This is a genomic window from Nonomuraea soli, assembly GCF_013761175.1.
GTDB lineage: Bacteria > Actinomycetota > Actinomycetes > Streptosporangiales > Streptosporangiaceae > Nonomuraea > Nonomuraea soli.
The window spans coordinates 407,997-464,733 of the sequence record NZ_JACDUR010000007.1 but is presented as its reverse complement, the minus strand read 5'-3'; the positions used below and the strand labels follow the sequence as shown (position 1 = coordinate 464,733).

Sequence of the window (56,737 nt, the reverse complement as noted above, 5' to 3'; positions counted from 1 at the left end):
GGGGCTGGGGCTGTATCTGCGCATCCAGCAGGATCGCAGGCGCGACACCCTGTCGTCGGTGCGGCGGGCGGAGCGGCTGGAGCTCGCCCGGGAGTTGCACGATCTGGTGGCGCATCACATCACGGGCATCGTGGTGCAGGCGCAGGCGGCCAAGACGGTGGCGGAGATGAAGCCCGAGGCGGTGGGTCCCGCGCTGGACGCCATCGCGAACGCGGGCACGGAGGCTCTGACGTCGATGCGGCGGCTGGTGGGGGTGCTGCGGGCGGATGACGAGGCGGCGCGCAGGCCGGGCACCACGCTGGCGGATCTGCGCCTGCTGACGGAGAGTTTCACGGCGAGCGGACCGCAGGTGGCCTTCGAGGTGGGTGCGGGGCTCGACGAGCGTGCGCTGGCGCCGGAGGTGCTGACGACGATGCACCGGGTGTTGCAGGAGGCGCTGACCAATGTGCGCAGGCACGCGCCTGGCACGGGGTGGGTGGAGGTGGATCTGCGGCCGGTGGGCGGGCCGTACTCGCCGGCGGCCCTGCTGGGCAGCGGTCTGGGGGTACGGCTGCGCGTGCGTAACTACAGTTCGGCGGCCGATCCGCGGATCAAGCGGCTGGGTGGGGGGTTCGGGCTGGTCGGGATGGCCGAGCGGGTGGAGGCCCTGGGCGGGCGGCTGTGGGCGGGGCCCACGGAGGAGGGGGCTTGGGAGGTCGTGGCGGAGGTCCCGACCTGACGACGGCGCGATGACCCAGCCTGACGACGGCGCGATGACCCAGCCTGACGGCGGGCACCGCACGCCGCCATGACGACGGGCGACCCGCTGACGCCCCCGGACCTGGCCGGGGCGCCGTCAGCGGGTCAGCGGCTGGCCAGGTAAGCGAGCAGGTCCCGGCCAGCCGAGGGCCGTCAGCGGCTGGCCAGGTAGACGAGCAGGTCCCGGCCAGCCGAGGGCCGTCAGCGGCTGGCCAGGTAGACGAGCAGGTCCCGGCCAGCCGAGGGCCGTCAGCGGCTGGCCAGGTAGGCGAGCAGGTCCTGGCGGGTCAGCATGCCCGTCGGCTTGCCGTCGTCGAGCACCACGGCCGCGTCCGCCTTCTCGAGCGCCTCCACCGCGCGCGCCACCGGCTCCCCCGCCCCGATCGTGGGCAGCGGCTGCGACATGTGGTCGGCGATCGGCGCGTCGGACGTCAGCCGCCCGCGGTACAGCGCGTCGAGCAGGTCACGCTCGACGACGGCGCCCACGACTTCGGCGGCCATGACGGGCGGCTCCTCCTTCATCACCGGCAGCTGCGAGACGGAGTACTCCCGCATGATGGAGATCGCGTAGCCGACGGTCTCGTGCGGGTGCACGTGGACGAACTCGGGCAGCCCCGACCCCTTGCGGGCGAGCACGTCGCCGACGAGCCCCTCCTCAGGGGAGGAGGTGGTCAGGAAGCCGTAGTCGGCCATCCACTCGTCGTTGAAGATCTTCGACAGGTAGCCGCGCCCGCCGTCGGGCAGCAGGACCACCACGACGTCGTCGGGCGAGGCCTTGGCGGCCACGCGCAGCGCGGCGACGACGGCCATGCCGCAGGAGCCGCCGACGAGCAGCGCCTCTTCGCGGGCCAGGCGGCGGGTCATGTTGAAGGAGTCCTTGTCGGACACCGCGATGATCTCGTCGCAGATGGTCGTGTCGTAGGTGGCGGGCCAGATGTCCTCGCCGACGCCTTCGACCAGGTACGGCCGGCCGCTGCCGCCGGAGTAGACGGAGCCCTCGGGGTCAGCCCCGATGATCTTCACCTTCCCGCCGGAGATCTCCTTCAGGTACCGCCCGGTGCCGCTGATCGTCCCGCCCGTGCCGACGCCCGCGACGAAGTGCGTGATGCGCCCTTCGGTCTGCTCCCACAGCTCCGGCCCGGTGGTGTGGTAGTGGGAGTCGGGGTTCTGCTGGTTGGAGTACTGATCGGGCTTCCAGGCGTTGGGGATCTCGCGGGCCAGCCGGTCGGAGACCGAGTAGTAGGACTCGGGATGGTCGGGCGAGACGGCGGTCGGGCAGACCACCACCTCGGCGCCGTAGGCGCGCAGGACCGAGATCTTGTCGGAGGCGACCTTGTCGGGCACCACGAAGACGCACCGGTAGCCGCGCTGCTGGGCCACGATGGCCAGCCCGACCCCGGTGTTGCCCGACGTGGGCTCGACGATCACGCCGCCGGGACGAAGGGCACCAGACTGCTCCGCCGCGTCGATCATCCGTACGGCGATGCGGTCCTTGACCGAGCCGCCGGGGTTGAAATATTCGACCTTGGCGAGCACCTGCGCCGGCAGCCCTGCCGAGACTTTGTGCAGCCTGACGAGGGGGGTGTTGCCCATCAGCTCGACCAGGGAATCGTAAACGCGCACCGAGGTGTTCACCTTCTTTTGCCGCTTGCATAACCCGAGCGCCGATTGGGTGGCGGGCACTCGGTTAGTTTCCAATCAAAAGCTACCGTCGCCAGGCGGCTGGGGGCGAAGACCTTCGAGGTCTGAGGGGGGACGGACGAAAAATGATCTGGACTCCGGGGGTGGCGCGGGCGGCGCGCAGGATCGCCGCCGCGGCGGCGGTCGGGGGCGGCGGGCTGACCGCGCTGGGAGTCACGGCCTATGGTCTCCTGCTCGCCGAGGGCCTGGTGGCCAGGAAGGTGATCGGCCGCCCGCACGGCATGGAGGGCCCGACGGCGGACGGTTCGTACGGTGATTTCCCCGGCGTGCCGATCAGCCTGGTCATGCTGGGCGATTCCACCTCGGTGGGCCTGGGGATGAGCGATCCCGCCCACACGCCGGGGGTGCTCATCGCGAACGGCCTGGCCGCCGTCGCCGAGCGTCCGGTACGGCTGCGCGTGTTCGGCAGGTCGGGCGCGGCGTCCGTGGAGTTGCGCCCCCAGGTCGACAAGGCGCTGAAGGAGCACCCGGACGTGGCGGTCATCTTCGTGGGCGCCAACGACGTCACCACCCAGACCCCGCCCGCGACAGCCGTACGGCATCTGGCCAAGGCGGTGCACAGGCTGCGCGAGGTGGGCGCCGAGGTGGTCGTGGGCACCTGCCCGGACCTGGGGACGGTGCGCCCGATCGGCCAGCCGTTGCGGTGGGTGACGCGCCGGTGGAGCCGCCAGCTGGCGGCCGCGCAGACCGTCGCGGTGGTCGAAGCGGGGGGACGTACGGTGGCATTCGCCGACATCCTGGGGCCGGAATTCGCCACAAACCCCAGCGAAATGTTCGGACCCGATCGTTTCCATCCAAGTGACCGAGGTTACGCGCAGGCTGCTTACGCGGTGCTACCTTCTGTGTGCGCTGCGTTGGAGTTGTGGCCCGAGCCCCGACCCGCACGTGACGCACAGATCCCAACTGGACTGCAACCGATTTACCTTGCGGCGGCGACCGCCGCGGAGAAACCAGGCACCGAGGTGACCGCGACCCGGGTCGAAGGGCGTGCGACAGGTCCCTACGGCAGGTGGGTGACGATGCTGCGCCGTCGTCCCTGAGTTCTTCGCGACGACTGGCCGTCACTCCTCATCCCCCTAGGAGTGGATAGACCGTGCTCCGTGCGAAACCGGCCATCGCGCTCGCCGGAATGCTGGCCCTGGCCGCGTGTTCCGGCAGCGACGCCGCGACTGCAGAGTTCCCCACCTGGCAGAACAACGAGGTCAACGCCATCAGCCGCATGGTCACCGGCGGCGGCATCGTGACCTTGACGTCGATGAAGGCCGACGGCTCGCTGGAGACGGTCGCTCTCGACCAGTCCTCCGGCAAGAGGTTGTGGGCCTTCCCCTCCACGATGGCCGGACGGCTGCCCGGCATGGGCGTCTCCCCGCCGGCGATCGTCGAGACCGGCAAGGACCAGGCGGTCGTCGCAGCGCTCGACCCGCTGAAGAAGGGGCGATGGAACGCCCTTCTGATCGCCCGCGACGGGCGCACGGGCAAGCAGAAGTGGACCCGTCCCGTTCACTCCACCTTCGGCCCCCAGCGCTGCGGGCCGTACATCTGCCTCTCGGAGCACACGGCGCTCAGGACGGCCCGGGTGGTCGTGCTCGACCCCGCCGACGGCAAGACCAGGTGGACGCTGCCGGGCATCGCCGAGGTGGAGTGGGCCGACGCCGCCCGCGTGCTGTTCCTGCGCCTGGCGGCCAACCCGATGATCGAGTCGTACGACATCAGGACCGGCAAGATCCAGTGGCAGCAGCCGATCGAGCAGGCGCTGGGCAAGGGCATCGACATGTCGGGCGGCTGGGCCTTCGGCGCCACGGGCGACAACCTGGTCGGCTACGTCGCGCCGTACACCAACCCGCGCACCCGCCGGGTCTCGACGTTCGGCCTGTTCTCGATGAAGCTCACCGACGGCTCGATCAACTGGATGCGCCCCTCGGTGGTGCGCGTCTACCCGAGCGGCAACCCGGGCTTCGCGCCGATCGTACGGCCGGTCGACCAGCAGGGCCAGTACGGCGGCTTCGCCCGCCTGGAGGCCGACAGCGGCCGCGTGGTCGGGCAGATCACCGCTGGTCAGGTGCCGGGCTCCGGCTGGTGGCTGGCCTTCCCCGACGCCATGGACCGGCTGGGATTCCTCAAGCACAACACCAAGGGCAGCAACTTCGACCTGGCGACCGGCAAGCAGTTGCCGATCGAGGAGGCCAAGGGCTGGTCGTTCTGCGTGACCGATCCCAAGCCGCTGCAGTTGCGTCAGCAGATACCCGGCTTCTACTCCACGGCCGCCCTGTGCCGTTACGACCTGGCCTCCGGCAAGAAGCTGGCCGAGGCCGGCTCCGCGCCGCCCGCCTGGTTCACGGGCAGCCAGGGCGGCTGGCGGTTGTGGCGTGACGAGAAGGGCGCCGTGCACGGGGTCAAGGACGGCTCGGCGGATGCGCCGGGCATGTACGGCTGAGCCGTATTCAGGGAAAGGGGCCGGTCCATCCGGCCCTTTTTCGCGTTCTACAGTAGAAAGTTCTGTTTTGCCCGCCCCGCCGCCTGGCACCCGCCGTACCAAGAAGTAACATCGCGATTGGAGCCACACAGAGGAGATAACCATGCCCGAGGCAGTCATCGTCGCGACCGCTCGCTCGCCCATCGGCCGCGCCTTCAAGGGGTCGCTGAAGGACATCCGTCCCGATGACCTGACAGTCCAGATGATCCAGGCGGCGCTGGCCAAGGTTCCGCAGCTCGACCCGAACCAGGTCGACGACCTCATGCTCGGTTGCGGCCTGCCCGGCGGTGAGCAGGGATTCAACATGGCCCGCGTGGTCTCGGTGATGCTCGGACTCGACACCGTGCCCGGCACGACGGTCACGAGGTACTGCTCCTCGTCGCTGCAGACGACCCGCATGGCCTTCCACGCGATCAAGGCCGGCGAGGGCGACGTCTTCATCTCCGCCGGCGTGGAGACCGTCTCCCGCTTCATCAAGGGCAACTCCGACTCGCTGCCCGACACCACCAACCCGATCTTCGGCGAGGCCGTCGAGCGCACCCAGACCTTCGCCGGCGGCGGCCAGACCTGGCACGACCCGCGCGAGGACGGCAAGGTCCCCGACATCTACATCGCGATGGGCCAGACGGCCGAGAACCTGGCCCAGATCAAGGGCATCTCCCGCCGCGAGCAGGACGAGTTCGGCGTACGCTCGCAGAACCTGGCGGAGAAGGCGCTGGCCGACGGGTTCTGGCAGAAGGACATCACCCCGGTCACGCTGCCCGACGGCACCGTGGTCAGCAAGGACGACGGGCCGCGCGCCGGCATCACCTACGAGGGCACCTCGCAGCTCAAGCCTGTCTTCCGCCCCGACGGCACGGTCACGGCCGGCAACTGCTGCCCGCTCAACGACGGCGCCGCCGCGGTGGTCATCATGAGCGACACCAAGGCCGCCGAGCTCGGCATCACGCCGCTGGCCCGCATCGTCTCGACCGGCGTCACGGGCCTCTCGCCCGAGATCATGGGCCTCGGCCCGGTGGAGGCCACCAAGCAGGCGCTCGCCCGCGCCGGCATGGCGATCGGCGACGTCGACCTGGTGGAGATCAACGAGGCCTTCGCGGCCCAGGTCATCCCGTCCTACCAGGACCTCGGCATCGAGCTCGACCGGCTGAACGTCAACGGCGGCGCCATCGCCGTCGGCCACCCGTTCGGCATGACGGGCGCGCGGATCACCTCGACGCTCATCAACAGCCTGCAGCACCACGACAAGAGCATCGGCCTGGAGACGATGTGCGTCGGTGGCGGCCAGGGCATGGCCATGATCCTGGAGCGCCTCGGCTAGGGCATGTCGAAGGGGTACGGCTCAGCCGTACCCCTTGGCCTGTAGAGGGCTCCTAGATGAAGCCCATCCGGGTGCGGCGGTGCCGCTCGTGCTCGAGGACGATCGCCGCGGCGTAGCCGTGGGTCAGTCCGTGCTCGTCGGCCAGCCAGTTAGCCCGTTCATCACAGCGGAGGAAGGACGGGCCGTTGTCGATGGCTTGGAACCACTCGGGGAGTTCGCGTCCCGTGATGGCCGGGACTCTTGCGATCAGCTTCGTCTGCGTCTCCATTGAGTGGTTCAAGGACATGGGCACCTCCACGGATTGGGACAGGTCCTTTGCTCGACACTGCAATAGAAGATGCCAAATCGCAACCCCCTGGACGGCAGCAATTCGTTGCCGCGTGGTTGCGGAACGCGAAAGACCCCGCCGGGAGCACCCGGCGGGGTCTGCTGTCGATCAGCGCTAGTCGCTGCTGGAGAAGTAGCTGATGAAGCGCAGGACCTCCAGGTAGATCCAGACCAGGCTCAGGGTCAGGCCGAAGGCGCACTGCCAGGCGAACTTCGCCGGAGCACCGGCGCGCACGCCCTCCTCCACCGCCGCGAAGTCGAGCAGGAGGAAGAAGACGCCGAGCAGGATCATCGCGATGCTGAAGACGTAGCCCAGCGGGCCCGCCTCACGCAGGCCGAAGCCGCCCGGGACGAAGATGCCCACGAGCAGGTTGACGAGCATCAGGCCGAGCACGGCGATCGACGCCGCGGTCACGTACTTGACCATCTTGTTGCTGACGCGGACGATGCGCAGGGAGTAGACGGCCAGTGTGCCGGCGAAGGCCAGCGCCGTACCGATCACCGCCTGCAGGACGATGCCGTTGAAGAAGTTCTCGTAGGCGAGGCTGAGGGCGCCGACGAAAACTCCGTAACACGCGGCGTAGCCGAGGATCAGCGCCGGGTTGGTGCTCTGCTTGAACGAGGCGATCAGGCCGAGGACCAGTCCGACGAGACCGAAGACGATGGCCACGCCCATGGGCACGTTGAGCACCCAGGCGGCCGCGCCGGTGAGGACCAGCGTGCCCAGGGTCATGAAGCCCTTGACCACCACGTCGTCGATGGTCATCGTCCGGTAGGCCGGAGGCGCCGGGGGCTGGTACGCCGGCGCGTCGTACATGTTCTGCAGGTGACCAGGGGTCGGAGTCTGGTACTGCCCCGGGTGGGTGTACTGGGACCTGCTGAAAATCGGGTTCTTGCTTTCCATCGCTGCCTCCACGCTGCGACCAGTGCGATCACCTTATCGACCGACGCTCGCACCGGCCACTCGCGCTGTGGTTCGTGGTCAACCGAGGGTGTCGGGCGAAGGATCAACGAGCGACCGCCGCCTGGAGTTCCCGGGGCCACATAAGTTCTCTGTTAATAAGAAATGCCTGGTCAATGGCATAATGATTCCGAGGGCATGCCAGTGCCCCCGGCGGGAGTCGAACCCGCACATCAACCCTTTTAAGGGGTTTGCCTCTGCCATTGGGCTACGGGGGCGCGGCAATCATACGATTCAGACCATGCTCCCGAGGAGCACAACTTGGCATCATGCGTCACAGATGTGAGGGTGGTCCTGGTTCGTGGTGAATGCTGCGGGCTTGAAATGGCATCTCATAGATGGTCACAGGCTCGGGACACTCTGGCAACCGACTTTGAACGCAAAACGCCCCGATGTGCCAAAGATGGCACACCGGGGCGCAAGCCGTACTGAAAACTAGCTGTTCACCGCTGCACGGAACCCGTCACGCGGGTGTTCGATCTCGCCCAGCGAGATCGTTTCGCGCTTGAAGAGCAGCGCGAGGGTCCAGTCGACGACCACGCGGACCTTGCGGTTGAGCGTGGGCACGCGCGACAGGTGGTAGGTGCGGTGCATGAACCACGCCGGGAAGCCGCGCAGCTTCACGCCGTAGACGTTGGCCACACCCTTGTGCAGGCCCAGGCCCGCCACCGAGCCGACGTACTTGTGGCGGTACTCCTTCAGCTCGTCGCCCTCGAGGTGGCGCACGATGTTGTCGGCCAGCACCTTGGCCTGCCGTACGGCGTGCTGGGCGTTGGGGGCGCAGTACTCCCCGGGCATCGTCACGTCGGGCACGCCCGCGACGTCGCCCGCGGCGAAGGCGTCGGGGGTGTCCTCGACGTTCAGCCTCGGGGTGGCCTTGATCCGGCCGCGGTCGTCGATCGGCAGGTCGGTGGCGTTGACCACCTGGCTGGGCTTGACGCCCGCCGTCCAGACCAGCGTCTCGGCGTCGAAGGCGGTGCCGTCCGACAGCTCGATGTGGCCGCCGACGGCCGAGTTGAGCCTGGTCTCCATGCGCACGTCGATGCCGCGCTCGCGCAGCTGCTCCAGGGTCCAGCGGCCCATCTCGGGGCCGACCTCGGGCAGGATGCGGTTGCTGGCCTCGACCAGCACCCAGTGGAAGTCCTGGGGCTTGATGTTGCGGTAGTAGCGGGTGGCGTCCTTGGCCATGTCCTCGAGCTCGGCCAGGGCCTCCACGCCGGCGAATCCGGCGCCGACCACCACGAACGTGAGCGCCTTCTTGCGCAGCGCCGGGTCCTCGGTCGACTCGGCCAGGTCGATCTTGCTGAGGACGCGGTTGCGCAGGGCGATCGCCTCGGCCACCGACTTGAAGCCGATGCCGACGTCGGTCAGGCCGGGGATGGGCAGCGTGCGCGAGATCGAGCCGGCGGCCATGACGATGACGTCGTAGCCGACCTCTCGCTCCTCGCCCTCCGCCGGCTGGAAGGTCGCCCGCTTGGCGGCGTGGTTGACCTTGGTCACCATGCCGTTGAGTATGCGCACCTTGGGAAGCAGGCGGCGCAGCGAGGCGACCATGTGGCGCGGCTGGACGTTGCCCGCCGCGGCCTCCGGGAGGAACGGCTGGTAGGTCATGTAGGACTGCGGGTCGATGACGGTGATGCGCACGTCGCCCTTCTTCAGGGGCCTGCGCAGCTTGCGCTGAAGGCGCAGGGCTGTGTACATGCCGACGTATCCGCCGCCAACGATCAAGATGTCCTTCACCTTGACCCACTCCTTAGGTGGAAGCTTGTGAAAGCATTCACAAGCGTAAACCAACTTCTCCGGGCGGTCATTCCCCCGGCCGCGTGTGACTCGTCACAGTGCCGCGGCGCGGCGGAACACGTCGTCGAGCATCTGCGCCGTCACCCTGCCCGTGAAGGTGTTCTGCTGGCTCGGGTGGTAGCAGCCCAGCACCGTCAGGCCATCGAGCTGCACTTCCGCCCCGTGCCCGAAGACCGGACGCGGCCTGGGCGCGTCGGGCAGCGCCGCCCACAACGCCTGCCACGCGAAGCCGCCCAGCGTCACGATCACCCGCGGGCCTGCCAGCTCCAGCTCCCTGACCAGCCACGGCAGGCAGGCGTCGCGCTCCTGCGGGGTGGGCTTGTTGGCCGGGGGCGCGCACCGCACCGCCGCCGCCATCCGCGCGTCGATCAGCTCCTGGCCGTCGCCGGCGTACGTGCTCGTCTCCTGTACGGCGAAGCCGGTGCGATGCAGCGACGCGAACAGCCAGTCGCCGCTGCGGTCACCCGTGAAGATGCGGCCCGTCCTGTTGCCGCCGTGCGCCGCCGGAGCCAGGCCCACGATCATCAGCTTGGGCCGGTCGGCGCCCCAGCCGGCGATGGGGCGGCCCCAGTACGTCTCGCCCGCGAAGGCCCGCCGCTTGACGTCGGCGACCTCCTCGCGCCACTCCACGAGGCGTGGGCAGGTCCTGCACACCGACTGGCGCGCGGTGAGCTCGCCGAGGGTACGGCTGGCGGCGGCCAGCTTCCGTACATCGTCAGGGGTGTGGGCGACCGGGGTGTCGGGGGTGGCCGGGTCGTCAGGCCATCCGGTGCCGGGCCGTACAAAGCTCATGGGACTGATGGTGCCTCATGGGAGGACCGAGATGCCCGAGACACGAAACGGGCGGCTCTCCGTGGAACTGAGAGCCGCCCGAATCAGAGGTGCGAACTACACGCAGGTCGGCGCGCCGACGTTGTCGAGCTCGTCGTCACCGGGCACGACCAGCTTGCCGAAGTTGCCCGCCTGAGCGGCGTTCGAGACGGTCGCGCTGACCACCTTGGACGCGTTCGTCAGGGTCTCGGAGCCCGAGGCCGCCACACCGGCGGCGGTGGACAGGCTCCACTCGACCGTCTTGGTGCCGGTGACCGTGAACTTGCCGGTGACCTTGAGGTCGGCCGACTTGACCTTGCCGTCCTCGCAGACGACGTTGACCCACTCGGCGTCGACCCAGTCGGCCGCAACGCTGGACGGAGCCGGCTTGCAGGCCAGGACGACGGTGGCGTTACGGGTGATCGACACCGGGCCGGTCACCTCGAGCGTCGCGCCACCGGTGGTGGTGCGGCTCGGACCGACGATGGTCTTCGACCCGTCGACCCACTCGGAACCGGTCACGACCTTGTCGCCCACGGTCCACTTGAAGTGCACCAGGGTCTTGCGGCTGGCGTACAGCGTGGCGCTGAAGTCAGCCGACGGGGTGGCGGGGCACACGGCCTCGTTCACCTTGACGCTGATCTCGGAGACAGAGACGGTGGCCGGGGCCTCGTCCTTGCACCAGACCTTGTAGTGGACACGGTTGGAGTCCGCGGCGTTCTTGCCCAGCAGCTGCAGGACGGCCCAGCCACGGTGGCTCTCGCGCGGCGTGAAGCTGAAGCCGACACGACGAGCGTCGTACACCTTCACCGCACCGCGGTCGACCACGTCACCGTTGAGGATCCAGCGGTAACGCACCCAGCGCGGGTCGTCGACCTTGATGACGCCGGAGAAGTTGATCCTGGCGCCGACGTTGCAGGAACCGACGTAGTGGTCGGGGCTCGCCCAGGCCTTGGCCCAAGCGGACGGGGTCTGCGGGTGGGTCGGCATGCCGTTGGTGCACTCGACCTGGAAGTAGACCTTCTTCGAGGTCACCTTCCGCGGACCGAGGACCTGCAGCGCCTCCCAGCCCTTGACGTTCTCGTCGAAGGTCAGAGACTGCTTGACGGTGACGTACTTGGTGCCGCTGCCCTTGAGCCCGATCGTGGAGACCTTGCTCTTGGACCCGTCACCGTGAAGCCAGCGGTAAGCCAGGGTGGTCTTGCCACCCGTCAGCTTCACCTTGATCTTCGCGGAGAACTTGACCGTGGTCGGACAGCCACCCCAGTAGTGCTTCTCAGAAACAACGGGCGTGGCAACCGAGACCTTGGGCTTCGCGGCGGCGGACGAGGTGGCCGACCCGGCCGTCGCCGAGGTGGCCGCCTGGGCGGAGCCGGCCATCAGCCCCGCGACCATGGTGGCCAGCACCGCGGTGGAGGCGCCGAGCGCCGCCATCCTGCGGGCCAAACCGAGAGACTTCATGTGAGAGTGCTCCATTCCTAGGAGGAAAGACACGCTCGGGAACGGTCGCCACGCCGTCGCCTTCTGCGCACGGCAAGATGGCAAAGCCCCCGTAAAGCCTCTTTACTTAAGCACAAACTCGATTGCCCGCTCAATACGGACAACTGGCAGCTGATGTCCATATTTCGTTGCAAAAACTTCAGGTTTTCATGCAACCCGATCGCTACCTGCGGAAATGCGGAAACCCAAGCGCGGCGCGAGGATCACCATCAGGTCACAATCGCGCGACGTCAGACCTGAGACCAGGCGATCCCGTCGAGGATGTCGTGTTCGCTGACCACCACATCGGAGAAACCGAACCGCCTGACGATGCGGTCGAGGATCAGCGCGCCGGCGGAGATGACGTCGACGCGGCCGGGATGCATGACCGGGATCGCCGCACGCTGGTCGTGCGTCATCGCGAGCAGATCGGCCGACACCTCGTGGACCCGGGCGGCTGGGACACGCGAGTGGTGGATGCGCTCGGGGTCGTATTCGGGCAGGTCGAGGGAGATGCCCGCCACCGTGGTCACCGAACCGGCCAGGCCCACGAGGGTGCGCGCACCGGCGACGGGTACGGCGGCCGCCACCTGGTCGAGCGCGGCCTCGATGTCGGCGACCACGCGCTCCACCGCCTCGGCCGGCGGGGGGTCGCCCGCGCCGCGCAGGTGGCGCTCGGTCAGGCGCACGCATCCGATGTCGACGGAGAGCGCGCCTTGCGCCGCTTCGGAGCCGACGACGAACTCGGTCGAGCCACCGCCGATGTCGACGACCAGGAAGGGGGCCTGGACGGGACCCTGCACGCTGCCGGTCGCGGCCGGGGCCAGGTCGGTGGCGGTCGTGGTGGCGGCGGTCGCGAGGCTGCGGGTGGCGCCGGTGAACGACAGTTGCGCCTCCTCCGCGCCCGACACCACCTCCGGCTCCACCCCGAAGATCTCCAGCACCCCCGACACGAACTCGTCGCGGTTGGCCGCATCGCGCGTGGCGCTGGTGGCCACCACACGCGTGGACACGGCCCCGTGCTGGTCGATGAGCTTGCGATACCCCCGCATCGCCGCGAAGGTGCGCTCCAGGGCCTCGGGAGCGAGCCGCCCGGTCCTGTCGACGTCCTGGCCGAGCCGGACGATCTCCATCAGGCGCTCGACGTCGGTGAGCTCATCACCGGAGATGTCGGCGATGAGCAGCCGCACCGAGTTGGTGCCGCAGTCGATGGCGGCTACGCGCACGGCCCCTCCGCCCACCACTCGGGCAGCGCGTCGAGCGCCTCGCGTCCGAACGGGTTGCTGCCCGGAACGGCCAGCTCCTGGGCGACCAGGGCGTGCAGGCACTTCACGCGGGTGGGCATGCCGCCCGAGCTCTGGGTGCCCGGCGGCAGTGGTTCGACGCCGGACTCCTCGGCGGCCTTGTCGCGGCGGGCGAGGTAGTCGTCGTGCGCCGCCTGGTAGGCCGCGGCCAGCGCGGGGTCCTCGGCCAGGCGGGCCTGCATCTCCTTCATCATCCCCGAGCTCTCGAGGGTGCCGATCTCGGAGTTGGCCCGGGGGCAGGTCAGGTAGTACAGGGTGGGGAAGGGGGTGCCGTCGGGCAGGCGGGGCGCGGTCTCGACCACGTCAGGGCGCCCGCACGGGCAGCGGTGGGCCACCTCGCGCAGTCCGCGGGGCTCGCGCCCGAGCTGCCGCTCGATGGCCTCGACGTCGCTAGCTTCCACTTGTCTCCCCCGTGTCGGCGGCGACCACCGACTCCCACAACGTTTCGTACCAGGGCGGTGTCGCCGAATCCTGCGTGGCGGTGGTCGTGCCGCCGCTCTGTTTCGGCTTGGGCACCATGTAGCACTTGGCGCCCGGGTCACAGTAGTGCAGCCGCTCGCGTGCGGTGCGCTTGGTCCAGTTGGGGTCCTGCACCTGCCGCCGCTGCTCCTCGACCTTGCGCTGCTCGGCCAGCACCTTGTCCTTCTCGGCCTGCAGCTCGGTGAGCTGGCGACGCTGGGCGATGTATTCGCGCACGGGGTAGGCCAGGCTCATCGCGATCGCGCAGACGACGACGGCGAGGATGGCGGCCCGGCCGGTGAGCTGCGGCCGGCGCACCTTCGGCTTGGCGGCGGAGGCACCGGCCTTCCCCGCCGCACCCGTCTTCCCCCCGCCCGAGGCGGCGGGCTTGCCGGTCGTACCGGCAGGTCCACCGGGCTTGGCTCCGGGAGTCGGTCGGGGCACGCGTGGAGTGGTGGTCTCCTCGCGTTCGCGGTTGCTCCCGGGCCTAGCCTCGTCACTCATCGAAGTTCGCTCCAGATTCGGGGGTTCGGCAGCGCCGAACCGAATCTAGCGCTGGAACCTCGGGAAAGCCGCGCGACCCGCGTAACGGGCGGCGTCGTCGAGCTGCTCCTCGATGCGGAGCAGCTGGTTGTACTTGGCCACGCGGTCGGATCGGGCCGGGGCGCCGGTCTTGATCTGCCCGCAGTTGGTCGCCACCGCCAGGTCGGCGATGGTGGTGTCTTCGGTCTCCCCGGAACGGTGCGACATCATGCAGCGGTAGCCGTTGCGGTGGGCCAGCTCGACGGCGTCGAGGGTCTCGGTGAGGGTGCCGATCTGGTTGACCTTGACCAGCAGGGCGTTGGCGGTGCCTTCGGCGATGCCGCGGGCCAGCCGCTCGGGGTTGGTGACGAACAGGTCGTCGCCGACCAGCTGCACCTTGTCGCCGAGCGCCTTGGTGATCTTGTTCCAGCCTTCCCAGTCGCTCTCGTCGAGCGGGTCCTCGATGGAGACCAGCGGGTAGGAGGCGACCAGGTCGGAGTAGAAGGCGATGAGCTCGTCGGCCGACAGGCCCTTGCCGTCGATGGTGTAGACGCCGTCGTTGTGGAACTCGGAGGCGGCCACGTCGAGCGCGAGCGCGATGTCCTGGCCGGGGGTGTAGCCCGCCTTCTCGATGGCGACGAGGATCAGGTCGAGCGCGTCGCGGTTGGACGGCAGGTTCGGCGCGAAGCCGCCCTCGTCGCCGAGGCCGGTGGCGTAGCCCTTCTCCTTGAGCACCTTCTTCAGCGCGTGGTAGACCTCGGTGCCCATGCGCACGGCCTCGCGGAAGCTCTCGGCTCCGATCGGCGCGATCATGAACTCCTGGATGTCGACGTTGGTGTCGGCGTGGGCGCCGCCGTTGAGGATGTTCATCATCGGCACGGGCAGCAGGTGCGCGTTGGAGCCGCCCACGTAGCGGTAGAGCGGCAGCTCGGCGCTGTCGGCGGCGGCCTTGGCCACGGCGAGCGAGACGCCCAGGATGGCGTTGGCGCCCAGCTTGGCCTTGTTGGGCGTGCCGTCGAGGTCGATCATGATCTGGTCGACGATGCGCTGGTCCTCGGCCTCGACGCCGTGCACCTCGTCGAAGATCTCGTCGGTCACGGCGAGCACGGCCTTCTCCACGCCCTTGCCGCCGTAGCGCTCCTCGCCGTCACGCAGCTCGACGGCCTCGAAGGCGCCGGTGGAGGCGCCGCTGGGCACGGCCGCACGGCCGGTGCTCCCGTCGTCGAGGACGACCTCGACCTCGACGGTCGGGTTTCCGCGGGAGTCGAGGATCTCACGGGCGTAGACGACCTCGATGGCAGCCACGTCAAGCGCTCCTAGAGTTGAAGGGCAGTTGCGCCAAAAGCCTACCGAGGTCTACTACCTGGTACGGCTAGCGGTCCAGGTTCCAGGCACGCAGCCGCGATCCCCCGATCGCGGCCACCACCACGGCACGCCCGCCGAGCTCACCGGCGGCGATCGTGGTGACCTCGTGCGGCTCGTCCAGCAGCCGCACCTCGTGCTCACCCTCCTGGGCGCTGAGGCCCCGCCCTCCCGCGAGGGTCACCAGCTCACCATCGCGCTCGATGACGTCGGCCAGCGGCTGGGCGGTCTCGGCCGTGAAGATCACCTCGGCGAGGTCGGGCCCGTAGACCGCGACGCGGCCGTCGGTCGTGACCACGGCGATCCGCGTGCCGCCGAGGTGGCCGATCCTGGTGACGGGTGCTCCCGCCGCGGCTCGGGCGCCGCCCCTGAGCAGGTGCCCGTCGCCGGTGCCGACGACGAGCTGGAAGCCGTCCCAGACCAGGGCGGTCACCACCGATTCGAACACCTGTGGCTCGCCCGCGGGCCGGCCGCTCCTGAGATCCACGGTGATCACTCGCCCGTTGGGGCAGCCGAGGTAGGCCCGTCCGTCGGCGACGGCCACCGGCGGGTTCTCGGAGTCGCAGGTGAAGAACCTGCCCGGTTCCGCGTCGGCGACGTTCCAGGTGCGCAGGACGCCGTCGGCCACGTAGACGACCATCGCCCGGCCGTCGACCTCGGTGACCGCCACGAAGGTCACCCTGGACGAGCCCACCGGGATCTCCCGGTACGGGGGCCGCTCGGCCCCGGGACGCAGGAGGTGGATCACGCCGCCGCCGGCCGCGGCCACGATCGGGTCGCCGAGCAGGGAGCCGACCGCCATCGCGGTGACCTGGTCGCCCGCCGGGCCGAACGGGCCGCCGATCGCCTGGCCGAAGCCGGGTGTGCTCGACAGGCTCTCGTGGAGCTGCGGCCCGACGGCCTCCGGGAGACGGTCGGGCCACCACATGCTTCCGAGCGCCGAGCCTGCCAGCACGAGCACGAGCATCCCGGCGATCAGGAGTCTGCGCCGCCGTACGGACGCGGGAAGCGGCGCGGGTGGAGCGGACGCCTGCCTGGTCAGCCGGGCGTGGACCTGCCGCGCGGTCGGCCGCCTCGCCGGGTCCTTGCGCAGGCAGTCGGCCAGCACCGACCGCAGCGGACGCTCCACGCCCGACAGGTCGGGCTCGGCCGTCAACACCCTGTGCATGACGGCGGGAATGTTCGCCCCGCTGAACAGCGAGCTCCCGGTCGCCGCGTAGGCGACGGTCGCGGCCCAGGCGAAGATGTCGGAGGCGGCCGTGGCGTCCTCCCCCGCGATCTGCTCCGGCGCCATGTATCCGGGGGTGCCGACCACGGAGCTGGTCGCCGTGGTCGCCGAGTCGACGGTCCTGGCGATGCCGAAGTCGATCACCCGCGGGCCGTCGGGGCCCAGCAGGACGTTCGACGGCTTGAAGTCCCTGTGCACGATCTGGGCCCGGTGGATGGCGGACAGCGCGCCGATGGTGCCGATCGCCAGCTCGTCGAGCTCGTCGCCGTGCAGCGGGCCATACCTCTGCACGTGCTGCTGCAGGGAGGGTCCGTCGACGTATTCGCTGATCAGGTAGGGCCGCTCCTCGGCCATGCCCGAGTCGACGACGCGTGCCGTACCGGCGCCCTCGATCCTGGCCGCCGTGGCGGCCTCGGCCAGGAACCTGCGTACGGCACGGCGGTCGCTCACGAGCCGCGCGTGCAGCACCTTGACCGCGACGTGGCGCCCGCCCTTCTGCCCGAGGTAGACGGTGCCCTGGCCGCCGTCGCCGAGCACGCCGGTGAGCCGGTATCCGGCCAGCTCACGCGGATCGTCGCGCCGCAGTGCGCGTGCCTCGGTCATGTGCCCCTCTCCCCCGGCGGAAAAGCCTGCCATTTCGGGACTTGTTATGCCAGACGAACACTGGGGAAACAGGCGATCTGTGCCGGTTACCGGGCGGGCACGGCGTGGCACGATCCGCTCGTGAACCTATGGCGCACCCTTCTGACTGCCGCACTCGCGATGCCGCTCCTCGCGGTGCCCGCCGACGCGTCGTCCAAGACGCAGGTCCGCTTCTCCACCTTCAACGCCTCCCTCAACAGGAACGCGGAAGGTCAGCTCGTCACCGACCTGTCGACGCCGGACAACGCGCAGGCCAAGGTGATCGCGGAGATCATCCAGCGGGCCCGTCCCGACGTGGTCCTGGTCAACGAGTTCGACTTCGACGCCCAGGGCACGGCGCTCGGCCTCTTCCACGACAACTACCTGCGGGTCGGGCAGAACGGCGCGGAGCCGATCCGCTACCGCTACCGCTACACCGCCCCCAGCAACACCGGCGTCGCCTCCGGCTTCGACCTCAACAACGACGGCCAGGTCGTGACCACTCCTGGCGCCCCCGGCTACGGCGACGACGCCTACGGCTTCGGCGTCTTCCCCGGCCAGTACGGCATGGCGGTCTACTCCAGGTACCCGATCACGAACGTGCGCACCTTCCAGAACTTCCTGTGGAAGGACATGCCGGGCAACGTCATCCCGCCCGGCTGGTACTCCGGCGAGGAGCTCGCGGTCTTCCGCCTGTCGTCCAAGTCGCACTGGGACCTGTCGCTGCGCGTCGGCCGCGACACCGTGCACCTGCTGGCCAGCCACCCCACGCCGCCCACCTTCGACGGCGCGGAGGACCGCAACGGCCGCCGCAACCACGACGAGATCCGCTTCTGGGCCGACTACGTCAACGGCGCCCGCTACGTCTACGACGACCGGGGCCGGCGCGGCGGGCTGCGCGGCGGCGAGAGCTTCGTGATCGCGGGCGACCAGAACGCCGACCCCTTCGACGGCGATTCCTATGACGGCGCCATCCACCAGCTGATCGGCAACAAGCGCGTCGACGCGTCCTTCGCCCCGTCGAGCGGCGGCGCGAGCGAGGCGGCGGCTCTTCAGGGCGGCGCCAACACCACCCACAAGGGCGACCCGCGCTACGACACGGCGGACTTCTCCGACACCGCCCCGGGCAACCTGCGGGCCGACTACGTGCTGCCTTCCCGTCACGGGCTCAAGGTGCTCGGCGGCGGCGTCTTCTGGCCGGTGCGCAGCGACCCGCTGTCGCGCCTTACGGGAGTCTTCCCCTTCCCCAGCTCCGATCACCGGCTGGTGTGGGTGGACGTGTCATCCTGATCACATGGAGCGAGTCAGAAAACTGCTCGACGTTCCCGGCGGCGACTCCTCGCGCGGCTATCTCGACCTGCTCGGGACCGAGCGGGTGCCGCTCAGCTTCGCCCAGCGGCTGATGCAGTCCACCCAGCTCCCGCTCATCTACGAGCGGCTGTGGCGGCCCTACCTGATCGGCCTGTCGAAGGGCGGCCCGTTCGGTCCGAGCACCGTGCAGGAGATGGCCATGCTGCACGACATGCTCAGGCTCGCGGGCGGCGAGGTGATCCTCGACGTCGCCTGCGGCCCCGGCAACGTCACCCGTGCCCTTGCTCCGGGCGCGGACCTGGTGGTGGGGATCGACGCCTCGGCGACCATGCTCGACACCGCGGTCCGCGACACCCGCGACGCCAACGTGGAGTACGTCAGGGGCGACGCGGTCAGCCTGCCGTTCTCCTCCCAGACGTTCGACGCCGTCGCCTGTTTCGCCGCGCTCTACCTGTTCGACCGGCCTTTCGACGCGCTCGACTCGATGGCCAGGGTGCTGCGGCCCGGCGGGCGGCTGGCGCTCATGACGACGCGGCGCGTGCCGGGCCTGGAGGAGATCGTGCGGCAGGTCACGGGCGTGCGGCTGTTCGCCGACGACGAGGTGACCGGGGCCCTGACCGCACGCGGCTTCACCGACGTCGCGCAACGCACCTCGGGGTTCATTCAGTACGTGGAGGCCAGTCGATGACCTACGGGGTGCGCCAGTTCCAGCTCACGCTGATGCACCGGATGCGCGACCTCAACTCCGACCGAGTCCAGCAGGCGCTCACCGACCTGCGGGCGAGCAGGGCCGAGGAGGGCGCGGCGCACAGCCAGTGGACCAGGCGCACCTTCTACGCCAAGGGCCTGTCGCCGTACCGCTCGGCGCTCGGGGAGCCGTCGTACCGGGGCGAGCACGCCCTGGGCGCCGTCACCTGCGACATCGTGCGCTGGGCGTTGCCGTACTGGCCCGGGCTGGAGTTCGAGGTGATGGTCGGGCCCGACCGCCGTGTATGGAACCAGTGGTTCGTACGGCCCGCGGGCGACAAGAAGGTGTCCTTGGCCGGGCTGCGGCCGTGGACCTGCGTGATCGGCGACGTGTGCGCGAGCTTCGCCGGAGCCCGGCAGGGCGAGGGCGCCGCGCCGCAGCAGTGGACGGTCGACTTCGTCCACGACGGCAGGCCCTACCAGGCACGTTTCGTCTACGGCCTGCTCCAGTCGGTGGCCGGCTAGCGGCTCTCCCAGGCGACGATGCGGTCGCGGTAGGCCAGGGCGGCGGCCCGCAGCTCCGCCTCCGGGTCGAGCCCGGCCTCGAGCGCCCGGTGCACCAGGTCGAAGAGCTCGCGGGCGACTCCCTGACCCACGGCGTGGGCCAGCGACTCCGGCACGCCTGAGCGGTCGGCGCGCTTGATGAGCTGGGCGGCCAGGGAGAGGGCGGGCTGGCCGGTGGGCACGCCGTCGACGGAGCTCTTGCCCGACGACGAGCGCTCGGCGGCCTTGATGGCCTCCCAGTTGGCGTTGACCTCGTCGGCGGTCTCGGCCGAGACGTCGCTGAAGACGTGCGGGTGGCGCCGGACGAGCTTGTCGACGATTCCCGCCGCGACGTCGTCGATGTCGAAGTGCTCGGCGACCCGCGAGTGGAAGGCGACCTGCAGCAGCACGTCGCCGAGCTCCTCGCGCAGGGAGTCGAGGTCGCCCGACTCGACGGAGTGCTGCACCTCGTAGGCCTCCTCGATGAGGTACGGCACCAGCGAGGCGTGGGTCTGCTTGCGGTCCCAGGGACACTCGGTGCGCAGCCGGTCCATGACCGAGACCAGGTCGAGCACCCGCGCGCCCGGCAGGTCGTAGGAGCCGGGGATGACCTCGATCTCGGGCGGCGTCTCCAGCGCGAGGGCGGCGTGGCCGAAGCCGCGCATCTGGTCCTCGGTGGCGTCGAGCCACACGACGGTCTCGGCGACGGCCCGGCGCGCCCATGAGGCCGGGTCGGGGGTCACGACGACGACCTCGACCCCGGCCTCGGCCAGATACGGCAGGGCCGGGTGATCGGGGTCGGCGGTGTGCACGGGACCGGCCGTGAGGGCCCGCCAGGCCTGCGGCGACAGCAGGCCGGGCGCGACCCGCGGTGAGGTGGTGACGACGATCAGCGGCATGTCAGCCCTGCGGCGGCTGCTGCGGCTGCTGTTGCACGGAGGTGAGCTTGCCGAAGCGGCCGGTGTCGACGAAGGTCTGCTGCTGGCCGTCGTAGGTGCCGTAGCGGGGGTTGAAGGCGACCCTGATCGAGTTGAACTCCTCCTGGATCTTCTGCATCGCCTGCTGGTTGTTCGCGCCGCCCAGCTGGTCGATGATCTTGTAGACGCCCAGCTCGGCGCGGATGAAGCCGCGCGGGTCTGCCGGGTCGAGGCCCTTGGCCAGGAGGTTCATCTCGGGCGTCTGCATCTGGCCGGGGTTCTTCAGCGCCGTGTCGACCTCGGCCTCGGAGATGGCGACCTGGTACTTCGCGCTCAGCTGCTGGAAGCGCGCCTCGGTGACCATGCGCTGCAGCACGAACTGGTTGAGCGGCACTCCGAGCTGCGACGGGTTGATCTTCGCCCGCTCCAGGGCCGCGGAGTACGCCCTGACTTCCTGGTTCAAAGCGCTGGAGGAGATGCGGTCCTGGCCCACGACGGCCGCGGCCCCGGCCTCGACGGGCTGGGAGCACGCGGTCAGCGCAATCCCGGCGGCGATTGCGACACCGGCCACTCGAATCGACTTCACGTTGGTCCCTTTCCGAACAAACCGCGGCTTAGCTTACCCGTGCGGGCTCGAGGAACATCGCCTCGACCAGGTCGCCGCACCACTTCAACAAGGCCATGTCGCGGAGCGGCTGCCCGCCGACCGGCTTGGTCTTCGGCACGGGAACCAGCAGAGTCTCCGCCGCCTGCTTGTAGATCGCCGTCTTGTAGAGCCGCTGCAACCGCACCTGCTGGGATTCTCTCAGCACCACGGGACCGAACTTGATGTTGGTGCCCTGCAGCACCACATCGGACAGGCCCGCCTTGCGCGCGGCGATGCGGAACCTGGCGACCTCCAGGAGGTTCTCGACCTCGAGCGGCGGCTTGCCGTACCTGTCGGTCAGCTCCTCGCGCACGGCGACGATGTCGTTCTCCGAGGCGATGGCGGCGATGCGCTTGTAGGCCTCCAGCCGCAGCCGCTCGGAGGTGACGTAGTCGTGCGGGATGTGGGCGTTGATCGGCAGCTCGACCCGGACGTCGGGGCGCTCCTCGACCTCGGGTTCGCCGGTGAGCTTGGCCTTCTGCTCCTGCACGGCCTCGGCCATCAGCCGGACGTAGAGGTCGAAGCCGACGCCGGCGATGAAGCCCGACTGCTCGGCGCCGAGCACGTTGCCGGCGCCGCGGATCTCCAGGTCCTTCATCGCGACGTACATGCCCGCGCCCATCTCGGTGTGCTGGGCGATGGTCGCCAGCCGCTCGTGCGCGGTCTCGGTCAGCGGGCGCTCCGGCGGGTAGAGGAAGTAGGCGTAACCGCGCTCGCGGCCACGGCCGACACGCCCGCGCAGCTGGTGCAGCTGCGACAGGCCGTAGTTGTCGGCCCGGTCGACGATCAGCGTGTTGGCGTTGGGCACGTCGAGGCCCGACTCGACGATGGTCGTGGAGACCAGCAGGTCGTACTCGCGCTCCCAGAAACCGACCATGATCTGCTCGAGCTGGTGTTCGTTCATCTGCCCGTGGGCCACCGCGACGCGCGCCTCGGGCACCAGCTCCTTCAGGCGGGCGGCGACCTTGTTGATCGAGGCGACGCGGTTGTGCACGAAGAAGATCTGGCCGTCGCGCATCAGCTCGCGGCGGATCGCCGCGGCGATCTGCTTCTCGTCGTACGGCCCGACGAAGGTGAGGATCGGGTGGCGCTCCTCCGGCGGGGTCAGGATCGTCGACATCTCGCGGATGCCGGTCAGGCCCATCTCCAGGGTGCGCGGGATCGGCGTGGCCGACATGGCCAGCACGTCGACCTGGGTGCGCAGGTGCTTCATGGCCTCCTTGTGCTCGACGCCGAACCGCTGCTCCTCGTCGATGATGATGAGCCCGAGGTTCTTGAAGCGCACCTCGGGGTTGAGCAGGCGGTGGGTGCCGATGACCACGTCGGCCTTGCCCTCGCGCAGCTCCTCGAGGGTCTGCTTGACGTCGGCGTCGGTCTGGAAGCGCGAGACCGGCTTGACCACGACGGGGAAGTTGGAGAACCGCTCGGTGAAGGTCGACATGTGCTGCTGCACCAGCAGCGTCGTCGGCACCAGCACGGCGACCTGCTTGCCGTCCTGCACCGCCTTGAAGGCCGCGCGCACCGCGATCTCGGTCTTGCCGTAGCCGACGTCGCCGCAGATCAGCCTGTCCATCGGGACCGGCCGCTCCATGTCGCGCTTGACCTCGTCGATCGCCTCCAGCTGGTCGCCGGTCTCGGCGTAGGGGAAGGCGTCCTCCATCTCGCGCTGCCACGGCGAGTCGGGCGCGAAGGGGTGGCCGGGCGAGGCCATGCGGGCGGAGTAGAGCCTGATGAGCTCGCCGGCGATCTCCTTGACCGCCTTCTTCGCCCGCGACTTGGCCTTGGCCCAGTCGGCGCCGCCCATGCGGTTGAGCGTCGGCGCCTCGCCGCCCACGTAGCGGGTGACCTCGTCGAGCTGGTCGGTGGGGACGTAGAGCCTGTCGCCCTTGGCGTACTCGATGACCAGGTATTCGCGCGTGGCCCCCTGCACGGTGCGCTGCACCATCTCGACGTAGCGCCCCACGCCGTGCTGCTCGTGCACGACGTGGTCGCCCACCTTGAGCTGCAGCGGGTCGACCATGTTGCGCCTGCGCGAGGGAAGCCGCCGCATGTCCTTCGTCGAGGCCTTCTGGCCGACGAGGTCGAGGTGGGTGAGGACGGCCAGCTCCGGCGTCACGAAGCCGTGCTCCAGCAGGCCGGTGGAGACCAGCACGACACCGCTGGAGGGCGGCCGGTCGATCGACTCCTCGAGCCGCGCGGGCACGTCGACTTCCTTGAGCAGGTCGACCATGCGCTCGGCGGGCCCGTGGCCCTCGCTGAGCAGCACGATCGCCTTGTCCTGCGCGAGCCACTCCTTGATGTCGCCGAGCGCCTTGCGGGTGTCGCCGCGGTAGGCCTCGCTGTCGTGGGCGTCGAGCTCGATGCCGTTGCCGAACGGCGCCATGCTCCACCAGCCCTGCCCCAGGGCGTCGGCGTGGTCGCGGATCTCCTCCAGGGTGCGGAAGGCGGCCGCGCCCAGGTCGATCGGCGCCTCGCCACCGGCGGCGGCGTTGATCCAGGAGGCCTCCAGGAACTCCTGGCTGGTGCGCACGAGCTCCTCGGCCCTGCCCCTGATGCGCTCGGGGTCGCAGACGAAGACCGCGGCGTCCTTCGGCAGGTGGTCGACCAGCAGGTCCATCTCGCCCGCGAGCACCGGGGCGAAGGCCTCCATGCCCTCGACCGGCGACCCCTCGCCCATCTGGTCGAGGACCTCGGCCAGCGAGGGGTGCTCCTGCGCCAGGGCCCTGGCGCGCTCGCGCACCGAAGCCGTCAGCAGCAGCTCGCGGCACGGCGGAGCGAACAGCCCGTCGGAGGCCACCTCCAGCGAGCGCTGGTCGGCCACCTTGAACCAGCGGATCTCCTCGACCGTGTCGCCCCAGAACTCCAGCCGCAGCGGATGCTCCTCGGTCGGCGGGAAGACGTCGAGCAGGCCGCCGCGCACGGCGACCTCGCCGCGCTTCTCGACCATGTCGACCCGGTGGTAGCCGTTGTCGACCAGCCGCGTCACCACCTCGTCGAGGTCGGCGTCGTCGCCCGCCCTCAACCGGATCGGCTCCAGGTCGCCCAGGCCCTTCACGATCGGCTGCAGGAGCGCGCGCACGGGGGCGACGACCACCTGCAGCGGGCCGGCCGACAGGTCGCCCTCGATCGGGTGGGCGAGCCTTCTGAGCACGGCCAGGCGCTGGCCGACGGTGTCGCTGCGCGGCGACAGCCGTTCGTGCGGCAGCGTCTCCCAGGCTGGGAAGACCGCCACGGTGACCGGGTCGATCAGCGACGACAGCGCGGCGGCCAGGTCCTCGGCCTCCCTGCCGGTCGCCGTGACGGCCAGCACGGTGCGGCGGCCCGCCAGGGCGCCCACCGCGAACGGCCGCATCGGGGCAGGCGCGATGAGCGCCACGTCCCCCTCGGACGACAGCGCGCCGGCCAGTTTCTGGTCAGCGGAGACGAGATCAAGAAGACCGGAAAGACTCATGCCCATAGCCCCACGACGGCAACACGACCACCCCCGGCCGGGACGGACACGGGGGTTTGTGCTTCCCAGACTAGTCTCTGCCCCCGACAGTGAGGTGAGGTGGGGGAAATCCCTCACGAACGGCGGTTATGAAGTTACTCTGAGTGACATGTCTGAGCTGCGGGTAAGAGGAGACGTCTTCGGTCAGCGCATCCGCGAGCAGTACACCGAGCAGCTGGGACGGCGGCTCGACCTGCTGGTGGCCGGGTGCGCACGGGAGCACGGCCTGGTCCTCGACCGGGTCGAAACCCGGATCTCCGGTGTCGACGACGACATCGAACAGGTGCGCGCCGCCCTGGAGCGCGGCACCGACGTCGAGTCGTGGAGCCTGGGCGATCTGCGTTCCGTGCCGATCCCGCCGCGCTCCTTCGACGTGATCTTCGTGCACTTCCTGCTGGAGCGCATCCACCACACGGAACTGGTGCTCGACCGCATGCTCAACGGGCTGCGGCCGGGCGGGCTGCTCCTGCTGCGCATGCGCGACCGTTCGAGCGCCTACGGGTTCTGGGACCGGATCACGCCGTCGTGGTTGCGCCGCCTGGCCTGGCCGTACCTGACCGGAGACGACGGCGCCGGGCCGCTGCCGGCCGTCTACGAGCCGGTCACCTCGCGCGAGGGCATGCTGGCGTTCTGCCTCTCGCGCGGCCTGATGGTCACCGATTCGGAGACGGCCACGAGCGGACCGGCGATGGGACGGCTGGGCTCCGCGGCCGTAGGACTGGTCTCGCGCATGAGCCGGGGCCGTTACACCTCGGCTCATGACGAGGTCGTCATGGTCATCCGCAAGCCGCAGAACCACTTCGCCCGGTTGATCTAGCGGCGGGTCAGCACCGGGTTCCAGCGGCCGTCATCGCCCTTCTGGTAGGTGGACAGCTGGGTGACCTGGGTGCCGTCGACGCTGGTCACCACGATGCTGCTGTGGAACTCGTTCTCGCACTCGCCGTAGCAGCCCAGGCCGATGATGTTGTCGTTGTCGGCCCACGCCCACTGCTGCAGCAGCTTCTGCCTGCCCAGTTCCTTGCCGTCGCGGTCGACGACCGGAGTGGGCAGGCCGTCGCCGGTCAGCCGCTTGGTGCCGTCGGGCGACCAGATCGGCTCGTCCCGGTAGGAGTCGGCCTGGGCCTTGTCGGGCGCCTCCGCCGGCTGGCCGTCGGCGGTGAGGTAGACCTTGGCCGGCTGGGTCGAGGTCGGCTGCCAGAGCAACGTGCCGTCGACGCTCCAGCCGAGGTCCTGGCGGCGGTTGCCGTTGAAGGGCTTGCCCTCGGGGTCGCCGACCTGGTTGTCGGGCATCGACGGCAGGGCGTGGTGGTCGGCCTGGCCGGTGGCGGCGTCGACGATGTAGTAGCCGGTGCGCACGGGCTTGCTCACGTCGGGGTGCTGGCGGCCTTCTCCCTGCACCATGTCGGGGTAGTCGGAGTAGGTGGTGGCCAGCACCTTCGTGCCGTCGGGCGACCAGGCGACCGAGCCCGCGGGGTTCTGCAGGTCGACCCAGCGCAGGATCTGCCTGGTCTTCATGTCCATGATGCCGAGGCGCGTGCCGAGGTCGGGGCCCTCCAGCACGGCGGCCAGGTGCAGGCCGGGGGCGACGTCCACCCAGGCCCAGTCGGTGCGCTCGTAGCCGCCCGTGCGCGGGTCGTAGAGCGACCACGTGCGGTGGAACGGGTCGCCGTTGCTGGGCCCGGCGTTGATCGTGTAGTACGCCGAGACGGCGTACTGCCCGGCGGCGATGAGGGTCGCCGGCGGATTGTTGTCGACGTCGGCCTTGATGTCGCTTTCCGGCTCCGGCCTGGGCGGGAGCGTCACCTCGACGCTCACGGTCGCCGCCGGGTCGGGCGCGGCGCGCTCGGCGCCCGGCACGATCACCAGCGCCACGGCGGCAGCGGCGGCCACGGCGACCGCGGGAACGATCCAGATCATCGGCCGGCGGCGCTTCTTCAGCGCCCGTGCGGCCAGGTCGTGCGGGACGCGGGCCTCCCCGGCCCACTCTCCCAGCGTCTCGCGCAGCAGGTCGGTCATGACACGGTCTCCAGTTCCCTGGCAAGTTCGGGTGACAACTCGCGGAGCCTGGCCAGCGAGCGGTGCGCGGTGCTGCGCACCGTGCCGACCGAGACGCCCAGCTCCTTGGCGACCTCGGTGTCGGGCAGATCTTCGAAGTAGCGCAGCACGAGCACCGTGCGCTGACGGGGAGTGAGCTTGGCCAGCGCCTCGCGCAGCACCATGCGCAGCTCGCTCTGGTGCGTACGGTCGAGACCCGGGCTTTCTGGCAACCGCGCCTGCACCACTTCCGGCCGCCGCGACGCCGTACGCCACCAGCTGATCTGCTGGCGGTACATCACCTGCTTGACGTAGGCCTCCGGCGTCTCGACCCGCTTCCACTTGACCGCCAGCTTGGCGAGCGCGGCCTGCACGAGATCCTCCGCCGCGTGCTGGTCACCGCCCGCCAGCAGGTAGGCCAGGCGCATCAGCGCGGGTGAGCGCGCGGAAACGAACTCGCGGAAGCCCCGTTCGTCTGCGGCGTCCACGATCACCTCCAGGGGAGTTTTGCTTTGGACACCCTTCCAGACGCCCTGTCGGCCCTCCCGCTATGCCTGCCTTCCGTAAGACTTGGATCACAAGCTAGAGTGTTTCCTACCAAGCTGATCGGAATAGTTGGATGATGCACACGCCAGACGCCCGCGAGCTCGCCGACCTCGAGCTGCTGCTCAACGGCGCCTTCGCCCCGCTCACCGGCTTCATGGGCCACGACGACGCCCACTCCGTCGTCGAGCGCGGCACGCTCCTCGACGGCACGCCCTGGCCGGCTCCGATCACCATCGACCTGCCCGACGACGCCTCGGGCGACGTCACCCTCCTCGACCCGGAAGGCGCACCGCTCGCCGTCCTGACCGTCGGCACCGGCCAGGTGCGTGCCCTGGGCCGCATCGAGCACGGGCCCTTCGCCCGGCTCCGCCGTACCCCCGCCGAGGTCCGCAAGGAGCTCGACGGGCGGCCCGCGCTCGTCGTGACCATGCGCGGCCCGCTCGACTCCGTCGAGGAGATCAAGGAGACCGCGCGCGAGCTAGGCGCCGTCGTGGTCCTCATGCCCCTGGCGTACGGCGAGGCGGGCCCCGGCATCGTGCGCGCCGCGCTCTCGGCGGCCGGCAAGCTCGACGCCATGGTCGTGGCCGTCCCCCTGGCCCCGCGCGAAGACCAGGAGATCGACCTGGAGCTGCGCGAACACGTCGCCGAGGCCTACGGCGCCACCGAGCACCTGGCAGGACCCGCGCCCATCACCCTGCCGGGACCGCCCCACCGCCGCGGCCTGGTCGTCTTCTTCACGGGCCTGTCCGGCTCGGGCAAGTCCACCATCGCCCGCGGCCTTCGCGACTCGCTGCTGGAGCTCGGCGGGCGCACGGTGACCTACCTCGACGGCGACGTGGTGCGGCACCTGCTGTCCAAGGGGCTCACCTTCTCGCGGGAGGACCGCGACCTCAACATCAGGCGCATCGGTTTCGTCGCCGCCGAGGTCGCGCGGCACGGCGGCCTGGCCATCTGCGCCCCCATCGCGCCCTACGCCTCCACCCGCGAGGAGGTGCGCGAGATGGCCGAGTCGGTCGGTGCCGACTTCCTGCTCGTGCACGTGTCCACACCGCTGGAGGAGTGCGAGCGGCGTGACCGCAAGGGCCTGTACGCCAGGGCGCGCGCGGGAGAGATCCCCTCGTTCACCGGCATCTCCGACCCCTACGAGGAGCCGGACGACGCCGACCTCGTCATCGACACCACCGGAGTGTCCATCGAGAGCGCGGTCACCCGCGTGCTCGACGCCTTGCGTAGCGGAGGATGGATTCGTTGATCGACTTCCCCCTCGTCGTCGGCTCCTTCCTGGTCGCGATCATCGTCGGCCTGACCGGGATGGGCGGCGGCGCGTTGATGACGCCCATGATGATGCTGTTCTTCAACGTGCCTCCGCTGGCCGCGGTCTCCAGCGACCTGGTGACGTCGGCGTTGATGAAACCGGTCGGCGGGATGGTGCACCTGCGCCGCGGCACGGTCAACCTGCGGCTCGTCGCGTGGTTGTGCGCCGGGTCGGTCCCCACGGCGTTCTGCGGTGTCTTCCTCATCCGCGCCTTCGGGACGGGCGAGAGCGTGCAGCAGGCCGTCAAGGTGGCGCTGGGCATCGCGCTGCTGCTGGCGGTCGCCGGGCTGATCGCCAAGATCCTCATCGGCGACAGGGGCGGATCGCTGGACGCTCAGGAGATCTCCGTGCGCCCGATTCCGACTCTACTGGTCGGCATGGTGGGCGGATTGGTCGTCGGCGTGTCCTCGGTGGGGTCGGGGTCGCTCATCATCGTCGCTCTGCTGGCGCTGTACCCGGCGCTGAAGGCCAACCAGCTCGTGGGGACCGACCTCGTCCAGGCGGTGCCGCTGGTGGCCTCGGCGGCGCTGGGCCACCTGTTCTTCGGCGACTTCAAGCTCGACCTGACCGTGTCGCTGCTGATCGGGTCGATCCCCGGCGTGTACCTGGGCGCCCGCGTCTCGGCCTGGGCGCCCTCGGGGATCATCCGGGCGCTGCTGGTGTACGTACTGCTCGCCTCAGCGATGAAGCTCCTGGGCGTCGGGAACACGGCGACGTTGTGGATCCTGGCGGCCGCCGTACCGGTGGGCGTGCTGGTGTGGAAGGCCGGGGTGGCCAAGAAGAAGAGGGAGCCCGCCGGGGTGGGCTGAAGGCTGTCGTCCAGCGTCCGTACAGGCTGAGCGGCGACACTCGTATCACCAGGCAGCATCCGCTCAGGGAGACTCCGTGACTCGATCTCTTCGTGCTCTCGTCCTGCCCGTCGCCATGACCCTCGCCTTGGGACCACTCACCGCCGCCGACGCCACCACGCGGAATCCACCGGGCCTGGTCGCGGCCTACGGCTTCGAGGAGGGATCGGGCACGACCATCGTCGACTCCTCTGGACACGGCAACCACGGCACCACCGCGGGAGCGCAGTGGGTCGACGGCCCCTTCGGCAAAGCTCTCCGATTAGGGAACCACAGCCCTCAGCTCGCCCAGGTGGTCGTCCCTCACTCGCCCAGCATGCGACTGACCACTGGGATGACTCTGGAAACCTGGATCAGGCCCACCACGCCGGCCGATCTCTACGCCTTCGTCAGGGACGAGCCCAGCTCGTCATACTTCATCAGCGTGACGTCGATGGACGACCCGTACATGATGCCCCGCACCTGGGCCGGGCTCTTCGACGAATACCTCGGCGGTCCTCACGCCCCACTGAACGTCTGGACACACGTAGCCCTCACCTACGGCGACCGGCTTCTCCGCCTCTACTTCAACGGTCAACTGGTCGGCGAACAGGCCACCATCGCCGACCAGATCACGGCAGCGGACGCGCCCCTGCTCCTGGGAACACTGTTCGACCCCGAGCAGCTCACCAGCCCACCATGGCTCCTGGACGAAGTCCGCGTCTACAACCAGGCGTTGACCGCCGAGCAGGTCCAGGCCGACATGCGCAGAGCCGTCAGCGGCGCCGTCTTCGCCGGCCCACCGCCCACGTCGCCGACCCTCAGCGGCACCGGCGGACAGGGACGCGCCACACTTTCCTGGACAGCGGCGCAGGACGTCCTCGGAGCGCTCTACCAGGTGCACCGCTCGACGACCGCCGGATTCACGCCGTCACCTGCCACGCTGGTCACCACCGTCAACGCGCTGAACCATGTCGACACGGAACCCGCGCCGGGAACGACGTACTACAAAGTGGTCGCCGTCGACGCCGTCGGTCACGCCACGCCTTCGAACACCATCACGGTCGCCGTCACCCCGATCACCTCCGCGCTGGTCGCCGCCTACGGCATGAACCAGACCTCGGGGACCACCGTCACCGACGCGTCGGGCAAGTCCCACCACGGCACCGCGGTCGTCCCCATCACCTCGGCGCCCGGCAAGTACGGCAACGCCCTGTCCTCACCCGCGAACTCCAGCAACTACATCCGGGTTCCCGATCACGCCGACCTGGACCTGACCACCGCGGTGACCCTTGAATACTGGTCCAAGCTGCCTCCTGGCTGGGCTCGGACCTGGGTGAACAAGAGCAGCACCAACACGCAGAAGTGCTGCTACCGCCTCGGGTGGAGCCAGCTCTCGAGCGGGGCGAGCGCGTCTTCCAGGGTCGACATCCATCCTGAGTGGAACGTGAGCGTTCAGCTCGACAACCGGGATGCGCGTGTCCCAGCCGACCAATGGCACCATGTGGCTCACACGTTCGACCGAGGTGTCGCCCGCCTGTACGTCGACGGGAACCTGGTCGATCGCTTCGATGACTACTCGCCGTGGACGCGCATCGAGGTGAGCACCGCCCCACTGGAGATGTACACGGAACAAGGCGGGCTGCTGGACGAGGTGCGCGTGTACAACATCGCCCTCAGCCAGGCGCAGATCCGGCACAACATGACGGTGCCGGTGGGGTGATCCGCGAGACCCGGTGTGAACCGATGCGCGACCTCGTTCCGATGATGGGGTGTGAGCGCCTTACCTGAACCGAGCGACGCGGAGTTGCTGGCCGCAACGGCGGCCGGCGACCGCGCCGCGTTCGAGGCGCTGTACCGGCGCCACCAGCCGTGGCTGGCGGTCCGCCTGCGATACCGGTGCCCCGACGCCGCGCTGGTGGACGACGCCGTGCAGGAGACCTTCCTGGCCATCTGGCGCGGCACGGCCCGCTACCGCGAGGGCGGCGACGTCGCCGGATGGCTCTGGCAGATCGGCTTCCGGCGGCTGGTCGACGCGATCCGCGGGCAGCGTGCCCGTGACCGGCTCCTGGGCTTGCTGGCCGGACGCCGCTGGAGCAGTGCGCCCTCGGCGGAGGAGGAACTCCTGCTGGGCGTCGAGCACGGCGACCTGGCCGGAGCGCTGGCCCGCCTGTCCCCCGAATTACGCGCGGTCATGCAGGCCACGGTGCTCGACGGGCTGAGCACGCACGAGGCGGCGGCCCTGCTCGGCATCCCGGTGGGCACGGTCAAGACCCGGGCGATGCGCGCCCGCCGGCAGTTGCGCGAGCACCTGGCATGACGACTCCCGGAGGTGGGCGATGAGCGCCGACGACTGGCACGTCTCCGACGACGACCTGCGGGCCTACGCCGGCGGTACGGCACGGCCGCCCTGGTCGTGGTCGACCGAGGCGCACGTGGCCGCCTGCCCGCGCTGCCGGCAGCGGCTCGCCCAGCAGGCCGACCCGTCCGAGGTCCACGCGGGGTGGGCCCGGCTGGACGCCGAGCTGGACGCCCCGCGGCCCGGCCCCGTCGAGGCGCTCCTCCTGAGAGCGGGCGTCGCGGAGCACACCGCGCGGCTGCTGGCCTCGACACCTGGACTGCGCAAGTCGTGGCTCATCGCGGTGGGCTTCACACTCGCGGTCACCACGGGTGCGGCGCACCTGAGCACGTGGATGACCGTCCCGATCCCCCTGCTGGCCATCGCCCCGCTGCTCCCCCTGATCGGTGTGGCGATCTCGTTCGGCCCCCGCGTGGACCCCAGCTACGAGCTGGCCGTCGTCGCCCCCTTGCACACCTTCCGCCTGCTGTTGCTGCGCTGCGCGGCGGTGCTGGTGACGACCATGGCACTGACCGCGCTGGCCAGCGTCACCGCGCCCTCCTTCGGCCTGGTGGTGCTCGGCTGGCTCGCGCCGTCGCTGACGCTGACGTTCCTGAGCATGGCCCTCCTGCCGAGACTCGGCCCGGTCGCCGCCCCCGTCGCCGTGGGAGTGGGCTGGCTGGCCCTGCTGGCGGTCACCGTCCAACGCGCCACCGGCGAGTCGGTCCTGTTCACCGCGCCCGGCCAGGCCGGGCTCGCGGTCGCGGCCGCCGTCGCCGCACTTGCCCTATGGAAGGTGCGCGCCGCCTTCGACACCGGTCGCGTCGCCGACCCCAACACGAGGAGGACGATGTGACAACGGTTCAGGCGGAGGGACTGTCGCTGCGGTTCAGGCGAACCACAGCCCTGGAAGAGGTGTCGTTCACGCTGGACGACGGAGTCACCGGCCTGCTCGGGCCGAACGGGGCGGGCAAGACCACGCTGCTGCGCATCCTGGCCACCGCGATCCCCGCCGACGCCGGTCGGCTGCGCATCCTCGGCGCCGACCCGCGCAACGCCGCCGGACGGCTGGCCGTACGGCGCCGCCTGGGCTACCTGCCGCAGAATCCCGGCTTCCACCAGCACTTCACCGCCTTCGAGTTCGTCGACTACATCGCGATTCTCAAGGAGATCGTGGACGGCAGGCACGACGAGGTGCGGCGGGTGCTGCACGCGGTCGGCCTCGACGACCAGCGCGGCAAGAAGATCAAGGCCCTGTCCGGCGGCATGCGCCAGCGCGTCGGGCTGGCCGCGGCGCTGCTCGACGATCCGGCGCTGGTCATCCTCGACGAACCCACCGTCGGGCTCGACCCCGAGCAGCGGCTGCGCTTCCGCGAGCTCATCGCCGACATCGGCGAGGGACGCACGGTGCTGCTGTCCACCCACCAGACCGAGGACGTGGCCACCCTGTGCCGGCGCGTCATCGTCCTGAACCAGGGCCGGATCCGCTTCGACGGCGAGCCCTCCGAACTGGCCGGCATGGCACGCGGCCGGGTGTGGACCAGCCAGGCCCGCGCCGAGGGAGCGCTCGCCGGATGGCGCACCGGCAACGGCGACTTCCACAACATCGGCGACCCGCCTCCCGGCGCGCGCCTGGTCGAGCCGAGCATCGAGGACGGGTACCTGACGGTGATCGACGCCGCGGCCCTCGCAGGACGCGCGTCATGACCACGACGCTGACGCGGCCCTCTTCCTCAGAGGCAGCCCCCCGGCGCGCCGTCCTGGCCCTGGCCCGCATGGAGTCGGCACGCCTGCTCCGCCACCCGGTCACCGTCGCCGCGACCCTCCTGCTGGCCGTCAGCTGGGTCTCATCCTGGTTCACGATCGCGACCACCCGCTACCCCGTGCTGCAGGAGCTCGACCGCGACAGCGCGATGGGCATGATGGTGCTGCTCGGCGGCGCCGCGCTCGTCACCGGCAACCTCGCCGTCCTGCGCACCCACCGCGACGGCACCACCGGCCTGAGCCAGGTCCTCATCCTGCCCGACCATGCGCGCACCCTCGCCCACCTGCTCGCCCTGCTCCCCCTGACCGCCATCGGCGCCGTCCTCATCGCCGCCCGCATGGCGCTCCTGGCCCTCCTCGCTCCGGCCGCCGGCCGGCCCGACCCCTACGAGCTCGCGGCAGGTCCGGCCGCCGTCCTGCTGCTCGGCGCGCTCGGCGTCCTGCTCGGCCGGCTCACCCGGTCGGCCGTGGCCGCGCCCCTGGCCCTGCTCGTCCTGCTCGCCGCCCTCGTCGCCCTCGAACCGATCACCAACGGCGGCGGCACCGCCCTCTGGCTCGCGCCGCAGGGCGGTGCGGCCCTGGAGATGCCGGTACCCGCCTCCCTCATGGCCCGCCCCGCCGGGCCGCACCTGGCCTACCTGCTGGGCCTGGCCGGCCTGCTCGCCACCGCCGCCGTCCTGCGCGCCGGCGCCCGCGGCGCCCGGGTGACCGTGGCCGGCGCGCTCGCGCTGGCCTGCGCGGTGGCAGGCGGTACGGCACAGCTGTCATCGCCGGGCAGGGACGTCGCGGCGGCACGGGCCTCGGTCATGAAGCACCCGTCGCAGCACGAGACGTGCCGGGAACTCGGGAACGTCACCTACTGCGCCTTCGAGGGATTCGGCGCCTGGATCCCCGCCTGGGACACGGTCGTGCGGGCCGTCGTCGCCCGGGTGCCCGCGCCGGCAAGGACCGCGCGGCTGACCGTTCGCCAGCGCATCGCCGTCCCCGCCTTCGACAGCGCCAGCCGGCCGGGGCAACTGCTCGACGCCTGGCGAGCCGACGACGCGGCCGCCGGCACCCCGGGGGCGGTCGGCGTCGGCACCCACTGGGGCGACGGCGCCGCCGCAGCCGACCTCGCGGCGCAGGTCGCCTACCGCCTGGTCACCGGCAACCGGGTCGGTGACACCGTCGAGGCGAGTCAAGCGGACCGTGACGGCACCGTCGTCTGTGGCGGCAGGGGCGTGCTCGTCGCCTGGCTGACCGGTCAGGCCACCCCGTCGGCTCTCACCGGCCTGCACCACCGGGCCGAGGAATCGCGCGGCGAACGCGGCGGCGTGTCCTTCTACGAAACCCACCTGTTCCCCACCGTGCACGTACCCGCCCCGGAGCTCGCCATCGCCACGCAGGCCCTGTCGCGCCCCCACGCCGACATCGCAGCCCGCGTGCAGCAGTCATGGCCCACCCTCACCGCCCCGGACACCACCGCGGCCCAGACCGCCCAGCTCCTCGGCGTGCCCGCACCGGCCACGGACACGGCATGCGGATGAGACTCGCGACCGCCCTCCCGCTCCTGCGCTCCACCGCCCGCGCCATCACCTGGTGGCCCCTGCTGATCGGCGCGGCCCTCGGACCGGCCATCCTGCTCGTCCCCACGGCCCTGGACGCGACGCTCACCGCCACCCACGTGACGACACTGACCCGCATCGCGGCGACGTGTCTCGCGCTCGGGGCGGCGTTCGTCCTCGACGACCCCGCCGCCCGCAGCACCCCCACGGTGCCCACCTCACGGCTGGCCCGCAACCTCCTGCGGACCGCGCTGGCCGTACCGATCGCCGTTTTGAGCTGGGCCCTCACCCTCTCACTCGCCAGCGCGGGCGATGCCCCACTGGCCGCCGGCGCCCTGCCCGCCGCCGCCCTGCCAGTCGGCGCGTTGACGCTGGAGGCGGCGGCCCTCCTGGCCATCGCCCTCGCCCTGGCCACCCTCGCCCAACGGCGCAACACCGACGGGCACGCCGGCGTCGTCGCCGCACCGGCCACGCTCACCCTCGCCGGCGCCGCGTGGCTCCTGCCCCACCCCGTGGCCCTGACGCTCTCCCCCGGCGACCCGTCGTGGACCCAGTCGCACCACCGCTGGGCCGTCGTCCTCGCCGCAGCACTGATCCTGTTCCTCTGGTCCGGCTACGAAGGCCGGTCACGGCGGCTCGTCACCGTCGCCATCGTCCTGCTGACCGCGGGCACCGCCTTCACCCTGCGCACCGACCCCCCTGCCCCCGTGGCCACCCCGGCCTGGACCCAGATCGTCCCCGGCGGCGACTGCCAGTGCGCCGACGGCACCCGCTTCTCCTTCTGGGAACGGCAGGCGGACCCGGCCAAGGTCGTCCTGTTCCTCAACGGCGGCGGCGTCTGCTGGGACGCCCGCATGTGCGCCTTCACCGGATCAGGCGGCAAGAACGACCACTACAACTGGAACGACCAGAGCGGCGAACGACCCTACGACCAGAACGCGGGCTTCTTCGACCTCACCCACCCCGGCAACCCGTTCGCCGGCTACTCGATCGTCTTCGTCAGCTCCTGCACCGGCGACGCGCACCTCGGCGACACCGCCCAGACCTACTCGCCCACGCTGACCGTCCAGCACCGCGGCCGCGTCAACGGCGCCGCCGCCCTCGACCACCTGGCCTCGCGCTACCCCGATGCCACCCAGGTCGTCGTCATCGGCAAAACGGCGGGCTCGGTCGCCGCGCCCCTCTACGGCGGACTCGTCGCCGACCGCCTCCCCCGCGCCCGGGTCACCGTGTTCGGCGCCCAGTCCGGGGCCTGGCCCGACAACCCCGGCTTCAACGCCGAGGTCCTCGGCACGGCCTGGGGCGCCTACGCCGCCGCCCCCGCGTGGGCGGTCGACGGTCTCGGCGTGCGGGAGTGGGGGGTGCCCCGGTTCTGGTCCCAGACCGCCCGCCACGCGCCCGGAGTGGTGCTGTCCCGCTTCGACTACGCCTTCGACCCGGCTGCCGCGGTGGAAGTGACCCGGTGGATGCCCGGCGACCCGCCGGACCTCCTGTCGATCATCGACGCCAACGAGGCGGCGGTGGAACGGGCGGGGGCGACGCTGCACAGCTACACGGCGCCGGGGAAGCGGCACGGGCTGTTCGAGCTCGACCGGTTCTACGAGCTGGAGGTGGGCGGGGTGCGGCTGACCGACTGGCTCACCCGGCTCGTCAACGGCAACCAGCCGAGCGACGTGCGGTGCGACACGTGCGATCAGGAGTGATGGAGGCCCCTGTGATTCCCGTACCCGCCGATGCTCAGCAGCCCTCGTAGAGGCGGGCCAGATCCACCAGTTGAACGGCTCCGTTGCTCGCGTCCGCATGAGTCCGCAACTCGCCGGTGAACCCCGAGCCGCTGAAGAGACAGGCGACCGGCTCCAGCTCCAGCAGTTCCGCGGCGCGGCGGATCCTGGCCAGGTGCGCCATGCCCATGCGCTCACCCCATTTAACCTCCCCCAGCGCGAGTATCCTGCGAGCCGGATCCCGCACCACGATGTCCAGTTCGATCTGCGATCTGCCGGACCGATCGTTGATCACGCCGTAGGTGACCGTTGCCTGCTGTCCTCCGAAGGTGTCGGATGAGGCGAACTGCGCGGCCCATACGCGGCAGATGTGCTCGAAGGCAGGCCCCATGACCTGCGACGAGAATGTCGCCTGACTCTCCTGCCAGACCTGCGCGGCCCGCTCAGGACGGTAGAGGTCGAGCCGCGACCAGTTCGGATAGACGATGGCGTGATGGAAGCGCACCAGGGAGTCGGCGATCTGATAGCGGGAGCGGTTGGCACGGAACGCGTCCTCCGCCTGGAACAGGAAACCGCCGTCCTGCAACCCCTTCAGATAGTGGCTCAGGTCCACGACCGGCTTGCCGACTCGGCGGGCAATCGTGCTGACGACATGATTGCCCTCCGCCACGGCGGTCAGGACGGTGCCGTACATGCCGATCTCCTTGAACGACGTGTCCTCGCTCAGCAACATCCGCGGCTGACGGAACAGCATGTTGTTGGCGTTGAGCAGGTTGGCCGAAACCCACCTGTCGAGGTCGGTAGGCGTTCCCGAGGCGTACTCGATGTAGGCCGGAGTCCCGCCCACCAGGGCGAACAGGATGGCCGCCAGCCGGTGATCCTGTTCGACACGCCAGAAGGCGGCCGCGGTCCTGAAGTCGAAGGCGGGCACGAAGAGACTGAGGACGGCTCTGCCGTAAAGAGCCGCGGACCCGGAGACGAGCTGGGACATGAAGGAGATGGAGGATCCGCAGAGAATCAGCCGGGTCCTGGACTCCCGCCTCGCCATGCCTCGCGGGGAGAGGGCGTGCTGGATGATCGACGGCAACTCGGGGGCCGAGGTCGCCATGTAGGGGAACTCGTCGAGGACCACGACCAGCGGCTCGTCTCCGTGACCGAGACGGAAGAGAGCCTCGACCGCGTCGTCCCAGGTGTTGAGTGCCGGGGCGAGCCCGCCGGTGTGCCGGGCGATGGCCTGTCCGAGGCGGAGGAGGTGCTCCGTCTTGGGCATGTTCTCCGGGACCGCGAAGTACAGACCCCCGGTCTGCTCACACAGGGTTTCCAGGAGGAGGGTCTTGCCCTGCCGTCGGCGGCCGGACACCACGCCGAGGGTGGCGCCCAGCCTGGAGTCGACGGCGAAGTCCGCGAGCGCCTGCCACTCCTGCTCCCGGCCGAAGATGAAGTCTGGCTTCTGCATCGCGTCTCTCGTCATCTTTGTTAAGTGCACTTTTATAAAGCGCACTCTATCAAGTTGACGACAGGCCGGGCGGCACCCTCAACAACGGACGGACACTGCCAGAGGCCCTCAGCCCGAGCAGGACCGGGGGCGGGTGGGTGGGCGGGCGGGGGGCGGGGCGGGCGGGGAAGGGGCCAGGGTTCAGGGCCGGGGGACCTTGGTGAGCCGGAAGTGGGCGTCGGTCGCCAGGGTGGCGAAGGCTTTGGCCGCGGCGGGGTTGACGTCGAAGCGGGTGTCGCCCCGGGGAGCGCGAGGCGAGTCGAAATACACCAAAGCCTTGATCTGCGGATAATTGCGGATCTGCGCCCTCACACTCCCGAAGAACTCCGCCTTGAATCCCGGCTCCCCACGCCTCTCGAAAACCCCCCATTCCGACACCATGATCGGTTTCCCCGGAAATCTCGACTGCATCCACCGATAAAACCCCGGCCACTGCGCGAAATCCTTGCGCGTCTTGTTCACCAGCCCGTCGAAGTCGCGCACCCGCGCATCGGCGTAAGGGTCCATCGCCACCCAGTCGACCACGTCGTCACCCGGGTACAGCTGCTCGAACCATGACCGGGAGGCCCAGTTGGGCGCCCCCATGTAGGTCATCACCGTGACGGCGTTGCGCACTCCCTGCTGCCTGAGCCGCAGCACCACGTGGCGGAACATCGCCGCGTAGTCGCCGGCCGTCATCCCCGACCCGGGGGTGGCGTCGACGTCGTCCTCGGGCTCGTGGTGCACGGTGAGGAAGAACCGCTCGGGGAACCGCTCGACGATGTGCGCGGCGAGCCGGTCGATGCGGGTGTCGAGCGCTCCGGCGGCGATCTCGGCCCAGGTGTGGTCGAACGAGGGTTTCCAGTTGATGAGCAGCAGCCGGGCGTGCTCGGGGTCGCGGGCCAGGGCGATCTCGCGCTCGGTGGGGAACAGTTCCTTGGTGCGGTGGTAGACGTGCAGGATGTCGGCGGCGCGCCCCATGCGGCGCTCGGCTCGCTCCAGTGCGCGTGGGGTGCCGAGGCCGGTGAAGATCTCGGGGGCGATGCCCCACCAGGCGCCGCACGACGGGATGAGCTTGGCGGTGGCCGCGCAGGCGGGGGCGGCGGAGGTGCGGGTGGGCGACTCGGTGCGCGCGCCCTGGGCGCCGGAGCAGCCGACGAGGGCCATGACGAGCGACAGGGTCAGCAGGCGGAAACGCCAGCGGGTCCGGGCGAAGCGGCGCCGGGGGGCGGAGGCGCCCACCGCGGGGGCGCAGCAGATGGGCCCCGGCTCTCGCGAGCGCGCGAAAGCGACATTACGCAAAAAGCTCCTGGAAACCATTGTTTTGAGCCCCCTTGACCAGCACCCGTGTCGCTACTTTCGCATACTCCGGTGACACAAATAACAAAGCGCAAAAACCACCCATCTCGAAATATCGGGACAAGCCAGGTGGGAGGACAGAGAAAATCTTCTGTATTGAGTCAGGGAAATGCCGGTCCACCCTATAGTGACCCAGAGTCGCCATCCGACAACACACCGTACGGAGACCGTCCCTCCATGACGCAGCCGCAGGGCACCGATCTGGCCGAGCATCTCGCGCTCCTCCGCAGGCGCAAGCTGCTCTTCTCGGGCTGCCTGCTGCTCGGCGTGATGACCTCGGGAGCCCTCTGCTACCTGCTCCCGCCCCAGTACACGGCCACCACCCAGGTCCTGGTCGCCCCCACCGGCGTCCAGGAGCAGAACAACCAGGTGACACCCCGCCAGCGCGAGTCGCTCAACCTCGACACCGAGGCCCAGATCGCCCAGTCGGCCGTGGTCAGGTCCAAGGCCGCCCAGGCGACCGGCAGCACGACGATCGCACCTCCCGCGATCACCGTCCCGCCCAACTCGGCCGTGTTGTCGATCGCGGTCACCACCGGCGACCCCGCGGCCGCCGCCGCGCAGTCGAAGGCCTACGCCGACGCCTACCTGGCCAACCGCACCGAGACCGCCGAGGCGGAGCTGGCCGCCAGGCTCAAGACGCTCTACGCCAAGCTGAAGCAGGTCAACAGCAGCCTCGGCGACGTGGTCGAGGACATCGAGAAGCTCACCAAGGGCAGCGCCGAGCGCACGATCGCCACCCACCGCCAGAACGTCCTGAGCCGCCAGGCCGCCTCGCTGACGGCCAAGTACGACTCGCTCAAGACGGTCGCCGTGACCCCCGGCACGGTGATCAGCCAGGCCGTGCCCCCGGCCGAGCCCAGCTCCCCCAGCATCCCGATGCTGCTGGGCACGGGACTCATGGCCGGGCTGCTGGCCGGGGTGGGCACCGCCTACCTGCGCGACCGGCTCGACACGCGGCTGCGCACCGCGGCCGACGTGGAGCGCCTGACCGGGCTGCCGGTGCTGGCCGACTTCACGGGCGACGTCGACCTGCACGACCTGACCTCCAGCCTGGTCGCCTCGTGCCCGGACCAGCGGCTCCTGGTCAGGGCGGTGCCGAACCGGCCCCACGAGCCGCTCCCTGTCGAGCTGGCGCTGCTCGACGGCTCGGACGTGCGCGACCTGTCCAGGGCGGACGCGGCGATCCTGCTCATCACGCTGCGCCAGGCGACCTCGCAGCAGGTGGCGGCAGCCGTACGGCATCTGCAGAGGCACCGGGTATCGGTCGTCGGAGTCGTGGCGCATGGCGCCTCGCCGGCGCAGGTGGACAGCGCGCCCAAGGCACTCGAAACGGTCCCGATCCCCGTGGTACCGGACTCCCCGTGAGGGGCCCGGCCTGGCCGATCGCGGCGCTGCTCGTCGGCTATCCCGTCTGGTGGGCGCTGGGTTTCGGCGGTCTGTCCGTCGTGGTGCTCGCCGTACCGATGGCCTGGATCCTGTGGAAGCGCCGCCCGATCAAGCTGCCCAAGGGCTTCGGCCTGTGGATGCTCCTGCTGGCCGGCTACCTGATCAGCGCGCTCATGCTTGACGAGATGCCCCCGGGCACCTACGGGGACCTCGGCGCCGGCCGGGTCGTCGGCTACCTGATGCGCCTGTCGCTCTACACCGCCCTCCTGATCATGGTGCTCTACCTGGGCAACCTCACCGAGGACGAGCTTCCCCAGCTGCGCCTGGTCCGCATGCTGGGCGTGCTGTTCGTCACCACGGTGGCCGGCGGCCTGCTGGGCATCCTGATGCCCACGCTGCAGTTCACCTCGCCGGTGGAGCGGCTCCTGCCCGGCTGGATCAGCGGCAACTCGTTCGTGCAGAACCTCATCCACCCGACGGCCGCGCAGACCCAGAAGGTGCTGGGCTACGCGATGCCGCGTCCCGAGGCGCCGTTCGAGTGGGCCAACGCGTGGGGCAGCAACCTGTCGGTGCTGCTGGTCTGGTTCGTGGTCGGCTGGTGGGTGTACGGCGGGCGGCGGCGCAGGAGCGCGGCGATCGCGATGTGCGCGCTGGCCTCCGTCCCCGTCGTCTACTCCCTCAACCGCGGCCTGTGGATCGGCCTGGGCCTGGCGGTCGTCTATCTGATCGTCCGCGTCGGCCGCACCCGGCTGGCGCTGGTCGCGGCGGCGTCGATCGGGGCGGCGGTGTTCATGCTGAGCCCGCTGGCGAGCCTGGTCGGCCAGCGGCTGGACAACCCGCACAGCAACGACATCCGCGGCTTCACGGTCTCCAGGACCATCCAGGCGGCGGCGCACTCAGCGGTGATCGGTTACGGCAACACCCGCAACGCGCTGGGCAACCACCGCTCGATCACCACCGGCAAGACCACCTGGTGCCCCGACTGCTCGCATCCGCCGCTCGGCAGCGACGGCCAGTTGTGGCACCTGCTCATCACTCAGGGCTTCACCGGTGCTGCCCTGTATGTCGCGTTCTTCCTGGGCGCGATCCGGCGGTACTGGACCGACCGCAGCCCGATCGGCCTGGCGGGCGTGCTCGTCATGCTGCTCGTGCTGCTCTACATGTTCGTCTACGACGGCCTGGTCACTCCGCTGAGCCTGTATCTCATCTCCTTCGCCCTCCTTTGGAGGAATCAGGCGCATGATTAAAGACGCCCGTATCCGCCTGCGCTACCTGCGGCAGACGATCAGCCTGCTCTACCCCGGCCCAGGGGACGAGCGCGCCTACTCCCTGCTGCCGCATGCCGTACTCCCCCGCAGGCTCGCCCCGCGCCGCTGGTGGCACGCGGTGCTCGGCCCGCAGGTGACGCTCGAGGTCGAGGGGTCGATCGAGAGCTACCTGAGCGAGGTGTTCGGCACCTCCATCAGGGTCGTCATGCATGTACGGCCGGCGAAAAGGGCCAACCGCAAGCCCATCCTGGAAGCCTACGACGGCTCCCAGCGGGTCGCCTTCGTCAAGATCGGCGAGACGCCGCACACCCGCGAGCTGGTCGCCCACGAGGCCGCGACGCTCGCCAAGCTCGCCGACCTGCCGCTGAAGACGGTCGTGACGCCATCGGTGCTGCATCACGGCTCCTGGCACGACCACGAGGTGCTGGTCCTGTCGCCCCTGCCGATCAGGCACGCGCCCGTCGGCGGCGACCTGCTGGCCGCCGCGGTCGAGGAGATCGCCGGGACCGGGCCCGGCGCCTGGCACGGCGACCTGTCGCCCTGGAACATCGCCCCCACCGGCGACGGACGGCTGCTGGTGTGGGACTGGGAACGCTACGCGCTCGGCGTGCCCCTCGGCTTCGACGCCCTCCACCACCTGTTCAACCGCTGCCTGCGCCGGATGGACCCGGCGACGGCGGCGCGTGCCTGCCTGGCCCAGGCCCCCGGTGCGCTCGAACCGTTCGGGCTGTCGGTGGCCGAGGCCAAGCAGGCCGCGATCGGTTACCTCATCACGCTGGCCGACCGGCACGCGGCCGACGGTCACGAGCCGCTCGGCCCGCCTGAGCGCTGGCTCAACCCGCTCGTCGATCATCAGGAGTTGCTCGTTTGAACGCCATGAAGCGCTCGGTGCTGTCGGTCTCCAGAGCCGCCGGACGACTCACCTCCGCCGGGCGGGTGCTGCCGTCCTTCCTGATCGTGGGCGCGCAACGATGCGGCACGACCTCGCTCTACCGGGCGCTGGCCCAGCACCCGCTGCTGGCCAAGCCCGTGATGCACAAGGGCGTGCACTACTTCGACGCGGCCTACGACCGCGGTCTCGACTGGTATCGCGGCCACTTCCCGCTCACCGTCGGGTCCGCGCTGCTCAAGCGCAGGTACGGCACCCGCCCGCAGGCTTTCGAGTCCTCGCCCTACTACCTGTTCCATCCGCTGGCCGGTGAGCGCATCGTGCGCGACCTGCCGGGGGTGAAGCTGATCGTGCTGGTGCGCGACCCCGTCGAGCGGGCCTTCTCCGCCCACGCCCACGAGCTGGCCAGGGGCTTCGAGACGGAGTCGAACTTCGAGTACGCGATCGAGCTGGAGGACAAGCGCCTGGCGGGAGCCGAGGAGCGGCTGCGCGCCGAGCCGTACAGCCTGCACCACTCCCACCGCCACCACGCCTACCTGGCGCGCGGACGTTACGCCGAGCAGCTCGACCGTCTGGAGCCGCTGTTCGGCCGCGACCGCATCCACGTCATCGACAGCCACCGCTTCTTCTCCCAGCCGGAGCGTGTCTACGAGCGGCTGCTGGAGTTCCTGGGCGTGCCGCGCATGGACGATCCGGTCTTCGAACGCCACAACGGCCGGCCGCGGCCGCACCCGATGCCCGAGACGTTGCGCCAGAGCCTGCTCGACCACTTCGAGGTGTACGACACGCAGCTGGTGCCCTGGCTCGACGGGGATCCGTCATGGCGCTAGCCAGGGCGGGCCTGGCCGGCATCGCGGGCGCGGCGGTCAGCGCGCTCGCGCAGTTCCTCGTGGTGGTCGTGGTCACCCGATCGGCGCCGCTGGAGCAGGCGGGCTCGTTCTTCACGGCGATCGCGCTGGCGCTCATGGTCGCGGGGGTGGCGCGGCTCGACGCGGGGAACGGGCTGATCTTCTTCATCGCCCGGTCCCGTACGTACGGCTATCGCGGCATGTCCGGCTATCTCCAGGCGGCGCTGGTGCCCTCGGTCCTGCTGGCCGTCGTCGCGGGCATCGTCCTGGAGCCGCTGCTGGGGGTGCTGGCCCTGGCGGTGCCTGTCATGGTCGCCGCCGACATCCTGCTGGCGGCCACCCGCGGTTTCGGCCTCATGCGTCCCACGGTGCTCTACGACGGCGTGCTGCTGCCGGTCGCGCAGCTTGCCCTGGTGGGCGCCGCCCTCTGGGCGGGAGCCGCCTGGCTGCCCGCCGCCTGGGCGCTGCCGTACGTGCTGGTGCTGGCCGGGGCGGCGCTGGCGCTGCGCGGGCGCCTGCCGTACACGCCCTACCTGCCGGGCACCGGACGTGACCTGTGGAGGTACACCGCGCCGCGCAGCCTGGCCGGGGCGGTGCAGGCGGTCTTCCAGCGGCTCGACATCGTGATCGTGGCCGTGCTCGGCGGGCCCGCGCAGGCGGCGGTCTACACCGCGGCGACGCGGTTCAAGGTCGTCGGGCAGCTGGCCAACCAGGGCCTGGCCCAGGCGGCCCAGCCGCGGCTGATCCAGGCCCTCGCCTGCGGCGACCTCGTCAGGGCCCGCGAGCTCTACCAGACCACCACCGTGTGGCTGGTGCTGCTGACCTGGCCGGTCTGGCTGGGGTACGCGCTGGTCGCGCCCTGGCTGCTGAAGATCTTCGGGATGGAGTACGGCTCGGCGGTGCCGATCGCGATCGTGCTCTCGGCGACCATGATGATCGCCACCGCGTGCGGCATGGTCGACGTCGTGCTCACCGCCGCCGGGCACACCACCTCCAGCCTGGTGAACCTGCTGGTGGCGCTCGGCGTGACCGTCCTGCTCGACCTGCTGCTCATCCCGTCGCACGGCGCGCTCGGCGCGGCGCTCGGCTGGTCGGGCGGCGTGATCGTGAAGAACCTGCTCCCGCTGTGGCAGCTGCACCAGCGCCACGGCCTGCGCCCGTTCGGCCGCCACACCTTCCGCCCGCGATCCTGGGCGACGGCGTGAGCGCCCCGATCCTGGTCACGGGGCTGCCGCGCAGCGGAACCAGCTGGACGGGCAAGATGCTGGCCGCCTCGGGCGAGCTCGTCTACGTCAACGAGCCGCTCAACCCGCAGCACCCGCCCGGCCGCTGCCCGGGAGTGCTGCGCAAGCAGGTGACCCATCGGTTCCAGTACCTGGACGACTCGTGGTTGCCCGCCTTCCGCGACACGGCGGCGCTGCGTTACCGGTTCATGGCCGAGCTGCGGGCCAACCGCTCGCCGTACGACCTGGCCCGCATGGCGCGCTACGGCTCGGCCTTCCTGTACGGCAGGGCGACCGGCCGCAGGGCGCTGCTCGACGACCCGTTCGCCGTGTTGTCGGTGCGATGGTTCGCCGAGCGGCTGGGCTGCCGGGTGATCGCGCTGTTGCGCGACCCGGTCTCCTTCGTGGCCAGCTGGCAGCGCCTGGGCTGGACGGTGTACTTCCACGAGCTGCTGGAGCAGCCGGCCCTGGTCCGCGATCATCCGTCGGTGCTGGAGCTGCGCCCGCTGGTCGGGTCGCAGGACCGCATCGCGAAGGCGGCCGCGTTGTGGCGCTTCGCGCGCGAGGTCCTGATGTCGACGCCGGGCATCCGGGTCGTCACCTACGAGTCCCTGGCCGACGATCCCGTCGCCGGCTTCCGCGACCTGTACGGATACGCGGGGCTGACCTGGAGCGGCAGGGCGGAGCGCCACATCACGCGAGCCTGCACCGCCGGGGATTCGACGGGCCCCGGCTTCTCCTGGGCCGGTCTCTCGAAGACCGGCTTCCGCCGGATGGATTCCCGCCTGGCGCTCCGCAACGCCCGGAAGGGGTTGACTCCGGAGGAGGTGCGGCGAATTGAGGGTTTGATCACGCGATCACCTTCCGCTTAGAGTGTGTGACATTGCACATGGCACTCGGAAGGACCTCCATGCGTGCGTTAGCCCTCGCGCTGGTGGCCGGCCTGACCCTGGCCCTCACACCAGGCGCCGTCCACGCGAGCCCACCCCCTCCCGCACCCTCCGGCGAAGGCCGGCACCCCGACGACATCGTCAACCCCATCGCCGCCGAGGAGCGGGCCGCCCGCACCCAGGCGATGCAGCAACTGCTCGACCAGAGCCCCCAGGCCCGCGGCCGGTCCGCCTCCGGCAAAGCGAAGGTCGGCAAGGATTACGTCGAGCTGGCGCTGGAGCGCACCGACCGCATCTTCACGGTCCTCGCCGAGTTCGGCGACAAGATCGACAACACCACCCTGCACGAGGGCCAGATCCGCTACGGCGGCACGCCCGGGCCGCGCCACAACCAGATCCCCCGGCCCAGGGCGAGCTACGACAACCACACCCTGTGGCGCAAGGACTTCGACCGCGCCTACTACCAGGACCTCTACTTCGGCCGCGGCAACTCACTGAAGAGCTACTACGGCCTGCAGTCCGCCGGACGCTACGACATCGAGGGCAAGGTCAGCGACTGGGTCACGGTGCCCTACAACGAGGCGCGCTACGGCAGCCCGCGCTGCGCCGGCGGCCTCGACTGCGACCTGCCGCTGTTCGACTTCGTGAAGGACTCGGTCACCGCCTGGTACGACGCCGAGCGGGCCAAGGGCCGCAGCAAGGAGGCCATCGCCGCCGAGCTGAGGACCTTCGACGTCTGGGACCGCAACGACTACGACAACGACGGGAACTTCGACGAGCCCGACGGCTACCTCGACCGGTTCCAGGTCATCCACGCGGGCGTCGACGAGACCTGGGGCGGCGGCGCCCAGGGCGAGGACGCCCTCTGGGCGGTCAGCCACGACGCGTTCTGGAACCAGCGCGGCGTCTCAGGACCGGCCGGCAACCTGCAGGGCGGCGTCCAGATCGGCGACACCGGCGTCTGGGTCGGCAAGTTCCTCACCGCCGGCGAGAACAGCGGCCTGGGCCTCATCGCCCATGAGTACGGCCACGACCTGGGCCTGCCCGACCTCTACGGCGGCGACAACAGCGTGAAGTTCTGGTCGCTCATGTCCGACGCCTCGTACCTGGCCAGGAGGAACGGCCCGCTGGGCGAATACCCCGGCGACCTCGACGCCTGGAGCAAGCTGCGGCTGGGCTGGCTGTCGTACGAGACGGCGGCGGCCGCCACCGCCTCCACCCACACCCTGGGCGTGAGCTCCTACAACACCGCCAACCCGCAGGCCGTCCTGGTCAACCTGCCGCCGCATCGCGACAGCACCGAGCTGACCGACCCCGCGCAGGGCGCCTACCAGTGGTGGAGCGGCAAGGGCGACTACCTCAACCAGACGCTCACCCGCGAACTCGACCTCACAGGAGTCGCCTCGGCCACGTTGACGGCCAAGGTCTGGTACCGCATCGAGCAGGACTTCGACTACCTCTACCCCGAGGTCTCCGAGGACGGCACGCAGTGGAAGCCGGTCGCGGGCACCGTCGGCGGTGTCCCGATCGGCGCGGGCATCACCGGCCACTCCGACTGGGCCGACCTGGCCCTCGACCTCAACGCCTACGCCGGTAAGAAGGTGCAGTTCCGCCTGCGCTACTTCACCGACACCAACACCATCGAGAACGGCTTCCTGATCGACGCGATCAAGCTCCCCGGCGTCTTCGAGGACGACGTGGAGAGCGGCGACAACGGCTGGACCGCGGTGGGCTTCAGCCGGTCGGGCAAGGTCGGCGTCAAGGACCACCCGCGCGCCTACCTGGTGGAGAACCGCCGCTACGTCGGCTACGGCGAACACCTTCGCACCGGCCCCTACAGCGCGGGCTTCCGCAACGACCCGAACCGCCGGGAGATCTTCGAGCGCTTCCCCTACCAGGACGGCGTGCTCGTCTGGCTGTGGGACACCTTCTACAGCGACAACAACACCCAGAACCACCCGGGCGAGGGCATGATCCTGCCGATCGACGCCCGCGCGGTGCCGCTGCAGTGGAAGGACAACACCCTGGTCGGCGGGCGGGTCCAGGTGTTCGACGCGACCTTCGGGCTGAGGCCGACCGACCGGGTGGCGCTGCACAAGGACGGGGCGCTCACGGTCTTCCCGAGCAGCCCCGCGGTGCCGGCCTTCGACGACCACGCGGGCGTCTACTGGTACAGCACCTCCCCGTCGCTCGGGGTCAGGCCGCCGGACACCAACACGCGGATCGAGGTGGTGTCGGAGGCCGACCGCGGCAGGGCCACCACCATCAGGGTCGGGCCCGCGTCCTAGCGGTGCTGGGCCTCCAGCCGGTCAAGGCAGGAGGCCCAGCCCTCCTCGTGGTGCACACGCTCGTGCGGGGCTCCGGTGTGGGCGACGGTCACGGTGGTGCTGCCGTCGCCGTTGTCGTCGAAGCTCACCACGACGGCCGAGGTGCTCTCGTCCTCGATCCAGCGCCAGGTGAAGGCCAGGCGTTTGGCGGGGACGACCTCCTCGAACATGCCCTCGGCCGCGATGCCGTACATCGTGTCCTTGAAATGGAAATATCCGCCCACCACCGGGTTGATCTGCACCAGTGGCTCCGGCCACAACCAGCTCTCGAGCCTGCTCTTGCTCACCCAGTCGGCGAAGACCTCGGACGGCGGGGCGGCGATCGTGCGGGAGATCCGGGCGACGTCGCTCATGAACGGCGAGCGTAGCGCCGCCACGCGCACCGTGCCAGGTAGGCCGTCATGAACGGCAGGTCGTTGACCAGGTAGCGGCGCGCCAGCCTGCCGGGCTCGCAGGCCAGACGGAACAGCCACTCCAGCCCGGAGTCCTGCATCCACTGCGGCGCGCGCGACTGCACGCCGGCCGCGAACGAGATCGCCGCCCCGCAGCCCACGAACCACGTCTCCGGATGCGCGTCGCGCAGCTGCGCGATCAGCAGGTCCTGCTTGGGGAAGCCGAGCCCGACGAAGACCACGCGCGGCCTGGCGGTGGCCAGCCGCCTGCGCACCCTGGCCACGCCGTCGACGGTGGTCTCGAAGCCGTACGGCGGAGCGTCGAAGCCGCACACCTTCAGCTTCGGGTGATAGGCGGTCAGCTGCTCGGCCGCCTGGGCCGCCACGCCCGGCGGGCCGCCCAGCAGGTAGATGGGGTGACCTTCGCGCGCGGACGCCTTGCTCAGCGACCAGATCAGGTCGGCGCCCGTCACCCGCTCGGGCAGCGGCCTGTCCTTGAGCCTGGACGCCCACACCAGGGGCATGCCGTCGGCCACGACCAGTTCGGCGCGCCTGACAAGCTTGCGCAGCGAGGCGTCCTTGGCGACCGCCCGGCAGATGTCGACGTTGGGGGTGATGACGTGACCGCCCCTGCCGCCCGCCAGCGCCTTCATGACGTGCTCGACCACCTGCGTCTCGGTGAGCGGGTCGATCGCCACCCCCGCGACGACCACCCGCCCCCCGGCTCCTGATGACCGCTCGGGTGCGGGAGTGCGCTGCCGCGGGATCGAGACAGCCTGCACCTCGGGCGTCATATGCCCCTCCCCACGCCGTGCAGGAGCGACAGCACGGTCTGCGCGGGCACGAGCCCGGCGGCCACGGCGAGCGCGAGAGGCGCGCGCGGCTCGCCGGCGTGGGACGCCAGGGTGCGCCCGGCCAGACGCAGCGCCGTACGCCGGTGGCCCAGCGCGGCGTGGTGGAAGGCCAGTTGACCGTAGATCCGCGCCGCGCCGCGCGGATCTACGGCCAGTTCGGGGTGCCGGGCGAGCATCCACTCGAGCCCGGCGATTCGGTCGGCCCAGCGGGTGACGTAGTGGGATCTGCCCCAGTGCACGCGCACGAGCGGACGGTCGACGTGGACGATCGGCTGGCGCTTGGCGGCGCGCAGGGCCAGGTCCCAGTCCTCGTTCTGGCCGCCGGGGGCACTCTCGTCGGCCCACAGCGTGCCGCGCCTGAACAGGAAGGTCGAGGAGTGCACCATCACCATGCGCGAGCGCACGAGGTCGTCCTGGGTGATGGTGTCGGTGCCGGCCAGGCGGGCGATGCGGCGCGTGCCGTACGCCACCTCGATCGCGCAGCTGACGAACTCGGCGCCGCTGCGCTTGAGCTGCTTCACCTGGGCGGCCAGCTTGCCCGGCAGCCACTCGTCGTCGTCGTCGCAGAAGGCGATCAGCTCGGTGGGCAGCGCGGAGATGCCGGAGTTGCGGGTGCCGGGCAGGCCGGGGCTGAGCCGGTTGGCCAGCACCTGAACCTGATGCGTGCGCGCCTCGGGGTGCTCGGGCACCAGGACCTCGGCGACGTCCTCGGCGACCTTGCGCTCGTCGGCGCCGTCGACGGCGACCACGATCTGCAGCTCGCCGTCGTAACCCTGCTCCAGCACCGCGCGCAGCGCCCGCTTCAGCTGCTCGGGACGGTCTCCGGTGGTGGGGATCACCACACCGACACTTGGATTCACGCGGCAGCTCCCCGGTAACCGTACTTGGACATCAGCGGCCAGGTGAGCCCGGCCACCAGGGTCTGGTGCCGCCTGGGCAGGCCGTCGTGCCAGGCGTCGTCACGCGAGAGCTCGACGGGGCCGACGGCGAAGCGCATCGGGTTGCCCGAGACGGTGTGCCTGGGCTGCAGCATCGCCGTCGAGCCCCTGAGGAAGCCGAAGTCCGGCTCCAGGTCGAGCTCGCCGGCCAGGCGCGTGAGCGTGGTGCGCGGGTCGGCGAGCAGGTCTTCGTAGCGCACCCTGGTGATGCGCCCGGCCCCGGCGAACAGGTCGAGCGCGAGGTTCTGGGCGGTCCAGTGCATGCTGGTGCGCAGCGCGCCCCAGCGGGTCATCGGCCGGCCGTCCTCGGGGCGCTCGACGGTGCGCCGCCAGGAGTGGGCGACCGCGCGCGGGTCGCGCACCACGTGCACCACGCGGACGTCGACGCCCCCGGCCATCAGGCAGAAGGCGAGCGAGGCGTGCTTGCTGGAGTCGATGACGACGTCGGCTCCCGCGACCTCCGCCGCCGCCTCGTAGACCGCTCGGTAGGCGTGGACGTACCGGCCCAGGTCGCGGTGGTCGACGAAGGGGATGCGCCGGGTCCTGTCGACCCGCTGACGCAGGGCGAGAACGGTCCGCGCGACCTGCGGGGTCCAGCCCTCGAAGGCCAGCTCGCCCACCTCGTGCCAGAAACGGCACTCGGCGAAGGGCGCGCCGCACCCGCAAGGCTCGCCCGCCAGCACGCCACGCGCCCACAGGTGCACCACCTCACCGAGTGGCGCGACACCGGGCAGCTGGCCCAGGAGCCGCTCGAGCAGCGTGGTGCCGCTACGGCCCAGGCCGCCCAGGAAGATCACCTGAGGGGAAGACACGAAGCACGGACCTCCGGGCTAGCGGATACGGACCGTGCAGACACTAGCGCGGAGAGTAATCAGAGGCTCACGGAATCCCCAAACGATCTACCTAGCGCGAAGGCCTCCAGGCTTTCGAGCGCCCTGGTCACGTCGTGGTCGGTGTAGACGCCTTCGAGGAGGAGCCTGCCGGCCTTCCGGTCGGCGCGGGGGGCGATCCGGCCGACCAGCTCGTCGCCGGCCAGGACCGGCATCACGTAGTAGCCGTACTGCCGCTTGGCCTTGGGGACGTACATCTCGTTGCGGAAGACGAAGCCCCACAGGCGCTCGGTCCTGTTCCTGTCGCAGATCAGGTTGTCGAACGGCGACAGGATCGTCGCCTCCCTCGGCTGCCATTGCGGCTGGTCGAGGGAGTCTTCGTGAACGTACCAGCCCTCCTCGCCGCCGACCGTGGCCTTGCGGATCTCGGGCGAGGTCTCCAGGACCTCGGCCAGGTCGGGGTACCTGCCCCTGGTGAAGTGGTCGAAGACGTCACGCTGCCGGCCGACCCCGAGCGCCTTGAGCGCCCTGCCCGCGGCCTGCCTGGTCACCTCCCGGTCGGACAGGGGCTCGAACTCCGGCCAGCGCGTCAAGCCCCACAACCTGGCTCTGCCCCTGCGCCCCGCGACCCTGACGTGGCCCTGGATGAGCAGGATGTCGAGCATGCGCTCGACGTTGCGGCCCTCGGTCCAGCCGCTGGAGCGCCAGGCCCGCTCCGCTTCGTCCTCGATCGCCCGGCTGGGCAGCGGGCCCTTTTCGGCCAGCTCTTCGAGGATCCTCGTTCGCAGCCTGCCGTTGGCCTCGAGCCAGGCGGCGACACGTTTGCCCTCGGCGGACTTCGGGCCCGGATAGCGCCGCATGAGGTAGTGGTGGATCGGCAGGTCCTCGGTGAGCACGATCGAGGCGGCGTGCGCCCAGTACTCGAACAGCACCTGGTCGCGATAGATCAGCTCGTCGAGGTCGATCCGGGTGTTCAGCCGGCTCCAGAGCACCGTCTGGTGGCTCCTGGCGACCACGTCTATCGGGTCGAGCTGCAGGCAGCGCAGGCTGCCGAGCACCTGGTGGAGGTCGGGCACGGGGCCCGCCAGGTGCTGCGCGTTGATCGCCATCCGCCGGGCGTCGCGCTCACTGATCGCTAGTGTGTTCGACATCGGATCTGATCGTACGGCAGGCGGCGTCGAACGTCTGCGCCAGTTTCCCACTCGGCACCAGCGGCGCCTTGTGCACCCTGCTGTAGACGGCGCTGCCCAGGCCTGCCGTACGGACCACCTGGTCGACGAAGTCGTCCACGTCGGGCCACGGGAAGCCCGGCTGGGCGATCAGCAGGGAGACGCAGCCGTGGATCGCCGCCCACAGGCCCAGGGTGATCCGGCCGGGATGGCCGCGCAGCACCCCTGCGTCGACGCAGTCGCGCACGGCGGCGGCCATCAGCTCGAAGCAGGCGTGAGCGGCCGGGTTGTCGGTCGGGCGCATCATCAGGACGCGGTACTGGGTCGGGTATTCGAGGGCGAACCCCGCGTAGGCCCTGCCGCAGCGGCCGAGCCGCTGGAAGGGGTCGGGGTCCTCGACGCTCCTGATGCGCCTGGCCAGTTCGTCCCACGAGCGCAGGCAGACGGCCTCGATCAGCTCGTCCTTGTTGGCGAAGTGCATGTACACCGAGGGGGTCGACACCCCGGTGCGCGCGGCCACCGCCCGGAGGGTCAGCGCCTCCTCCGTGCCGGCCTCGGCCAGCAGGCCCTCCGCGGCCACCAGGATCTCCTCGCGCAGCCGCACGCCCTCGCCGGGATTGGCTCGCACCCGTTTCGCCATCCTTGCACGTTGACATCGTCAGGTTGACGGTGTCAACCTGGGGCATATGGGCACATTCGCTGACGCAACCGCCATCGGCGCCGATGGTTCTGTCACCCTGGACCCGCAGTGGGCGGTCGGCGCCAAGCTGCACGGCGGCTACCTGCTCGGACTCCTCGGACGCGCCGCACTGGGTTCGTCGTCCGGGCTCCCCCACGTCACCGCCATCAGCGGCACGTTCCTCAGCGCCCCGGAAGCCGGGCCCGCCCGCGTCACCGCCGACCCCCTGCGCGCCGGCCGAACCACCGCCCAGATCCGCACCCAGCTGTGGCAGGGCTCCACCCTGTGCACAGAAGCCATGGTCACGCTCGGCACCCTCGACGACGCCGACCCCTGGTGGTCGGGCCTCGACCCCGTCGACCTCCCCGACGAGATCTCGTGCTTCCGCACCCCCTCACAGGCGCCCGGCGGCTTCCACATCCCGCTCATGGACGTCGTGGAGCAGCACCTCCACCCCGAACACATCGGCTTCGCCTTCGGCTCCCCCGCCCGCCGCGGCCACATCGCCGGCTGGCAGCGCCTCGCGGACGGTTCGGACTGGGACCCGCTGTCGCTGCTCGTCGCCCTCGACCCGGTGCCGCCGGTATCGCTCGACCTCGGCATCCCGGGATGGGTGCCGACCATCCAGCTCACGGCCTACCTCCGCCGCCTCCCCGCACCCGGACCGGTGAGGGTACGGCTCAGCGCGGGGGACATCACCGGGGAGCGCATGGACGAGACGGCGCACGCGTGGGACTCCAAGGGACGGCTCGTCGGCCAGGCCATCCAGTACGCGGCCGTCCGCCCGCCCGCCTGAGATCAGGGGCGCACGGCGAGCAGGTAGCGCGGCCCCTCGCCGTCGATGTCGAGCACGGCCATGACGGGGTCTCTTGTCACGGCTTCGTAGTAGTCACGCCGGGGCACCCAGGCGGGCTGGACTCTTTCGTCCATGCGTTCGATCATGGGCGAGATCGTAACGACGAGCACCGACAAACTTCGTCGCTCAGTCCGCCGGCTCGTCCTCGTCGCCCTGACGCAGTTCGAGCAGCAGGTCGTACTGCCCCGCCAGCTTCTGCGTGAGCAGCACCCGTGCCGCCCGCATCAGCTCCGCCACGTCTCCCCCCGCGAGGCTGTACACCATCGTCGACCCGTCGCGTTGCGCGCTCACGACGCCCGAGCGGCGCAGGACGGCGAGGTGCTGCGACAGGCCCGTCGCCTCGACGTCGATCACGGCGAGCAGGTCGCGGACCGGCTTCGGCCCCTCCTGCAGCAGTTCGAGCACGCGGATGCGCACGGGATGGCCCAGCAGGCGAAACAGCTCGGCCTTGGCTTCGTACAGCGGTACCGACATCATCAGCCAGCTCCTGGAGGGTGGGGGCGATCGGCGCTCCGGCGGCTGGGCGGCCGTTCGCAGTTCGGAGCGTGACCGGTTAGGGACCAGGTGTGAACAGCTCAGGATAGTGGCGCGCGACGGAGGGCGCCTTCCCCTCTGGCGACCACGGATTGCGCAATTGCGCAATCGCTATGCACGCAAAGCCAACCATCGGTAATGTGATCGTCACGGAACGCATCCGCGACTGGGGGTCGGCTGGGTGCCGTTCCATGGTGGGGGCGATCTCGGGGGTGAGTGCGACGCGCGTTCGGCGCGAGCCCACTCCCGCCCCCATCCGACATGCGACGGGGAGCCATTTCATGCTGGAGTTACCGGAAGAGCCGGATCAGGCCGAGGCGCCGCTGACCTGTGTCAGGTGCCAAGGGGTGCTGCCCGCGCCCGGGCGGGAGGCCTACACCTGTGCTCGGGTCCACCTCATCCTGGCCCGGGGCTTCTGCGCGTGCAGGCCGGCGCGATGAGGCCGCGGCCGCTTCTCCGCACGCTGACGCTGCTCGCCGTGGTGGTGCCTGCCGCGTGGATATCGTCGACCGGCGTCGACGCCTGGCGGGAGCCCGGCCCGGACCCGTGCGAGCGGGTGCACGCGCACGTCACGCCCGCGCTCCGAGCCGCACGCGACGGGTTCAGGGCGATGCTGGCCGACACCTCCCAGGCGGCCATCGCCGGAGGGGCCGAGCAGGTCACCCGGGCCGCTGCCGTGCTTTCCGCGCAGGAGCCGCGTCGAGTCTGCGCCGGATCCGCCTACGCCGTCGCCGCGAGGGCGATCGGTTCGCATCATCGTGCTGTCAGGACCGCGGCCCTGTACGGCCGGCTCCCCCGCGTTCATCGCCGGCACATCGTCCAGACGCTCGAATTGGTCGAGACGGCCCTGGACGTCAGCCGGTAGCGCACGCGATGACGGACGCGTTGCCGGCCGGGCTGCTCTGGTGTGCGGACCACGCGGTCCATCTCGTCAGGGAGGCCGCGGCCCGCGACCGGAGCGTGTACAGGTGCCCGCGTCCCTGTCCGGTCTGGGCGCCGGCTGACGAGCTGGAGACGCTGGTCGTCGTGCTGGTGCTGCGCCAGGCCGCTTCCCCGGACGGCCTCGAGGCCCACGCCGTCGACGCGGCCACCGTCGCGTTGGCGCAGAAGTTCATCGACCTGGAACCGGAACTGCGCCACGCCCTCATCCGCGCGGCGCTGTCCGCGGTGGCCGTCACTCCTGGCGCCGGCAGACGGCCGATTCTGGAATGTCTCCGTTTCGCGTGGATCTGATCGACGGCGAGGCCATCGGGCGGGGCGCGCATCAGCGCAACGATCTACGAAGCCCGGCGCCGCCGTACAGAATGAGACCGGACCGACCGGGGCACATCACCCAGACACCCGATCTATGGAGCGAGGCAATTGGCTGACGTCTTGGGTTTCGAGCACATCGGCTCGGCGGACATCGCCGACGTGGGCGGCAAGGGCGCGCATCTGGGTGAGCTCTCCCGCATCGACGGCGTGCGCGTGCCGTACGGCTTCTGTGTCACGACGGACGTCTTCCAGCGGGCCGTGGCCGGGTCGCCGTCGATCGGCGAGCACCTCGACCGGCTGGCGCAGGTGGAGCCGGACGACCGTGAGGCCATCGGCTCGCTGAGCGCCGGCATCCGCCGCGTGATCGAAGGCCTCGCCGTACCAGGCGACCTCGCGGAGGCGATCGGCGCGGCCCTCGCCCGGCGCGGCGAGCGGACCGCCTATGCCGTACGGTCCAGCGCGACGGCCGAGGACCTGCCGACCGCGTCGTTCGCCGGGCAGCAGGACTCCTACCTGAACATCGTCGGCCTGGAGGCGGTCCTGCTGCATGTCCGGAAATGCTGGGCCTCGCTGTTCACCGAGCGGGCCGTGACCTACCGGTGCCGTAACGGCTACGACCACCGCAAGGTGCGGATGGCCGTGGTCGTCCAGGAGATGGTGTTCGCCGACGCGGCGGGGATCCTGTTCACCGCCGACCCCGTGACCTCGAACCGCAAGATCGCCACCGTGGAGGCCGGCTGGGGGCTCGGCGAGGCGCTCGTCGCCGGCCTGGTGA

At 70.4% G+C, this 56,737-nt stretch carries 52 protein-coding genes, 1 tRNA gene and 1 pseudogene (2 of these 54 only partly in view); 27 read left to right on the top strand and 27 right to left on the bottom strand.

Annotated features, from left to right (window positions below; all coding sequences use genetic code 11):
* Positions 1–718 carry the 3' portion of a sensor histidine kinase gene (locus HNR30_RS49600; RefSeq protein ID WP_181614329.1) on the top strand. It extends 461 nt beyond the left edge of the window, so the window shows 718 of its 1,179 coding nt (coding positions 462–1,179); its start codon lies off the left edge, out of view; it ends in the stop codon at positions 716–718.
* A gap of 269 nt (positions 719–987) precedes the next feature.
* Here HNR30_RS49600 and HNR30_RS34730 read toward each other — a convergent pair whose 3' ends face one another.
* Positions 988–2,361 (bottom strand): cystathionine beta-synthase, encoded by a 1,374-nt coding sequence (locus HNR30_RS34730; protein WP_181614328.1) that lies wholly within the window; start codon positions 2,359–2,361, stop codon positions 988–990.
* Between the two features lie 143 nt (positions 2,362–2,504).
* Here HNR30_RS34730 and HNR30_RS34725 point away from each other — a divergent pair, with 143 nt between their 5' ends.
* From HNR30_RS34725 to HNR30_RS34715, 3 genes are all read left to right on the top strand, one after another.
* Complete coding sequence (locus tag HNR30_RS34725) at positions 2,505–3,479, top strand: SGNH/GDSL hydrolase family protein (protein WP_181614327.1); 975 nt, start codon at positions 2,505–2,507, stop codon at positions 3,477–3,479.
* Between the two features lie 53 nt (positions 3,480–3,532).
* On the top strand, positions 3,533–4,873 hold the full coding sequence (locus HNR30_RS34720; protein ID WP_312894836.1) for an outer membrane protein assembly factor BamB family protein: 1,341 nt from the start codon (positions 3,533–3,535) through the stop codon (positions 4,871–4,873).
* A gap of 142 nt (positions 4,874–5,015) precedes the next feature.
* Positions 5,016–6,233 (top strand): acetyl-CoA C-acetyltransferase, encoded by a 1,218-nt coding sequence (locus HNR30_RS34715; protein WP_181614326.1) that lies wholly within the window; start codon positions 5,016–5,018, stop codon positions 6,231–6,233.
* Positions 6,234–6,285: 52 nt separating this feature from the next.
* Here HNR30_RS34715 and HNR30_RS34710 read toward each other — a convergent pair whose 3' ends face one another.
* The 11 genes from HNR30_RS34710 to HNR30_RS34660 all read right to left on the bottom strand — a co-directional run bounded on the left by HNR30_RS34710 (position 6,286) and on the right by HNR30_RS34660 (position 17,088).
* Positions 6,286–6,519: a DUF4287 domain-containing protein gene (locus tag HNR30_RS34710; RefSeq protein ID WP_181614325.1), complete on the bottom strand. Its 234-nt coding sequence runs from the start codon at positions 6,517–6,519 to the stop codon at positions 6,286–6,288.
* 156 nt (positions 6,520–6,675) lie between these two features.
* Positions 6,676–7,464: a Bax inhibitor-1/YccA family protein gene (locus HNR30_RS34705; protein WP_181614324.1), complete on the bottom strand. Its 789-nt coding sequence runs from the start codon at positions 7,462–7,464 to the stop codon at positions 6,676–6,678.
* 202 nt (positions 7,465–7,666) lie between these two features.
* Positions 7,667–7,739 (bottom strand) — tRNA-Leu (locus HNR30_RS34700).
* 217 nt (positions 7,740–7,956) lie between these two features.
* Positions 7,957–9,261 carry an NAD(P)/FAD-dependent oxidoreductase gene (locus HNR30_RS34695; protein WP_376771773.1) on the bottom strand — a complete coding sequence of 435 codons (1,305 nt, stop codon included), beginning with the start codon at positions 9,259–9,261 and terminating at the stop codon, positions 7,957–7,959.
* 93 nt (positions 9,262–9,354) lie between these two features.
* Positions 9,355–10,113: a uracil-DNA glycosylase gene (locus tag HNR30_RS34690; protein ID WP_181614323.1), complete on the bottom strand. Its 759-nt coding sequence runs from the start codon at positions 10,111–10,113 to the stop codon at positions 9,355–9,357.
* A gap of 96 nt (positions 10,114–10,209) precedes the next feature.
* A complete protein-coding gene (locus HNR30_RS34685) occupies positions 10,210–11,592 on the bottom strand; it encodes a hypothetical protein (protein ID WP_181614322.1) in 1,383 nt (460 codons plus the stop codon).
* 269 nt (positions 11,593–11,861) lie between these two features.
* On the bottom strand, positions 11,862–12,836 hold the full coding sequence (locus tag HNR30_RS34680) for a Ppx/GppA phosphatase family protein (RefSeq protein WP_181614321.1): 975 nt from the start codon (positions 12,834–12,836) through the stop codon (positions 11,862–11,864).
* Complete coding sequence (locus tag HNR30_RS34675) at positions 12,827–13,315, bottom strand: DUF501 domain-containing protein (RefSeq protein WP_181614320.1); 489 nt, start codon at positions 13,313–13,315, stop codon at positions 12,827–12,829. Before HNR30_RS34675 ends, HNR30_RS34680 begins: the two co-directional genes overlap by 10 nt.
* Positions 13,305–13,877: an FtsB family cell division protein gene (locus tag HNR30_RS34670; RefSeq protein WP_181614319.1), complete on the bottom strand. Its 573-nt coding sequence runs from the start codon at positions 13,875–13,877 to the stop codon at positions 13,305–13,307. Before HNR30_RS34670 ends, HNR30_RS34675 begins: the two co-directional genes overlap by 11 nt.
* Positions 13,878–13,922: 45 nt before the next feature.
* The gene (gene eno, locus HNR30_RS34665) at positions 13,923–15,200 is read right to left on the bottom strand and encodes a phosphopyruvate hydratase (RefSeq protein ID WP_181614318.1); all 1,278 of its coding nucleotides are present in this window, start codon (positions 15,198–15,200) and stop codon (positions 13,923–13,925) included.
* Between the two features lie 67 nt (positions 15,201–15,267).
* Positions 15,268–17,088 (bottom strand): WD40 repeat domain-containing serine/threonine protein kinase, encoded by a 1,821-nt coding sequence (locus HNR30_RS34660; RefSeq protein WP_181614317.1) that lies wholly within the window; start codon positions 17,086–17,088, stop codon positions 15,268–15,270.
* 159 nt (positions 17,089–17,247) lie between these two features.
* Between HNR30_RS34660 and HNR30_RS34655 the strand changes: the two genes are divergently transcribed.
* The 3 genes from HNR30_RS34655 to HNR30_RS34645 are packed head-to-tail and all read left to right on the top strand — an operon-like array spanning position 17,248 to position 19,629.
* Complete coding sequence (locus HNR30_RS34655; protein WP_181614625.1) at positions 17,248–18,396, top strand: endonuclease/exonuclease/phosphatase family protein; 1,149 nt, start codon at positions 17,248–17,250, stop codon at positions 18,394–18,396.
* A gap of 4 nt (positions 18,397–18,400) precedes the next feature.
* The gene (locus HNR30_RS34650) at positions 18,401–19,105 is read left to right on the top strand and encodes a class I SAM-dependent methyltransferase (protein ID WP_181614316.1); all 705 of its coding nucleotides are present in this window, start codon (positions 18,401–18,403) and stop codon (positions 19,103–19,105) included.
* Positions 19,102–19,629, top strand: coding sequence for a hypothetical protein (locus HNR30_RS34645; RefSeq protein WP_181614315.1), 528 nt, complete (start codon positions 19,102–19,104; stop codon positions 19,627–19,629). Before HNR30_RS34650 ends, HNR30_RS34645 begins: the two co-directional genes overlap by 4 nt.
* On the opposite strand, the gene HNR30_RS34640 is transcribed toward HNR30_RS34645, so the two are convergent.
* From HNR30_RS34640 to mfd, 3 genes and pseudogenes are all read right to left on the bottom strand, one after another.
* Entirely contained in the window at positions 19,626–20,546 is a 921-nt protein-coding gene (locus HNR30_RS34640) for a nucleoside triphosphate pyrophosphohydrolase (RefSeq protein ID WP_181614314.1), read from the bottom strand. The two genes, HNR30_RS34645 and HNR30_RS34640, sit on opposite strands and share 4 nt — an antisense overlap.
* A 1-nt stretch (position 20,547) precedes the next feature.
* Positions 20,548–21,159 (bottom strand): annotated as a pseudogene (locus tag HNR30_RS34635) (SurA N-terminal domain-containing protein); the annotation flags it as partial.
* A 19-nt stretch (positions 21,160–21,178) separates the two neighbouring features.
* On the bottom strand, positions 21,179–24,661 hold the full coding sequence (mfd, locus tag HNR30_RS34630; RefSeq protein WP_181614312.1) for a transcription-repair coupling factor: 3,483 nt from the start codon (positions 24,659–24,661) through the stop codon (positions 21,179–21,181).
* A 148-nt stretch (positions 24,662–24,809) separates the two neighbouring features.
* Here mfd and HNR30_RS34625 point away from each other — a divergent pair, with 148 nt between their 5' ends.
* The gene (locus HNR30_RS34625) at positions 24,810–25,517 is read left to right on the top strand and encodes a methyltransferase domain-containing protein (RefSeq protein WP_181614311.1); all 708 of its coding nucleotides are present in this window, start codon (positions 24,810–24,812) and stop codon (positions 25,515–25,517) included.
* Here the strand turns inward: HNR30_RS34625 and HNR30_RS34620 are convergent.
* Positions 25,514–26,716 carry a hypothetical protein gene (locus HNR30_RS34620; protein WP_181614310.1) on the bottom strand — a complete coding sequence of 401 codons (1,203 nt, stop codon included), beginning with the start codon at positions 26,714–26,716 and terminating at the stop codon, positions 25,514–25,516. The two genes, HNR30_RS34625 and HNR30_RS34620, sit on opposite strands and share 4 nt — an antisense overlap.
* Positions 26,713–27,222, bottom strand: coding sequence for a SigE family RNA polymerase sigma factor (locus HNR30_RS34615; protein WP_181614309.1), 510 nt, complete (start codon positions 27,220–27,222; stop codon positions 26,713–26,715). The genes HNR30_RS34620 and HNR30_RS34615 overlap by 4 nt, the downstream gene beginning before the upstream one ends.
* 131 nt (positions 27,223–27,353) lie before the next feature.
* Between HNR30_RS34615 and cysC the strand changes: the two genes are divergently transcribed.
* The 8 genes from cysC (at position 27,354) to HNR30_RS47010 (ending at position 36,771) form a co-directional block, all read left to right on the top strand.
* Entirely contained in the window at positions 27,354–28,532 is a 1,179-nt protein-coding gene (cysC, locus tag HNR30_RS34610) for an adenylyl-sulfate kinase (RefSeq protein ID WP_181614308.1), read from the top strand.
* Entirely contained in the window at positions 28,520–29,404 is an 885-nt protein-coding gene (locus HNR30_RS34605; RefSeq protein WP_181614307.1) for a sulfite exporter TauE/SafE family protein, read from the top strand. The genes cysC and HNR30_RS34605 overlap by 13 nt, the downstream gene beginning before the upstream one ends.
* Before the next feature lie 76 nt (positions 29,405–29,480).
* A complete protein-coding gene (locus tag HNR30_RS34600; RefSeq protein ID WP_181614306.1) occupies positions 29,481–31,145 on the top strand; it encodes a LamG-like jellyroll fold domain-containing protein in 1,665 nt (554 codons plus the stop codon).
* A 51-nt stretch (positions 31,146–31,196) separates the two neighbouring features.
* Positions 31,197–31,742, top strand: a complete 546-nt coding sequence (locus tag HNR30_RS34595) for an RNA polymerase sigma factor (RefSeq protein ID WP_181614305.1) — start codon at positions 31,197–31,199, stop codon at positions 31,740–31,742.
* A gap of 19 nt (positions 31,743–31,761) precedes the next feature.
* Positions 31,762–32,616 carry a cupin domain-containing protein gene (locus HNR30_RS34590; RefSeq protein WP_181614304.1) on the top strand — a complete coding sequence of 285 codons (855 nt, stop codon included), beginning with the start codon at positions 31,762–31,764 and terminating at the stop codon, positions 32,614–32,616.
* Complete coding sequence (locus tag HNR30_RS34585; RefSeq protein ID WP_312894834.1) at positions 32,613–33,467, top strand: ABC transporter ATP-binding protein; 855 nt, start codon at positions 32,613–32,615, stop codon at positions 33,465–33,467. Before HNR30_RS34590 ends, HNR30_RS34585 begins: the two co-directional genes overlap by 4 nt.
* Positions 33,464–35,050, top strand: a complete 1,587-nt coding sequence (locus HNR30_RS34580; RefSeq protein ID WP_181614302.1) for an ABC transporter permease — start codon at positions 33,464–33,466, stop codon at positions 35,048–35,050. The genes HNR30_RS34585 and HNR30_RS34580 overlap by 4 nt, the downstream gene beginning before the upstream one ends.
* The gene (locus tag HNR30_RS47010; RefSeq protein WP_220134316.1) at positions 35,041–36,771 is read left to right on the top strand and encodes a pectin acetylesterase-family hydrolase; all 1,731 of its coding nucleotides are present in this window, start codon (positions 35,041–35,043) and stop codon (positions 36,769–36,771) included. Before HNR30_RS34580 ends, HNR30_RS47010 begins: the two co-directional genes overlap by 10 nt.
* Before the next feature lie 34 nt (positions 36,772–36,805).
* Here the strand turns inward: HNR30_RS47010 and HNR30_RS34570 are convergent, their stop codons facing one another.
* A complete protein-coding gene (locus HNR30_RS34570; RefSeq protein WP_220134315.1) occupies positions 36,806–38,245 on the bottom strand; it encodes an ATP-binding protein in 1,440 nt (479 codons plus the stop codon).
* A 180-nt stretch (positions 38,246–38,425) separates the two neighbouring features.
* Positions 38,426–39,565 carry a glycoside hydrolase family 26 protein gene (locus HNR30_RS34565; protein ID WP_246379896.1) on the bottom strand — a complete coding sequence of 380 codons (1,140 nt, stop codon included), beginning with the start codon at positions 39,563–39,565 and terminating at the stop codon, positions 38,426–38,428.
* 234 nt (positions 39,566–39,799) lie between these two features.
* On the opposite strand from HNR30_RS34565, the gene HNR30_RS34560 reads away from it, so the two are divergent.
* Genes HNR30_RS34560 through HNR30_RS34530 form a run of 7 tightly spaced genes read left to right on the top strand, consistent with a single transcriptional unit; the run spans position 39,800 to position 48,417 of the window.
* Positions 39,800–40,990 carry a YveK family protein gene (locus HNR30_RS34560; protein WP_181614301.1) on the top strand — a complete coding sequence of 397 codons (1,191 nt, stop codon included), beginning with the start codon at positions 39,800–39,802 and terminating at the stop codon, positions 40,988–40,990.
* Positions 40,987–42,258, top strand: coding sequence for a hypothetical protein (locus HNR30_RS34555; RefSeq protein WP_181614300.1), 1,272 nt, complete (start codon positions 40,987–40,989; stop codon positions 42,256–42,258). The genes HNR30_RS34560 and HNR30_RS34555 overlap by 4 nt, the downstream gene beginning before the upstream one ends.
* Positions 42,251–43,150 (top strand): protein kinase family protein, encoded by a 900-nt coding sequence (locus HNR30_RS34550; protein ID WP_220134314.1) that lies wholly within the window; start codon positions 42,251–42,253, stop codon positions 43,148–43,150. The genes HNR30_RS34555 and HNR30_RS34550 overlap by 8 nt, the downstream gene beginning before the upstream one ends.
* Positions 43,151–43,155: 5 nt before the next feature.
* Positions 43,156–43,998: a sulfotransferase family protein gene (locus tag HNR30_RS34545; protein ID WP_181614621.1), complete on the top strand. Its 843-nt coding sequence runs from the start codon at positions 43,156–43,158 to the stop codon at positions 43,996–43,998.
* Positions 43,989–45,221: a lipopolysaccharide biosynthesis protein gene (locus HNR30_RS34540; RefSeq protein ID WP_181614299.1), complete on the top strand. Its 1,233-nt coding sequence runs from the start codon at positions 43,989–43,991 to the stop codon at positions 45,219–45,221. Before HNR30_RS34545 ends, HNR30_RS34540 begins: the two co-directional genes overlap by 10 nt.
* The gene (locus HNR30_RS34535; protein WP_181614298.1) at positions 45,218–46,111 is read left to right on the top strand and encodes a sulfotransferase; all 894 of its coding nucleotides are present in this window, start codon (positions 45,218–45,220) and stop codon (positions 46,109–46,111) included. The genes HNR30_RS34540 and HNR30_RS34535 overlap by 4 nt, the downstream gene beginning before the upstream one ends.
* A gap of 38 nt (positions 46,112–46,149) precedes the next feature.
* Complete coding sequence (locus HNR30_RS34530; RefSeq protein ID WP_181614297.1) at positions 46,150–48,417, top strand: immune inhibitor A domain-containing protein; 2,268 nt, start codon at positions 46,150–46,152, stop codon at positions 48,415–48,417.
* Here HNR30_RS34530 and HNR30_RS34525 read toward each other — a convergent pair.
* The 6 genes from HNR30_RS34525 to HNR30_RS34500 are packed head-to-tail and all read right to left on the bottom strand — an operon-like array spanning position 48,414 to position 53,267.
* On the bottom strand, positions 48,414–48,809 hold the full coding sequence (locus HNR30_RS34525; RefSeq protein ID WP_181614296.1) for an SRPBCC family protein: 396 nt from the start codon (positions 48,807–48,809) through the stop codon (positions 48,414–48,416). The genes HNR30_RS34530 and HNR30_RS34525 overlap by 4 nt on opposite strands.
* Positions 48,806–49,642 carry a WecB/TagA/CpsF family glycosyltransferase gene (locus tag HNR30_RS34520; protein WP_181614295.1) on the bottom strand — a complete coding sequence of 279 codons (837 nt, stop codon included), beginning with the start codon at positions 49,640–49,642 and terminating at the stop codon, positions 48,806–48,808. The genes HNR30_RS34525 and HNR30_RS34520 overlap by 4 nt, the downstream gene beginning before the upstream one ends.
* A complete protein-coding gene (locus HNR30_RS34515) occupies positions 49,639–50,562 on the bottom strand; it encodes a glycosyltransferase family 2 protein (RefSeq protein WP_181614294.1) in 924 nt (307 codons plus the stop codon). Before HNR30_RS34515 ends, HNR30_RS34520 begins: the two co-directional genes overlap by 4 nt.
* Positions 50,559–51,452 (bottom strand): sulfotransferase family protein, encoded by an 894-nt coding sequence (locus HNR30_RS34510; protein ID WP_181614293.1) that lies wholly within the window; start codon positions 51,450–51,452, stop codon positions 50,559–50,561. Before HNR30_RS34510 ends, HNR30_RS34515 begins: the two co-directional genes overlap by 4 nt.
* A 59-nt stretch (positions 51,453–51,511) precedes the next feature.
* Positions 51,512–52,621, bottom strand: coding sequence for a DNA glycosylase AlkZ-like family protein (locus tag HNR30_RS34505; RefSeq protein WP_181614292.1), 1,110 nt, complete (start codon positions 52,619–52,621; stop codon positions 51,512–51,514).
* A complete protein-coding gene (locus tag HNR30_RS34500; RefSeq protein WP_220134313.1) occupies positions 52,596–53,267 on the bottom strand; it encodes a TetR/AcrR family transcriptional regulator in 672 nt (223 codons plus the stop codon). Before HNR30_RS34500 ends, HNR30_RS34505 begins: the two co-directional genes overlap by 26 nt.
* Before the next feature lie 58 nt (positions 53,268–53,325).
* On the opposite strand from HNR30_RS34500, the gene HNR30_RS34495 reads away from it, so the two are divergent.
* Positions 53,326–54,114 carry a thioesterase family protein gene (locus HNR30_RS34495; RefSeq protein ID WP_181614290.1) on the top strand — a complete coding sequence of 263 codons (789 nt, stop codon included), beginning with the start codon at positions 53,326–53,328 and terminating at the stop codon, positions 54,112–54,114.
* A 2-nt stretch (positions 54,115–54,116) separates the two neighbouring features.
* Here HNR30_RS34495 and HNR30_RS34490 read toward each other — a convergent pair whose 3' ends face one another.
* Both HNR30_RS34490 and HNR30_RS34485 read right to left on the bottom strand, forming a co-directional pair.
* Complete coding sequence (locus HNR30_RS34490) at positions 54,117–54,260, bottom strand: hypothetical protein (RefSeq protein WP_181614289.1); 144 nt, start codon at positions 54,258–54,260, stop codon at positions 54,117–54,119.
* Between the two features lie 40 nt (positions 54,261–54,300).
* Entirely contained in the window at positions 54,301–54,648 is a 348-nt protein-coding gene (locus HNR30_RS34485) for an ArsR/SmtB family transcription factor (protein WP_181614620.1), read from the bottom strand.
* 496 nt (positions 54,649–55,144) lie between these two features.
* On the opposite strand from HNR30_RS34485, the gene HNR30_RS34480 reads away from it, so the two are divergent.
* The 3 genes from HNR30_RS34480 to rph all read left to right on the top strand — a co-directional run.
* Positions 55,145–55,573, top strand: coding sequence for a hypothetical protein (locus HNR30_RS34480; protein ID WP_181614288.1), 429 nt, complete (start codon positions 55,145–55,147; stop codon positions 55,571–55,573).
* An 8-nt stretch (positions 55,574–55,581) separates the two neighbouring features.
* Positions 55,582–55,941 carry a hypothetical protein gene (locus HNR30_RS34475; RefSeq protein WP_181614287.1) on the top strand — a complete coding sequence of 120 codons (360 nt, stop codon included), beginning with the start codon at positions 55,582–55,584 and terminating at the stop codon, positions 55,939–55,941.
* Positions 55,942–56,070: 129 nt separating this feature from the next.
* A protein-coding gene (gene rph, locus HNR30_RS34470) for a rifamycin-inactivating phosphotransferase (RefSeq protein WP_181614286.1) crosses the window boundary here: on the top strand, positions 56,071–56,737 show its 5' portion. Its footprint extends 1,916 nt past the window's final position; the window shows 667 of its 2,583 coding nt (coding positions 1–667); its start codon is at positions 56,071–56,073; its stop codon lies beyond the right edge, outside the window.

Excerpts from the sequence above, each read along its gene's own strand:
- HNR30_RS34645 (WP_181614315.1), top strand. The coding sequence starts at position 19,102 with ATGACCTACGGGGTGCGCCAGTTCCAGCTCACGCTGATGCACCGGATG.
- HNR30_RS34670 (WP_181614319.1), bottom strand. The coding sequence starts at position 13,877 with ATGAGTGACGAGGCTAGGCCCGGGAGCAACCGCGAACGCGAGGAGACC.
- HNR30_RS34685 (WP_181614322.1), bottom strand. The coding sequence starts at position 11,592 with ATGAAGTCTCTCGGTTTGGCCCGCAGGATGGCGGCGCTCGGCGCCTCC.
- HNR30_RS34530 (WP_181614297.1), top strand. The coding sequence starts at position 46,150 with ATGCGTGCGTTAGCCCTCGCGCTGGTGGCCGGCCTGACCCTGGCCCTC.
- HNR30_RS34490 (WP_181614289.1), bottom strand. The coding sequence starts at position 54,260 with ATGATCGAACGCATGGACGAAAGAGTCCAGCCCGCCTGGGTGCCCCGG.
- HNR30_RS34690 (WP_181614323.1), bottom strand. The coding sequence starts at position 10,113 with ATGAGCTTTGTACGGCCCGGCACCGGATGGCCTGACGACCCGGCCACC.
- HNR30_RS34710 (WP_181614325.1), bottom strand. The coding sequence starts at position 6,519 with ATGTCCTTGAACCACTCAATGGAGACGCAGACGAAGCTGATCGCAAGA.
- HNR30_RS34475 (WP_181614287.1), top strand. The coding sequence starts at position 55,582 with ATGACGGACGCGTTGCCGGCCGGGCTGCTCTGGTGTGCGGACCACGCG.
- HNR30_RS34705 (WP_181614324.1), bottom strand. The coding sequence starts at position 7,464 with ATGGAAAGCAAGAACCCGATTTTCAGCAGGTCCCAGTACACCCACCCG.
- HNR30_RS34655 (WP_181614625.1), top strand. The coding sequence starts at position 17,248 with ATGCCGCTCCTCGCGGTGCCCGCCGACGCGTCGTCCAAGACGCAGGTC.
- HNR30_RS34620 (WP_181614310.1), bottom strand. The coding sequence starts at position 26,716 with ATGACCGACCTGCTGCGCGAGACGCTGGGAGAGTGGGCCGGGGAGGCC.
- HNR30_RS34525 (WP_181614296.1), bottom strand. The coding sequence starts at position 48,809 with ATGAGCGACGTCGCCCGGATCTCCCGCACGATCGCCGCCCCGCCGTCC.
- HNR30_RS34650 (WP_181614316.1), top strand. The coding sequence starts at position 18,401 with ATGGAGCGAGTCAGAAAACTGCTCGACGTTCCCGGCGGCGACTCCTCG.
- HNR30_RS34550 (WP_220134314.1), top strand. The coding sequence starts at position 42,251 with ATGATTAAAGACGCCCGTATCCGCCTGCGCTACCTGCGGCAGACGATC.
- HNR30_RS34495 (WP_181614290.1), top strand. The coding sequence starts at position 53,326 with ATGGGCACATTCGCTGACGCAACCGCCATCGGCGCCGATGGTTCTGTC.
- HNR30_RS34485 (WP_181614620.1), bottom strand. The coding sequence starts at position 54,648 with ATGTCGGTACCGCTGTACGAAGCCAAGGCCGAGCTGTTTCGCCTGCTG.
- HNR30_RS34570 (WP_220134315.1), bottom strand. The coding sequence starts at position 38,245 with ATGCAGAAGCCAGACTTCATCTTCGGCCGGGAGCAGGAGTGGCAGGCG.
- HNR30_RS34560 (WP_181614301.1), top strand. The coding sequence starts at position 39,800 with ATGACGCAGCCGCAGGGCACCGATCTGGCCGAGCATCTCGCGCTCCTC.
- mfd (WP_181614312.1), bottom strand. The coding sequence starts at position 24,661 with ATGAGTCTTTCCGGTCTTCTTGATCTCGTCTCCGCTGACCAGAAACTG.
- HNR30_RS34545 (WP_181614621.1), top strand. The coding sequence starts at position 43,156 with ATGAAGCGCTCGGTGCTGTCGGTCTCCAGAGCCGCCGGACGACTCACC.
- HNR30_RS34505 (WP_181614292.1), bottom strand. The coding sequence starts at position 52,621 with ATGTCGAACACACTAGCGATCAGTGAGCGCGACGCCCGGCGGATGGCG.
- HNR30_RS34480 (WP_181614288.1), top strand. The coding sequence starts at position 55,145 with ATGAGGCCGCGGCCGCTTCTCCGCACGCTGACGCTGCTCGCCGTGGTG.
- HNR30_RS34625 (WP_181614311.1), top strand. The coding sequence starts at position 24,810 with ATGTCTGAGCTGCGGGTAAGAGGAGACGTCTTCGGTCAGCGCATCCGC.
- HNR30_RS34520 (WP_181614295.1), bottom strand. The coding sequence starts at position 49,642 with ATGACGCCCGAGGTGCAGGCTGTCTCGATCCCGCGGCAGCGCACTCCC.
- cysC (WP_181614308.1), top strand. The coding sequence starts at position 27,354 with ATGATGCACACGCCAGACGCCCGCGAGCTCGCCGACCTCGAGCTGCTG.
- HNR30_RS34605 (WP_181614307.1), top strand. The coding sequence starts at position 28,520 with ATGGATTCGTTGATCGACTTCCCCCTCGTCGTCGGCTCCTTCCTGGTC.
- HNR30_RS34725 (WP_181614327.1), top strand. The coding sequence starts at position 2,505 with ATGATCTGGACTCCGGGGGTGGCGCGGGCGGCGCGCAGGATCGCCGCC.
- HNR30_RS34590 (WP_181614304.1), top strand. The coding sequence starts at position 31,762 with ATGAGCGCCGACGACTGGCACGTCTCCGACGACGACCTGCGGGCCTAC.
- HNR30_RS34715 (WP_181614326.1), top strand. The coding sequence starts at position 5,016 with ATGCCCGAGGCAGTCATCGTCGCGACCGCTCGCTCGCCCATCGGCCGC.
- HNR30_RS34640 (WP_181614314.1), bottom strand. The coding sequence starts at position 20,546 with ATGCCGCTGATCGTCGTCACCACCTCACCGCGGGTCGCGCCCGGCCTG.
- HNR30_RS34540 (WP_181614299.1), top strand. The coding sequence starts at position 43,989 with ATGGCGCTAGCCAGGGCGGGCCTGGCCGGCATCGCGGGCGCGGCGGTC.
- HNR30_RS34660 (WP_181614317.1), bottom strand. The coding sequence starts at position 17,088 with ATGACCGAGGCACGCGCACTGCGGCGCGACGATCCGCGTGAGCTGGCC.
- HNR30_RS34580 (WP_181614302.1), top strand. The coding sequence starts at position 33,464 with ATGACCACGACGCTGACGCGGCCCTCTTCCTCAGAGGCAGCCCCCCGG.
- HNR30_RS47010 (WP_220134316.1), top strand. The coding sequence starts at position 35,041 with ATGCGGATGAGACTCGCGACCGCCCTCCCGCTCCTGCGCTCCACCGCC.